General features: G+C 59.4%; 46 protein-coding genes, 1 tRNA gene, 2 rRNA genes and 2 pseudogenes (1 of these 51 only partly in view). 30 read left to right on the top strand and 21 right to left on the bottom strand.

Annotated elements, in window-relative coordinates; genetic code table 11:
• The 3 genes from ACSMDR_RS19430 to ACSMDR_RS19420 all read left to right on the top strand — a co-directional run.
• Positions 1–1,859 (top strand): 23S ribosomal RNA (locus ACSMDR_RS19430); it begins 1,031 nt to the left of the window's first position.
• A 123-nt stretch (positions 1,860–1,982) separates the two neighbouring features.
• Positions 1,983–2,097 (top strand): 5S ribosomal RNA (gene rrf, locus ACSMDR_RS19425).
• 97 nt (positions 2,098–2,194) lie between these two features.
• Positions 2,195–2,271: transfer RNA gene (locus ACSMDR_RS19420), tRNA-Asp, on the top strand.
• 108 nt (positions 2,272–2,379) lie between these two features.
• Here ACSMDR_RS19420 and ACSMDR_RS19415 read toward each other — a convergent pair.
• The 9 genes and pseudogenes from ACSMDR_RS19415 to ACSMDR_RS19375 form a co-directional block, all read right to left on the bottom strand.
• Positions 2,380–2,493, bottom strand: coding sequence for an IS3 family transposase (locus tag ACSMDR_RS19415; RefSeq protein ID WP_436469399.1), 114 nt, complete (start codon positions 2,491–2,493; stop codon positions 2,380–2,382).
• Between the two features lie 104 nt (positions 2,494–2,597).
• A pseudogene (locus tag ACSMDR_RS19410) lies at positions 2,598–2,888 on the bottom strand (DDE-type integrase/transposase/recombinase); the annotation flags it as partial.
• Entirely contained in the window at positions 2,872–3,204 is a 333-nt protein-coding gene (locus ACSMDR_RS19405) for an IS3 family transposase (RefSeq protein ID WP_436469398.1), read from the bottom strand. The pseudogene ACSMDR_RS19410 and the gene ACSMDR_RS19405, both read right to left, overlap by 17 nt.
• A 60-nt stretch (positions 3,205–3,264) precedes the next feature.
• Positions 3,265–3,486 (bottom strand): transposase, encoded by a 222-nt coding sequence (locus ACSMDR_RS19400; RefSeq protein WP_436469397.1) that lies wholly within the window; start codon positions 3,484–3,486, stop codon positions 3,265–3,267.
• A 1,057-nt stretch (positions 3,487–4,543) separates the two neighbouring features.
• A complete protein-coding gene (locus ACSMDR_RS19395; RefSeq protein ID WP_436469396.1) occupies positions 4,544–5,524 on the bottom strand; it encodes a helix-turn-helix transcriptional regulator in 981 nt (326 codons plus the stop codon).
• Positions 5,525–5,830: 306 nt separating this feature from the next.
• The gene (locus ACSMDR_RS19390) at positions 5,831–6,217 is read right to left on the bottom strand and encodes a SirB2 family protein (RefSeq protein ID WP_005895769.1); all 387 of its coding nucleotides are present in this window, start codon (positions 6,215–6,217) and stop codon (positions 5,831–5,833) included.
• Positions 6,214–8,070, bottom strand: a complete 1,857-nt coding sequence (locus tag ACSMDR_RS19385) for a monovalent cation:proton antiporter-2 (CPA2) family protein (RefSeq protein ID WP_436469395.1) — start codon at positions 8,068–8,070, stop codon at positions 6,214–6,216. Before ACSMDR_RS19385 ends, ACSMDR_RS19390 begins: the two co-directional genes overlap by 4 nt.
• Positions 8,070–8,666, bottom strand: a complete 597-nt coding sequence (gene kefF, locus ACSMDR_RS19380) for a glutathione-regulated potassium-efflux system oxidoreductase KefF (RefSeq protein WP_005895764.1) — start codon at positions 8,664–8,666, stop codon at positions 8,070–8,072. The genes ACSMDR_RS19385 and kefF overlap by 1 nt, the downstream gene beginning before the upstream one ends.
• Positions 8,667–8,705: 39 nt before the next feature.
• Positions 8,706–9,548, bottom strand: coding sequence for a LysR family transcriptional regulator (locus ACSMDR_RS19375; protein WP_436469394.1), 843 nt, complete (start codon positions 9,546–9,548; stop codon positions 8,706–8,708).
• A 125-nt stretch (positions 9,549–9,673) separates the two neighbouring features.
• On the opposite strand from ACSMDR_RS19375, the gene ACSMDR_RS19370 reads away from it, so the two are divergent.
• From ACSMDR_RS19370 to ACSMDR_RS19345, 6 genes are all read left to right on the top strand, one after another.
• Entirely contained in the window at positions 9,674–10,396 is a 723-nt protein-coding gene (locus tag ACSMDR_RS19370; protein WP_005895759.1) for an SDR family oxidoreductase, read from the top strand.
• Between the two features lie 183 nt (positions 10,397–10,579).
• The gene (locus ACSMDR_RS19365) at positions 10,580–10,903 is read left to right on the top strand and encodes a hypothetical protein (protein WP_436469393.1); all 324 of its coding nucleotides are present in this window, start codon (positions 10,580–10,582) and stop codon (positions 10,901–10,903) included.
• A 67-nt stretch (positions 10,904–10,970) separates the two neighbouring features.
• Positions 10,971–11,414 carry a DUF411 domain-containing protein gene (locus ACSMDR_RS19360; RefSeq protein WP_005895753.1) on the top strand — a complete coding sequence of 148 codons (444 nt, stop codon included), beginning with the start codon at positions 10,971–10,973 and terminating at the stop codon, positions 11,412–11,414.
• Positions 11,415–11,617: 203 nt separating this feature from the next.
• Complete coding sequence (locus ACSMDR_RS19355) at positions 11,618–13,783, top strand: S9 family peptidase (protein ID WP_436469392.1); 2,166 nt, start codon at positions 11,618–11,620, stop codon at positions 13,781–13,783.
• A gap of 407 nt (positions 13,784–14,190) precedes the next feature.
• Positions 14,191–15,162, top strand: coding sequence for a TAXI family TRAP transporter solute-binding subunit (locus ACSMDR_RS19350; RefSeq protein WP_005895749.1), 972 nt, complete (start codon positions 14,191–14,193; stop codon positions 15,160–15,162).
• Between the two features lie 122 nt (positions 15,163–15,284).
• Positions 15,285–17,837: a TRAP transporter permease gene (locus ACSMDR_RS19345; protein WP_436469391.1), complete on the top strand. Its 2,553-nt coding sequence runs from the start codon at positions 15,285–15,287 to the stop codon at positions 17,835–17,837.
• A gap of 272 nt (positions 17,838–18,109) precedes the next feature.
• Here ACSMDR_RS19345 and ACSMDR_RS19340 read toward each other — a convergent pair whose 3' ends face one another.
• On the bottom strand, positions 18,110–18,250 hold the full coding sequence (locus ACSMDR_RS19340) for a hypothetical protein (RefSeq protein WP_005895741.1): 141 nt from the start codon (positions 18,248–18,250) through the stop codon (positions 18,110–18,112).
• A gap of 192 nt (positions 18,251–18,442) precedes the next feature.
• Between ACSMDR_RS19340 and ACSMDR_RS19335 the strand changes: the two genes are divergently transcribed.
• Positions 18,443–19,069: a lysoplasmalogenase gene (locus tag ACSMDR_RS19335; protein ID WP_436469390.1), complete on the top strand. Its 627-nt coding sequence runs from the start codon at positions 18,443–18,445 to the stop codon at positions 19,067–19,069.
• 59 nt (positions 19,070–19,128) lie between these two features.
• Here ACSMDR_RS19335 and ACSMDR_RS19330 read toward each other — a convergent pair whose 3' ends face one another.
• Positions 19,129–20,685 (bottom strand): DHA2 family efflux MFS transporter permease subunit, encoded by a 1,557-nt coding sequence (locus tag ACSMDR_RS19330; RefSeq protein WP_436469389.1) that lies wholly within the window; start codon positions 20,683–20,685, stop codon positions 19,129–19,131.
• Positions 20,685–21,746, bottom strand: coding sequence for an HlyD family secretion protein (locus ACSMDR_RS19325; protein ID WP_436469388.1), 1,062 nt, complete (start codon positions 21,744–21,746; stop codon positions 20,685–20,687). The genes ACSMDR_RS19330 and ACSMDR_RS19325 overlap by 1 nt, the downstream gene beginning before the upstream one ends.
• Before the next feature lie 96 nt (positions 21,747–21,842).
• Between ACSMDR_RS19325 and ACSMDR_RS19320 the strand changes: the two genes are divergently transcribed.
• Positions 21,843–22,745 (top strand): LysR family transcriptional regulator, encoded by a 903-nt coding sequence (locus tag ACSMDR_RS19320; protein WP_436469387.1) that lies wholly within the window; start codon positions 21,843–21,845, stop codon positions 22,743–22,745.
• 9 nt (positions 22,746–22,754) lie between these two features.
• Entirely contained in the window at positions 22,755–23,069 is a 315-nt protein-coding gene (locus tag ACSMDR_RS19315; RefSeq protein ID WP_436469386.1) for a putative signal transducing protein, read from the top strand.
• A gap of 67 nt (positions 23,070–23,136) precedes the next feature.
• Here ACSMDR_RS19315 and ACSMDR_RS19310 read toward each other — a convergent pair whose 3' ends face one another.
• Complete coding sequence (locus ACSMDR_RS19310; protein ID WP_436469385.1) at positions 23,137–24,420, bottom strand: dicarboxylate/amino acid:cation symporter; 1,284 nt, start codon at positions 24,418–24,420, stop codon at positions 23,137–23,139.
• A gap of 205 nt (positions 24,421–24,625) precedes the next feature.
• Between ACSMDR_RS19310 and ACSMDR_RS19305 the strand changes: the two genes are divergently transcribed.
• Entirely contained in the window at positions 24,626–24,871 is a 246-nt protein-coding gene (locus tag ACSMDR_RS19305) for a YecH family metal-binding protein (protein ID WP_436469384.1), read from the top strand.
• Between the two features lie 109 nt (positions 24,872–24,980).
• Entirely contained in the window at positions 24,981–25,574 is a 594-nt protein-coding gene (locus ACSMDR_RS19300) for a YhgN family NAAT transporter (protein WP_005895719.1), read from the top strand.
• Between the two features lie 94 nt (positions 25,575–25,668).
• On the opposite strand, the gene ACSMDR_RS19295 is transcribed toward ACSMDR_RS19300, so the two are convergent.
• Positions 25,669–26,628 (bottom strand): LysR family transcriptional regulator, encoded by a 960-nt coding sequence (locus ACSMDR_RS19295; protein ID WP_005895717.1) that lies wholly within the window; start codon positions 26,626–26,628, stop codon positions 25,669–25,671.
• A gap of 298 nt (positions 26,629–26,926) precedes the next feature.
• Between ACSMDR_RS19295 and ACSMDR_RS19290 the strand changes: the two genes are divergently transcribed.
• The 3 genes from ACSMDR_RS19290 (at position 26,927) to ACSMDR_RS19280 (ending at position 30,305) form a co-directional block, all read left to right on the top strand.
• Positions 26,927–27,223: a YfcZ/YiiS family protein gene (locus ACSMDR_RS19290; RefSeq protein ID WP_436469383.1), complete on the top strand. Its 297-nt coding sequence runs from the start codon at positions 26,927–26,929 to the stop codon at positions 27,221–27,223.
• Positions 27,224–27,340: 117 nt separating this feature from the next.
• Entirely contained in the window at positions 27,341–28,768 is a 1,428-nt protein-coding gene (locus tag ACSMDR_RS19285) for an MltF family protein (RefSeq protein WP_436469382.1), read from the top strand.
• A gap of 286 nt (positions 28,769–29,054) precedes the next feature.
• Positions 29,055–30,305 (top strand): phospholipase D family protein, encoded by a 1,251-nt coding sequence (locus ACSMDR_RS19280; RefSeq protein ID WP_436469381.1) that lies wholly within the window; start codon positions 29,055–29,057, stop codon positions 30,303–30,305.
• Between the two features lie 546 nt (positions 30,306–30,851).
• On the opposite strand, the gene ACSMDR_RS19275 is transcribed toward ACSMDR_RS19280, so the two are convergent.
• Positions 30,852–31,970 (bottom strand): fatty acid desaturase, encoded by a 1,119-nt coding sequence (locus ACSMDR_RS19275; protein ID WP_436469380.1) that lies wholly within the window; start codon positions 31,968–31,970, stop codon positions 30,852–30,854.
• A 136-nt stretch (positions 31,971–32,106) separates the two neighbouring features.
• Between ACSMDR_RS19275 and fabR the strand changes: the two genes are divergently transcribed.
• Together fabR and ACSMDR_RS19265 are read left to right on the top strand one after the other, a co-directional pair.
• The gene (gene fabR, locus ACSMDR_RS19270; RefSeq protein ID WP_005895706.1) at positions 32,107–32,727 is read left to right on the top strand and encodes an HTH-type transcriptional repressor FabR; all 621 of its coding nucleotides are present in this window, start codon (positions 32,107–32,109) and stop codon (positions 32,725–32,727) included.
• Positions 32,728–32,759: 32 nt separating this feature from the next.
• The gene (locus tag ACSMDR_RS19265; protein WP_005895703.1) at positions 32,760–33,125 is read left to right on the top strand and encodes a YijD family membrane protein; all 366 of its coding nucleotides are present in this window, start codon (positions 32,760–32,762) and stop codon (positions 33,123–33,125) included.
• 47 nt (positions 33,126–33,172) lie between these two features.
• Here ACSMDR_RS19265 and ACSMDR_RS19260 read toward each other — a convergent pair whose 3' ends face one another.
• Positions 33,173–33,472: a DUF1145 domain-containing protein gene (locus ACSMDR_RS19260; protein ID WP_436469379.1), complete on the bottom strand. Its 300-nt coding sequence runs from the start codon at positions 33,470–33,472 to the stop codon at positions 33,173–33,175.
• A gap of 78 nt (positions 33,473–33,550) precedes the next feature.
• Positions 33,551–34,177, bottom strand: coding sequence for a 16S rRNA (guanine(966)-N(2))-methyltransferase RsmD (gene rsmD, locus ACSMDR_RS19255; RefSeq protein WP_436469378.1), 627 nt, complete (start codon positions 34,175–34,177; stop codon positions 33,551–33,553).
• A 112-nt stretch (positions 34,178–34,289) separates the two neighbouring features.
• On the opposite strand from rsmD, the gene ftsY reads away from it, so the two are divergent.
• From ftsY to hutH, 11 genes are all read left to right on the top strand, one after another.
• A complete protein-coding gene (gene ftsY / locus ACSMDR_RS19250) occupies positions 34,290–35,915 on the top strand; it encodes a signal recognition particle-docking protein FtsY (RefSeq protein WP_436469377.1) in 1,626 nt (541 codons plus the stop codon).
• Between the two features lie 81 nt (positions 35,916–35,996).
• The gene (gene ftsE / locus ACSMDR_RS19245) at positions 35,997–36,665 is read left to right on the top strand and encodes a cell division ATP-binding protein FtsE (protein WP_005892754.1); all 669 of its coding nucleotides are present in this window, start codon (positions 35,997–35,999) and stop codon (positions 36,663–36,665) included.
• On the top strand, positions 36,665–37,618 hold the full coding sequence (gene ftsX, locus ACSMDR_RS19240) for a permease-like cell division protein FtsX (RefSeq protein WP_436469376.1): 954 nt from the start codon (positions 36,665–36,667) through the stop codon (positions 37,616–37,618). The genes ftsE and ftsX overlap by 1 nt, the downstream gene beginning before the upstream one ends.
• Before the next feature lie 444 nt (positions 37,619–38,062).
• Positions 38,063–38,917, top strand: coding sequence for an RNA polymerase sigma factor RpoH (gene rpoH, locus ACSMDR_RS19235; RefSeq protein ID WP_042040053.1), 855 nt, complete (start codon positions 38,063–38,065; stop codon positions 38,915–38,917).
• Positions 38,918–39,041: 124 nt separating this feature from the next.
• Positions 39,042–39,701 carry a carbonate dehydratase gene (gene can / locus ACSMDR_RS19230; RefSeq protein ID WP_436469375.1) on the top strand — a complete coding sequence of 220 codons (660 nt, stop codon included), beginning with the start codon at positions 39,042–39,044 and terminating at the stop codon, positions 39,699–39,701.
• A gap of 10 nt (positions 39,702–39,711) precedes the next feature.
• Positions 39,712–40,416: a histidine utilization transcriptional repressor HutC gene (hutC, locus tag ACSMDR_RS19225; protein WP_005892745.1), complete on the top strand. Its 705-nt coding sequence runs from the start codon at positions 39,712–39,714 to the stop codon at positions 40,414–40,416.
• Positions 40,417–40,654: 238 nt separating this feature from the next.
• Complete coding sequence (locus ACSMDR_RS19220; protein ID WP_407919094.1) at positions 40,655–41,959, top strand: YjiH family protein; 1,305 nt, start codon at positions 40,655–40,657, stop codon at positions 41,957–41,959.
• Positions 41,960–42,121: 162 nt separating this feature from the next.
• Complete coding sequence (gene hutI / locus ACSMDR_RS19215; protein ID WP_005892741.1) at positions 42,122–43,357, top strand: imidazolonepropionase; 1,236 nt, start codon at positions 42,122–42,124, stop codon at positions 43,355–43,357.
• On the top strand, positions 43,350–44,273 hold the full coding sequence (hutG, locus tag ACSMDR_RS19210) for a formimidoylglutamase (protein WP_436469374.1): 924 nt from the start codon (positions 43,350–43,352) through the stop codon (positions 44,271–44,273). Before hutI ends, hutG begins: the two co-directional genes overlap by 8 nt.
• Positions 44,274–44,307: 34 nt before the next feature.
• Positions 44,308–46,029 (top strand): urocanate hydratase, encoded by a 1,722-nt coding sequence (hutU, locus tag ACSMDR_RS19205; RefSeq protein ID WP_436469373.1) that lies wholly within the window; start codon positions 44,308–44,310, stop codon positions 46,027–46,029.
• A gap of 1 nt (position 46,030) precedes the next feature.
• Positions 46,031–47,563, top strand: coding sequence for a histidine ammonia-lyase (gene hutH / locus ACSMDR_RS19200; RefSeq protein ID WP_005892732.1), 1,533 nt, complete (start codon positions 46,031–46,033; stop codon positions 47,561–47,563).
• Positions 47,564–47,641: 78 nt separating this feature from the next.
• On the opposite strand, the gene ACSMDR_RS19195 is transcribed toward hutH, so the two are convergent.
• From ACSMDR_RS19195 to ACSMDR_RS19180, 4 genes and pseudogenes are all read right to left on the bottom strand, one after another.
• The gene (locus ACSMDR_RS19195; protein ID WP_436469372.1) at positions 47,642–48,739 is read right to left on the bottom strand and encodes a calcium:cation antiporter; all 1,098 of its coding nucleotides are present in this window, start codon (positions 48,737–48,739) and stop codon (positions 47,642–47,644) included.
• A gap of 256 nt (positions 48,740–48,995) precedes the next feature.
• A complete protein-coding gene (locus ACSMDR_RS19190) occupies positions 48,996–49,484 on the bottom strand; it encodes a hypothetical protein (RefSeq protein WP_436469371.1) in 489 nt (162 codons plus the stop codon).
• Positions 49,485–49,499: 15 nt separating this feature from the next.
• On the bottom strand, positions 49,500–52,034 hold the full coding sequence (locus ACSMDR_RS19185) for a glycoside hydrolase family 19 protein (protein WP_436469370.1): 2,535 nt from the start codon (positions 52,032–52,034) through the stop codon (positions 49,500–49,502).
• A 14-nt stretch (positions 52,035–52,048) separates the two neighbouring features.
• A pseudogene (locus tag ACSMDR_RS19180) lies at positions 52,049–52,500 on the bottom strand (type VI secretion system tip protein VgrG); the annotation flags it as partial.

The following is a 52,500-nucleotide window of genomic DNA, read 5'->3' as shown; positions in this document are numbered from 1 at the left end:
TCAGACAGCTAGGATGTTGGCTTAGAAGCAGCCATCATTTAAAGAAAGCGTAATAGCTCACTAGTCGAGTCGGCCTGCGCGGAAGATGTAACGGGGCTCAAACCAGGCACCGAAGCCGCGGATTCACACTTATGTGTGAGTGGTAGGGGAGCGTTCTGTAAGTCTGCGAAGGTGTATCGAGAGGTATGCTGGAGATATCAGAAGTGCGAATGCTGACGTAAGTAACGATAAAGGGGGTGAAAAGCCTCCTCGCCGGAAGACCAAGGGTTCCTGTCCAACGTTAATCGGGGCAGGGTGAGTCGACCCCTAAGGTGAGGCCGAAAGGCGTAATCGATGGGAAGCAGGTTAATATTCCTGCACGACTTGTAATTGCGATGGGGGGACGGAGAAGGCTAGGTGGGCCAGGCGACGGTTGTCCTGGTGAAAGTGCGTAGGCGGTATCTCTAGGCAAATCCGGAGATGCAACGCTGAGACACGAGACGAAGCCACTACGGTGGTGAAGCCATTGATGCCATGCTTCCAGGAAAAGCCTCTAAGCTTCAGATTACAAGTCATCGTACCCCAAACCGACACAGGTGGTCGGGTAGAGAATACCAAGGCGCTTGAGAGAACTCGGGTGAAGGAACTAGGCAAAATAGAACCGTAACTTCGGGAGAAGGTTCGCTCTTGACAGTGAAATCCCTTGCGGATGGAGCAGTTGGGAGTCGCAGTGACCAGATGGCTGGGACTGTTTATCAAAAACACAGCACTCTGCAAACACGAAAGTGGACGTATAGGGTGTGACACCTGCCCGGTGCCGGAAGGTTAATTGATGGGGTTAGCGCAAGCGAAGCTCTTGATCGAAGCCCCGGTAAACGGCGGCCGTAACTATAACGGTCCTAAGGTAGCGAAATTCCTTGTCGGGTAAGTTCCGACCTGCACGAATGGTGTAACCATGGCCATGCTGTCTCCACCCGAGACTCAGTGAAATCGAATTCGCCGTGAAGATGCGGTGTACCCGCGGCTAGACGGAAAGACCCCGTGAACCTTTACTACAGCTTGGCACTGAACATTGAACCTACATGTGTAGGATAGGTGGGAGGCTTTGAAGCGATGACGCCAGTTGTCGTGGAGCCGTCCTTGAAATACCACCCTTGTATGTTTGATGTTCTAACGCAGGGCCCTGAATCGGGCTCGCGGACAGTGCCTGGTGGGTAGTTTGACTGGGGCGGTCTCCTCCCAAAGAGTAACGGAGGAGCACGAAGGTTGGCTAATCCTGGTCGGACATCAGGAGGTTAGTGCAATGGCATAAGCCAGCTTAACTGCGAGACGGACAGGTCGAGCAGGTACGAAAGTAGGTCATAGTGATCCGGTGGTTCTGAATGGAAGGGCCATCGCTCAACGGATAAAAGGTACTCCGGGGATAACAGGCTGATACCGCCCAAGAGTTCATATCGACGGCGGTGTTTGGCACCTCGATGTCGGCTCATCACATCCTGGGGCTGAAGTCGGTCCCAAGGGTATGGCTGTTCGCCATTTAAAGTGGTACGCGAGCTGGGTTCAGAACGTCGTGAGACAGTTCGGTCCCTATCTGCCGTGGGCGTTGGATGATTGAAGGGAGTTGCTCCTAGTACGAGAGGACCGGAGTGAACGAACCTCTGGTGTTCGGGTTGTCACGCCAGTGGCACTGCCCGGTAGCTAAGTTCGGAATCGATAACCGCTGAAAGCATCTAAGCGGGAAGCGAGCCCTGAGATGAGTCATCCCTGACCCCTTGAGGGTCCTAAAGGGCCGTTGGAGACCACAACGTTGATAGGTGGGGTGTGTAAGCGCGGCGACGTGTTGAGCTAACCCATACTAATTACCCGTGAGGCTTAACCATACAACACCCAAGAAGTGTTCTGGGCCTTGTAGCAAGTGCATGAACTACTTACAAATTCAGTGGTAATGACAAGCAACTAGCGAAGTCGTTATTCACGTCAGCTTTCCGAGATTGAAGTTTTTGCCTGGCGGCCATAGCGCCGTGGACCCACCTGATCCCATGCCGAACTCAGAAGTGAAACGCGGTAGCGCCGATGGTAGTGTGGCATTCGCCATGCGAGAGTAGGACACTGCCAGGCTCCTAATTAGACAATGATGTGTCGTTCACATCATTGGCCGAGAGGATGACACCTCGATGAAACGGCAGAAGATTTAGCATAGCGCTAGCCAAATTGCGGAGCGGTAGTTCAGTTGGTTAGAATACCGGCCTGTCACGCCGGGGGTCGCGGGTTCGAGTCCCGTCCGCTCCGCCACTAAATAGAGAAGGCCTTCCCATTCGGGAAGGCCTTTTTGCTTTTTGCGCTCATAAGCCACGATGGGCAGTATCAGGGCAGTTCTACATAGTCTGCGTCCCGGTTTCTCTAGACACTTTTGAGCCGTTCGAAACATTGCTTTTCACACTCTACTGGCGATAGCCCGATGTTGAAACTGTGTCGGCGCTTGGGGTTGTAAAGCATTTCAATGTAATCGAACACATCCTGCCGGGCTTCCTCACGATCCACATAGGTTTTGCGATGGATACGCTCTGTTTTAGGGACCGTAAGGAACTCTCAGCCACCGCGTTATCATGGTAATTGCCGCGCCAGCTCATGTTGGTCTTGAGCCGGTGTTCCCGCAAAAAATCCTGCCAGTCATAGCTGCTAAACTGACTCCCTTGGTCAGAATGCACCAGCACTTCTTGTGCGGGCCGCAGTCGCCACACCGCCATCAGTAACGCACTGATGGCCAGCTCTCGGTCGAACCGTGGCCCCATTGACCAGCCAATGACGTGACGTGAGAACAAATCCAATACCGCAACCAGATAGAGCCATCCTTCATGGGGGCGAATATAGGTGATGTCAGTTACCCAGACCTTATTGGGCTCGGTCACATCGAACTGACGTTCCAAATGATTCGGGGCAACCACCGTAATGGCCTGGGCAGTGACGATAACAGGTTTGTGAACCTAAACCTTCATGACGCATTAATCGCGCCACCCGGTGTTTCCCACAGGTCTCGCCCATCTCTCGCAGGGCATCCCGGATCTTGCGATAACCATAGGCGCCCCGCTTTCTAGCCAGTATTGCTTGATCTGGCCCAGGAGGCGTTGGTCCTCCTGAACGCGGGTAGATAAAGGTTGTGGCTGCCAGGCGTGATAATCGCTCAGGTAGACAGGCAACATCCGGCACAGTCTGCGGATGGAACATGTGGACGCGTGCTCCCGGATGAAGGCGTACCTTACCCTGACAGCTGTACGCTACGGCCTTTTAAAATATCTCTCTCATCGGTGGCGCGGCGTATCTCGGCTTGCTGGCTGTGGACTCATGCTGCTGCACTTTGGGCTGGCTGTAGCGCCTGATCCAGACGTAAAGAGTGTGGCTTGAAACACCAAGTCGCTTGGCGACTTCTGCCACTGGGTTATTGCGTTCAGTCACCTGCTTGACGGCTGCTAGCTTGAATTCTTCCGTGTAACGTTGCTGCTTGCTCATACACCTTTTGAATGACCTCAGTTTGAGGCTTTTGGGGGGTCTAGGAAAGTAGAGGGCAACCGGGGCCAGGTGTTACATCCGAGATCCCAGGATCTTGTGGCCATTTACCCGGAGTCATGAAAAGGGAAATGTGGCGATCCAAGCTGTCGGTAGTGATTCTTTGAGCTATGCAGGCGCTACAGGAGGGGGGAGATGATGTTATGAAGCGCGCCAATATAAGAAAAGGGGACGGCTGAGCCGTCCCCTTAAGTCGTGTCGTCCAGTCCTTGAACTGCAAATGCTCCCTGCATTCCCTGACTGTATCCAAATCCGTTGGATTTCCCCTTCCCAATCCATTGGGGTGTCCATATGTCATCCTGACCCAGCAACCTATCCTGATTGCTGCACTGTCTCCATCCTGGAGGTGTCCATTACCACATCCTGTGGTGTTCCTGCGTCGTCCTGACAGATAACCATCCTGATTATCTCGCCTTCATCCTGAAGCTCGTCCTACCACATCCTGTGGTGATCCTAGGTCATCCAGACCAATAACCATCCGGGTTATGCATCTCCGTCCTGGAGGTGTCCATAACCACATCCTGTGGTGTTCCTGACCGTCCTGGCGGATAACCTCCTGGCTATCCAACCTCATCCTGAGGTGTCCTGTGGCTAGTCCTTTATTCTTGTGGGCATGCATCCTGTAGATGCCCGCGCCGTCCTTGTGAGATAGATAATAAGGGATAACGGCGAGGTCACAAGAGGGGCTGAGGGAGCAAGCGGAAGAAAACGATTTTACATTGTGGCTAAAATTAATTTTTATTGATAATAATCAGTATCTTATTTGGTTTCCCTTGTAATTGTCGGCAGTTGCTGACGGTCTAACCTACGGCATGAAACAGCCCGCTCTTACAGTGCCTATGGGCGATCTCTTACAAGGGGAAAATGGGGGCGTTTTGGTTTCAAGAGGAACTTAAAATATGCTGTCTAAAATCAAATAATATTGAATACTCGTGCTTAATATTTCATCGATTTTATTGTGTATATCTGGAAAAGCCGGGCTTAGCCCGGCTTTTCATTATCAGTTGGCCCGACTGGTTGGGTAGGCCTTGCGAAGGGATTCCGGTGCCAATACTTCCAGATTGCCTTCCATGTTGTTGAGCCAGTTGCGGAACTCCGGGGTGTCCTGTACTTCGGTCTCAACCACCACGCTGCGCTTGTCATAGCGGGTCATGCGCGGGTTGTGGCCCGGGATTTGACCATCAGTCAGTGTGGCACTGTTGGCATCTATGCGGCCAACGAAGCGGATAGGGCCACTGACATCTTGGTAAGCCTGCTCGCGGATCAGTTTCTGGACGTTGAAGTCCTTGGGCTGGGTCGCGCTGAAATTGGTCAGCTCCACATCCTTGATATGGTCGAACGGTATGCCATACACCTTGGGGTCAAGCTCGGACAGGGTGCAGAGCAGTGTCGGGCCATCGGCCTGGTTCAAGATACCGAGCGGATTGATGCGGTCATAGCAGAGCCACACGGTACGCTCTTTGATGACGCGCTGGATCTCGGCGCTGAACTTGCGGCCTCGCCAGAGGGCATCACGGATCAAGGTGCTGCGGCGTATTTCAGGGTTGCCGGCAAACGGACGCGGCGATTGATGCACACTCTCGAGCCAACGTTCGGCCAGTTCGCTCTGGCTGTCGCGGATCACCTGGCTGGCCTTGTCGACTAGCGGATTCAGTTCTGTCAACACGCTCGCGGGCAGCAGATGGCTGGCCTGATCGCTCCAAGTCTTGAGTGCGACGGCGAGGGAGAGTGGCATGATGTTGGCAAAGTCATTGAGGCCGTGGCGCTCGAAGCACCAGCCATGGGGTTTGCTGCGCTCGTCCGAGGTGAGGTCAAACAGCCCCATGCCAGACATCTCTTCCAGATCCCGTTGCACGGTCCGCAGACTGACGTGTATGCCTTCTTCTTCCAGCTTAACTTGCAGCTGGCTGGCGGTCAGTTTGTAAGGGCGGTGCGGGATGCAACGCGCCAAGGTCAGTTGTCGTAACAGCTTCTTGCTCATGGTGCTTGCCTTCACTGGATTAGCGTTGAGTGTATCCTAGCCAGTAGTTGCGACAGTCTATGTCGCAAGTTTTGCTGCGACAAGTGTCGCCATTTTCATACAGCTACAGTTAAGCTATTGATAAATAATGGCTATTGGATCTTAACTTGTTGTTGTTTCGCTAAAATTAGTTTGCTGAAGGAGAGCAAGGATTGCTCTTGGGAGGCGATTGCGCTTTGTGATTGCGGGACAGGGGAGCGGAATGACAAACAGGAGGGCTGAGTTGATGGGATATGAAAAGGGGAGGCAGCAGCCTCCCCTTGTAGGTCATGCGAACCAGGCCCAGGGGGATTTGCTGATGGCGACCCCTATGATGTAGTTGAACACCAACAGGGCAGCGATGCCCGCGATCACCTTCTGTTTGCGGTCGGGGCGTTTGAGCGCCATGGCACCCAGGCCGATATAGACCACCAGGGCGATGAGCTTGGCCAGCAGCCAGGGTTGTGAACCCGGGTTCATCTGCAGGGTGACGGCCAGCACCACGCCTGCGAGCAGCAGCAGGGTATCGTTGACGTGGGGCAGTATCTTGAGCCAGCGTTGCTGCAAGCGAGGGCTTCCGTTGATGGCCAGGGCCCAACGGTAGATAAACAGCAGGATACTGACGATGGCGAACGTCATGTGCAGGTGTTTGAGCAGAGGGTAATAGGCAATCATCTTGCTTCCTTGTCTTGGTTGGGGAGGCCGCTATCCCAGTTATGGGCATGAACATGGTCCGGTCCCAGCTGATCGTCTCGCAACAGATCAGAGAGTATGTCCCGGTACTGCAGGCTCTTGTTGATATAGGTGTGCTCGTCGTCCAGATAACTGATCTGCTCGCGCAGCAGCCAGTTGTCATGGCGCTTGAACATCTGCCCGGCACGCCAGGCATGATTGGCACGGAATCCCAGGTTGGTGAGGGCTTCCACGCCAAGATCCACCGCCGACCCTAGAGTTTCACGAAACACCCCGTCGACCCCGTGGCGCAATATGTTGTGGGCGTGTGGTCTGTCCTGGGCCCGCGCCAATATCTTAAGGTGCGGGAAGTGCTTCTTCACCATCTCGATGACAGTGAGTGAGGTGACAGGGTCATTGATGGAGAGCACCAGCAGTCTGGCCTTGTGCGCGCCGGCGGCGTGCAGCAGATCGATGCGGCTGGCATCGCCATAGAATACCTGATAACCGAACTTGCGCAGCGTCTCTATCTGGCTGGCATCCTGCTCCAAGATGGTGGTGCCTATGCCGTGACCGTGCAAAAGACGCCCCACTATCTGACCGAAGCGGCCAAAACCGGCGATGATGACGGGATTGTCCAGGGCCTGGGGTTGCTCGTGCTCAGGGGCTTCCGGCCGGCTGCGATAGTCAAACCAGGGCTGGATCACTCTGTCGTTGAGGATCAGCAGCAGGGGGGTCAACGCCATGGAGAGCGCTACCACTAGGGTCAACAGGGCGATCATCTCCTCGGGCAGGACCCGGTTTTGACTGGCGAAGGAGAAGAGCACGAAGGCAAACTCCCCGCCCTGGGCCAGGGCGAGGGAGAAGGTCCAGCGCTGGCTTGGCGACACTCGCAATACCAGGCCAATCGCCATCAACACCAGCCACTTGAGCGCCATCAGACCGATCACCAGGGCCGGGATCAGTATAGGGTGCTCGGCGAACAGGCCGAAGTTGATGCCGGCCCCCACCGACATGAAGAAGAGGCCGAGCAGCAGCCCCTTGAAGGGGTCTATGTCCGCTTCCAGTTCGTGGCGATACTCGCTGTCGGCCAGCACCACCCCGGCCAGAAAGGAGCCCAGGGCGGGGGAGAGCCCCACCGACTCCATCAAGACGGCGATGCCGATCACCAGCAACAGCGCCGCCGCGACGAAGATCTCCCGCATGTGTGACTGGGCGATGGCACGAAACACGGGGCGCATCAGGTAGCGACCGCCAAATATGATGCCCGCGATGGCGGCGGCAACCAGCAGGCCATGCTGCCAGCCCGCCAGCTCACTCTGATCGCTCTGGGCGACCGGGGCCATGGCCAGCAGGGGCAACAGCGCCAGTATGGGTATCACGGCGATGTCCTGGAACAGGAGCACGGCAAAGGCGGAGCGACCGCTCTCGCTCTGCATCTGTTTGCGCTCCTGCAGGCTCTGCAGCACGATGGCGGTGGAGGAGAGGGCCAGGATCAGCCCTATGGCCACCCCCTGTTGCCAGGGCAGACCGATGAGGACGGCGACCCCGGCCAGGGCGGCGGTCGACAGCGCCACCTGCAGGCCGCCTGTGCCCAGTATGGGTCCCTTGAGCTGCCAGAGCAGCGCCGGTTTTAGTTCGAGGCCGACCAGAAACAGCATCAGCACCACGCCGAATTCGGCGAAGTGCATCACGTCCTGACGTTCCCCGACCAGGCCGAGCAGGAAAGGCCCTATCACTATCCCCGCCAGCAGATAGCCGAGCACAGAACCCAACCCCCAGCGCTTGGCCAGGGGCACGGCGATGACCGCCGCCGAGAGGTAGATGAAGGCGTCGAACAAGATGCCGTGTCCCATCAGATAACCTCCAGCAGATCGCGCAGATAGGCGACCCCATCCAGCTGAGTCGGGCTGAGCCGTTCATCACGCAAGGCGAGCAGCAGCTGGCGATATTCATGACCACAGCGGCGCAGCGCCTCGGGATCATTGAGTTTGTGGAAAGAGTGCAGCACGAAGGGCGGCAGCCACTGCATGCCGCACAGTCGGGCCGTCTGGCTGAAGGGGCGCAGAAAGTCGAGCAGCGGGCTGTTGTTGTAACCAGCCTGGCAATAGGACTCGGGGGCTCCCCCCGTGGTGATGGCACTCAACCACTGTTTGCCTTCCAGACCATTGGCCTGGGGCCCATAGGCATAGCCGTACTCGAGCACCAGATCCAGCCACTCCTTCATGATGGCGGGGCAGGAGTACCAGTAGAGCGGATGCTGGAAGACGATGATGTCGTGCTCCCCGAGCAGGGCCTGTTCGCGTTTCACGTCGATAAACAAGTCGGGGTAGTGCTGATAGAGGTCGTGAATGGTCACCCCCTCCAGATCAGAGATGGCTTGCAGCAACTCACGGTTGGCCTTGGAGCGCTGCAGGGCGGGGTGAGAGAAGATCACCAGAATGCGTTTCATAGAGTCATGACCTGGGGCATGGAGTTAGGTGGAAACTTATCAAGAAGCGGGCCTTGCGGCCAGTTCGGGGATCAATGCGACCAGAGCTGGGCTCAGGGTCTGGCGTGCCGGATAGCAGAGCCCTATGCGGCGAAACATCCTCGGCCCGGCGAGGGGCACGCAGCGCAGGGCCGGTTCATCCTCAACCAACCCATCGGGCAGAAAACTGATGCCGACACCCGCCAGCACCAGGGCCATCACCAGCCCCTTGCTCTGCGCCTTGGCCACCAGATTGAGGGTGAGCCGGTCGCAGGCGAGCAGGCCCAGGGTCTGCTGATGGGCTTCGCAGGGGGGACACTCGATGAAATCCTGATCCTGCAGCTCATGGAGTTCGACCTGCTCGCGCCGGGCGAAGGGGTGAGCTGCGGGCACGCACAAGACATAGTCCTCCTCCCAGAGCGGCAGAAAGATCTCGTCTTCCCGGCGCAGCACATCCAGGGTCAAGCGGCAGTCGGCCGGTGTTTCATGGTCTGACAGGGTCAAATCCAGGGAGGGAAGATGCTGTTGTATCCGCTGCAACAGCGCGGCGAGGCGGCGCTTGCTCAGATCCGGCATCACGGCGAGGTTGAGGCGGGCCCGGCTCGCCTTCTGGCGAAACAGCTCGGGCAGGCGACGCGCTTCCTCGACCAGCTTGACCGCATGGGGATAGAGATAGTGGGCCGCAGGCAGAGCCTCTACCCCCTTCTTGCCGCGCAGGAACAGATTGTCCCCCAGGCTCTCTTCCAGCTGACGCAGACCGGCGGAGAGGGAAGGTTGGCTGACATGACAGCGTTCGGCAGCGGCCGTGATGTTCTTCTGTTCATAGATGGCGATGAAAAAGCGCAGCAGTCTCAAATCCAGCATGGCGTTACCATAGTTATTTCAGATGATAACCAGCGGAAATCTATATTTATCGCTGATAGATGGCGCGACTATAGTGAATGAACTTGGTGCTGACCAGCCCCTTTCATCCGCAATAAGGAACTCCCATGTCCAAACCCCTCGTCGTCGTGACCGGTGCCTCCGCAGGCATAGGTGCCGCCATTGCCCGCGCCTTCTCGGCGGCGGGTCACCCCCTGCTGCTGCTGGCTCGTCGGGTTGAACCCATGGTGGCACTCGGTTTGCCAGACAGCCTCTGTCTGCCCCTCGATGTGACCGATACCGCAGCGTTTCGGGCAGCCATCGACCAGGCCGAGGCGCGTTTCGGCCCGGTCGGTTGCCTGGTCAACAATGCCGGCGTCATGCTGCTTGGCCAAGCCGATGTGCAGGATCCCGCCGAGTGGCAGCAGATGCTCAACATCAACGTGATGGGGGTGCTCAACGGCGTGCATGCGGTGTTGGCGGGGATGAAGGCGCGGCGCAGCGGCACCATCATCAACATCAGCTCCATCGCCGGGCGCAAGACCTTCCCCAATCATGCCGCTTACTGTGCCACCAAGTTTGCGGTGCATGCCCTGACCGAGAACATCCGTGAAGAGGTGGCCGACCTCGGGGTGCGTCTGGTGACCATAGCGCCGGGGGCGGTGGAGACCGAGCTGCTCAGCCATACCACGGATGAACAGATCAAGGCCGGATATCATGGCTGGAAGGAGAGCATGGGGGGCGTCATCGCCCCCGAGGTAATCGCCGAGGCCGTGCTCTATGCCTGGCGCCAGCCAGCCAGCGTCTGCGTGCGCGAGATAGTGCTGGCCGCTACCCGTCAGCCAAGCTGAGTGGTGCCGAGGTGCGGGGATCTGCCGATGGTCCGGGTCAGACCCTGGTGGCGGGGTCATCGCTCGCATCCAGCGCTGATCGGCCGGCAAGCTGATCCGGATCAAGGGTTGCCCTGCAGGCACCCTTGACCTTACCCCTGGGGGGCAGGTTAGCATGGGCCATTATTTTCACAGAGCTGCCCCATGCTACTGACCCCTCGCCAATTAGACAATGCACGCCGCTGGCTGCCCCTCTGGGGTCTGCTGCTGGTGCTGATGTCGTTTGGCAGCCGGGCTGCGGCGGATCTCTGTACCCTGACGCCCCATTGCAGCGAAGCCGAGCGTACCCTGGAAAAGGCCATGCCCTGCGGCAGCTTCACCACAGTGCTGGCCATGAGCCTGGTCAGCAGCGACAGCCTGACCCTGGCCGAGCAGAGCCCGGCAGACCCTGAATTCATTGCTCCCTCCCTCTATGTGCCCCAGCCGCCGCTGGAGCGACTCGAGCGCCCGCCTCGCACCACGATCTGATGATAATGAACCCCTGCCGGGGTCCTTCGTATCAATGTCCATTGAAGCAATATCAGTCGAGGTAGTTATGTCTATACGCAAGATCCCAGCCCTGTGGCTGGCCCTGGTGGCGGGCGTCACCAGCCTGTCAGCTCTGGCCGCCGAGCCGATGACGGTCTACAAATCCCAGTATTGCGGCTGCTGCGAGCAGTGGATAAAGCACATGCAGGACAATGGGTTCGAGCTCAAGGTGGTCAACACCGAGCAGCTCGAACCCATCAAGCAGCAGCATGGCGTGACGCCGCAGCTGGCCTCCTGCCATACCGCCCTGGTGGGTGGTTATGTGGTGGAAGGCCATGTGCCCGCCGCCGACGTGCAGCGCATGCTGGATAAGAAACCGGCCATCCGCGGGTTGACTATCCCTGGTATGCCACAGAGTGCCCCCGGCATGGATATCCCGGGTCAGCCCTATCAGGTGTTGGCCATCGACGAGGCGGGTCAGACCGCGCTCTGGGCCAGCTACCCGGGCTAATGGGTCCGGGTGAGGACTTTCCCCATGTGAGGCACACCTGAGCGAATCTTGCCTCACCCAGGACCTGGATCAGGCCGTTCTCTTCACAGAACGGCCTTTTTCATGGGTGCCCCTTGCAACCGGGCGCCACAAGGGGCAGATTGATGACCGATTAAGGGGGCGTCAGTCCCCCGTGTTAACCCTTAAATCGCAAAGGATGCGACATGTTCAGCCTTTCTCGCTGCCTCCTGTTGCTGTCTGCGCTGGCCGCAGGCACAGCTTCATATGCCAATGATGAGTCCCCCATGCCGATGACAGACGTGCCGATGACAGATGCCGCCCCCCAGCCGCCGATGGCGGCCAAACACCCCAAGATCCTCAAGAAGCATGGGCAGAGCCGCACGGACAACTACTATTGGTTGCGCGATGATGAGCGCAAGGATCCGGCGGTGCTGGCCTATCTCAATGCCGAGAACGCCTACACGGCGGCGCGGCTAGCGCCAAGTACCCCACTGCGGGCCCAGCTCTACAAGGAGATGGTGGCGCGCATTCCCCAGCAGGATACCTCTGTCCCCTACGTCAAGAATGGCTATCGCTATCAGACTCGTTATGAGCCAGGCAAGGAGTATGGCATCTATGCTCGCCAGTCGGTTGAGCAGGGGGTGATGGTGACCCTGCTCGACAGCAACCAGCGGGCCGAGGGACATGACTTCTACGAGCTGGGTGCGCTGGAAGTGAGCCAGGACAATCGCTGGCTGGCGGTGGCGGAGGATTACCTCTCCCGTCGTCAGTATCAGGTGCAGTTTCTCGATTTGAACAATGGCCAGTGGGCCAGCGACAAGCTGGAAAACACCTCGGGCAACATCGTCTGGGCCGCGGACAACAAGACCCTGTTCTATGTGCGCAAGCACCCGCAGACCCTGCTGCCCTATCAGGTGTATCGCCATGTGCTCGGCTCGGATCCTGCCAAGGATCAGCTGGTCTATGAGGAGAAGGATGACACCTTCTATGTCAGCATAGGGGCCACCACCTCGGAAGATTTCATCGTCATCTCCCTCTCCAGCACCACCACGGACGAGGCCTGGCTCATCGATGCTGCCAATCCGCAGCAGGCGCCGCGCCTCTTCCTCAAGCGCCAGCCGGATCACGAATACAGCCTGGATCACTACCGGGGTCGCTTCTATGTGCGATCCAACAAGGACGGCAAGAACTTCGGCCTCTACGAGACCAAGGAGAGTCCGGTCGATCGCTGGCGCCCCGTGGTCGCGCCGCAAGCGGACGTACTGCTCGAAGGGTATGCCCTGTTCAAGCAGTGGTTGGTGGTCGAGGAGCGCAGCCAGGGGTTGACCCGGTTGCGTCAGATCAACTGGCAGAGCGGTGAGCAGCAGGAGATCAGCTTCGACGATCCCGCCTATGTCACCGGTCTCTCTTACAACCCTGAGCCGGACACCGAGCTGCTGCGCTACGGTTACAGCTCCATGACCACGCCGACCTCCACCTTTGAGCTCAACATGGCAAACGGCAAGCGTACCCTGCTCAAGCAGCAGGCGGTGGCGGGCTTCAAGGCCGAGCGTTACAAGAGTGAGCGGCTCTGGGTCACGGCCCGGGACGGGGTCAAGGTGCCTGTCTCTCTGGTCTATCGCAAGGATCTGTTCAAAGGGGGCAAGACCCCCTTGCTGGTCTACGGCTACGGCTCCTATGGCGCCAGCATGGATCCCGACTTCAGTTCGGCGCGGCTCTCTTTGCTGGATCGCGGCTTCGTCTACGCCATCGCCCACGTGCGCGGTGGCGAGGAGTTGGGTCGCCAGTGGTACGAGGATGGCAAGCTGCTCAACAAGCAGAACAGCTTCCACGACTTTATCGATGTCACCAAGGCGCTGGTGGAGCAGGGCTATGGTGCCAAGGATCAGGTCTACGCCATGGGGGGCAGTGCAGGCGGCCTGCTGATGGGGGCCGTCATCAACCAGGCCCCCGATCTCTATCATGGCGTCGTGGCCCAGGTGCCTTTCGTCGATGTGGTGACCACCATGCTCGATGAATCCATCCCGCTCACCACCGGGGAGTATGACGAGTGGGGCAATCCCAACAAGAAACGTTATTACGACTACATGCTCGACTACAGCCCCTACGATCAGGTCAAGGCCCAGGCCTATCCCAACCTGCTGGTTACCACGGGTCTGCACGACTCCCAGGTGCAGTACTGGGAGCCGGCCAAGTGGGTGGCCAAGTTGCGTGAGCTGAAGACGGATGACAACGAGTTGCTGCTCCACACCGACATGGAGGCGGGTCATGGTGGAAAATCCGGTCGCTTCAAGGCCTATGAGGACATAGCCCTGGAGTTTGCCTTCCTGCTGCAACTGTCTCAGCCGGAAACAGTCAAGCCGGGTTGACCGATAGCCAGTCGCGGCCTTATTTGGTCAGGCCGCGACAGTTGTTAATTTTTATGACTCATGGGAATCCCTTTGTCGCGACTGAGCGAGAGAATAGGATGACACATGTCATAAATTGCGCTATTTCTAGCGCCATTTTTGCACTCCTGTTTGATTTATGTTGACGGTGTGTGGTTAAAATCTGAGTGCGTTATTTTTGATTTGCTTGATAAAACAGGTAAATCGTCTTCGGTCGGCAGGATGCTGGCGTCTATTCGCAGGGTTGCGACAATCTTGGTGCTGCCATCTCTGGCAGGCGCCATTTCCTAATCGGGGTCGAGACGGACCAGCCTGGTGCTGAGGGCCGCTCCTTTGATTTCACCCGGGAGTCGGGTGATGTAAAAACCAATGAAAAAAGGATGGAAAACATGAAAGGATTATCCTTGGCGTGCGCCATGTCCGCAGTGCTGGCTGCCGCCTCTTTCGGTGGTGCCGTGCAGGCGCAAGAGCGTTTCGTGACCATAGGCACCGGCGGTCAGACCGGTGTCTACTATGTGGCGGGCCAGTCTATCTGCCGCTTCCTGAACCGCGGCGCCGCCGAGCACAACATCAAGTGCAACGCCCCGGCCAGCGGCGGCGGTGTCGCTAACGTCAACGGTATTCGCAGCGGTGAGTTCAACTTCGGCATCATGCAGTCTGATCACCAGTACAAGGCGATGAAAGGTCTGCCCCCCTTCCAGGCCGAAGGTGCCATGGATGACATCCGCGCCGTCTTCTCCCTGCAGAGCGAAGTGTTCACCATTCTCGCCCGTCGTGATGCCAAGATTGCCAGCTTCGACGATCTGAAAGGCAAGCGCGTCAACATCGGCAACCCGGGCTCTGGCCAGCGTGACACCATGGAAGAGATCATGGCCGTCAAGGGCTGGGACAAGTCTGCCTTCAGCCTGGTTTCCGAGCTGAAACCGGCCGAGCAAGCCTCTGCCCTCGGCGATAACAACATCGACGCCATGAGCTACTTCGTGGGCCACCCGAACGGTGCCATCCAGGAAGCGACCACCACGACCGATGCCGTGCTGGTGCCGGTGACCGGCGCAGAGATCGACAAGCTGTTGGCCGAGAAGAGCTACTACACCAAGGCCGAGATCCCCGGTGGTCTCTACAAGGGCAACGACAAGCCGACCCCGTCCATCGGTGGCAAGGCCGTGCTCTCTACCAGTGCCAAGGCCGATCCTGAAGTGGTCTACCAGCTGGTCAAGTCCGTGTTTGACAACCTGGATCGCTTCAAGCGCCTGCACCCGGCCTTTGCCGACCTGAACGAGAAGGACATGATCAAGGTTGGTCTGTCTGCCCCGCTGCATGAAGGCGCCGTTCGCTATTACAAAGAGCGTGGCTGGCTGTAATTGCGTTTGATTAGGGACCCTGCCGGGTCACTGTAGTTGTACATCGACACTCGTCAGCGCCTGGTTTGCCAGCGGGCTGACGAGTGTTGCTCTTGTTGTAACCCTTGGCAAAAACACACCCTATGCAAGAAAAACAACTCTCTACCGAAGAACTCATCGCCCAGGACGTAGGGGCTCGTCTGCCCATAGGTCCTATGGGTTGGCTTATCACTACCCTGGCCCTAGCCTGGTCGCTGTTCCAGCTCTGGATAGCGTCCCCACTGCCTTTTCTGGTTGGCTTCGGCGTCCTGAACGACACCGAGACCCGTGCCATCCACCTGACATTTGCACTGCTGCTGGCCTATCTGGTGTTCCCGGCTTTTCGCAGCTCGCCCAGAGACAATGTGCCGGTCGCCGACATCGTGCTTGGCATCATTGCCGCCTGCGCCGCCTCTTACCTGTTTGTGATGTATCAGGACTTGGCCCAGCGTCCCGGTAATCTCACCACGGCAGACCTGATCACCGCCTGTATCGGTATTCCGCTCTTGCTGGAAGCCGCGCGCCGCGCCCTGGGTCCGGCCCTGGCCGTGATTGCGCTGGTTTTCCTGATTTACAGCTTGGCCGGTCCCTATATGCCGGGCTTGCTTGCCCACCGCGGGGTCAGTTTCACCGCCCTGGCCAACCACCAGTGGATCACCACCGAGGGGGTGTTTGGTATCGCCCTGGGTGTCTCCACCAGTTTCGTCTTCCTGTTCGTGCTGTTCGGTGCCCTGCTCGAGCGGGCCGGCGCCGGTCACTACTTTATCCAGCTCGCCTTCAGCATGCTCGGCCACCTGCGCGGCGGCCCCGCCAAGGCGGCGGTTGTCGCCTCTGGCCTGACCGGGCTCATCTCCGGCTCTTCTATCGCCAACGTGGTTACCACGGGCACCTTCACTATTCCCATGATGAAGCGAGTCGGCTTCAGTGCGGAGAAGGCGGGGGCCGTGGAGGTCGCTTCCTCGGTCAATGGCCAGATCATGCCGCCCGTGATGGGGGCAGCGGCCTTCCTCATGGTCGAATATGTGGGCATTCCCTATGTGGAGATCATCAAGCATGCCTTTCTGCCGGCGGCCATCTCCTATATAGCGCTGCTCTACATTGTGCATCTGGAGGCGCTCAAGCTGGGCATGGAGCCCATAGGCGGCCAGCAGCCCAAGACCTGGTTGCGTCGTCTGACCGGTTTTGCCTTCGGCGCTTTCCTGATCAGCGGCCTCTCTCTGGCGGTTTACTATGGCTTGGGCTGGCTCAAACCTGCCTTGGGTGACTATGCCCTCGAGGGGGTCAGCCTGTTGCTGGCGCTGGTCTATGTGGGGCTGCTCAAAATTGCCGCCAGCAATGAACCTCTGCCAGCCGAAGATCCGGACAAACCACTGACCGAACTGCCCCAGACCCGCGCCGTGCTGCTCTCCGGGCTGCACTTCCTGCTGCCCGTGGTGGTGCTGGTGTGGTGTCTGATGATAGAGCGACTCTCTCCGGGTCTGTCCGCCTTCTGGGGCACCGTCATGCTGGTGATCATACTGCTCACCCAGCGGCCGCTGCTCAACTGGCTGCGCACCGATGGCAAGCATGATTACGGCACTCTCAATGATGGAGTCGTGGATCTGCGCGAAGGTCTGATCGCCGGTGCCCGCAACATGATTGGCATCGGCATCGCGACGGCGACGGCTGGCATCATAGTGGGTGCCGTCTCCCAGACCGGGGTTGGCCTGGTATTGGCGGATCTGGTGGAAGTGCTCTCCATGGGCAACCTGCTGCTGATGCTGATCCTGACCGCCGTGCTGAGTCTGATACTCGGCATGGGGCTGCCGACCACGGCCAACTACATCGTGGTCTCCAGCCTGCTGGCACCCGTGGTGGTGACCCTTGGTCAGCAGAACGGCCTGATAGTGCCGCTCATCGCGGTCCATCTGTTTGTGTTTTATTTCGGCATCATGGCAGACGTGACGCCGCCGGTGGGACTGGCTTCGTTTGCAGCGGCCGCCGTCTCCAAGGGCGATCCCATCAAGACCGGGATCACGGCGTTTTACTACAGCTTGCGCACCGCGGCGCTGCCCTTCCTGTTCATCTTCAACACGGATCTGCTGCTGATCGATGTCGACTTCGCCCATGGCGTCTTGATCTTCGTGGTGGCGACTATCGCCATGCTGATCTTCGCGGCGGCGACCCAGGGTTATTTCCTGGTCAGAAGCCGCTGGTATGAGAGCCTGGCGTTGTTGCTGGTGGCCTTCACCCTGTTCCGCCCCGGTTTCTGGATGGACATGGTGCATAACCCCTACCGCGACACGCCCCCGGCACAGCTGACCCAGACTCTGGGGGAAGTGGCGGCCGAGAGCACGTTGCGGCTGCGTATCGCCGGGGAAGATGCCGTCGGCAAACACAGAGAGTACAGCCTGCTGCTGGGAGTGCCGCAGGGCGCCACCGGCGCAGAGCGCCTGGAGGCCCTGGGGCTGAGCCTGTATGAGCAGGATGGCAAGACACTGATCGACAATGTGGCCTTCGGCAGTCCGGCGGCCGATGCCAATCTGCAGTTCGACCAGCAGATCGTTGCCGTCAGTGCCCCGACCGAAGGCTGGCGCAAGGAGCTGATGTGGCTGCCTGGTTTCCTGCTGTTTGGCCTGGTGGTGATGCTGCAGCGCAGACGGCAAAAGGCCGCCTGAGCAAGGCAGCAACTCCCGTCATGATAACGGCGCTTCGGCGCCGTTTTTTTATGGGGAAATGCGCCTGGCCTATTGCGGGAATGGGAGGGATGGCAAATAGGGGGCAGCCTGTACATTCATGGCTGCGGGCTATGTGGCAGGGAGAGCGTGATCTGTCGGCGTGAGCGAGAGGACGAGCAGGGGCATATCGGGTGAGGCGTCAAAAAAGAGAAGGCGCCCGCAGGCGCCTTATCGGATTCATGTTCCGGGCTCTCCAGGACAGGGCAGGAACATCAGTCCTGCAGCTCCCGGCTCTGCATTGAGCTCAGGGTCTGCTGCTCGGTCAGGGTCAGGCCGAGCTGCTCACAGGCTTGCTCGAAGCTGATGCCGAGGTGACACATCATGATATCGATGGCGGGCATGTAATTTTTCATTGGCTCTTCCATGGGGTTCCTCCAGAAACACCCTTATGCCCTATTGATGGGGGGAAGGGCAATTAGACTTTAGGCGTAGCCAGCTCATTCGCGTCTCACCCCTGCCCCCGAGAGCCGGAATTTGCTACCCTGACGCGGCACTGGGTCTTCACTTCGCCAGGCAAGCATCGTCATGGGGAAGGGGTATCCGGCATGTGGTTGAGTGTATTGATCATCGCGTCCGCCTGGTGGCATATCAAGGCTGCCTACGGCACTGATACCCGCCAGTTCTACCTGAGCAAGCCGTTGACCATGCTGCTGATCGTTGCTTTGGCGTTCGGTTATCACGGGGACGATCACAATGGTTCCCACGCCTGGATCCTGCTCGGGCTCTGTCTTTCCCTGCTTGGCGACATCATGCTGATGTTGCCGGTCGATCGTTTCTTGCAGGGACTGGCGGCATTTCTTGTCGCACACCTCTGTTATATCGTCGGGTTGGCCCAAGGACCGCTGGTGCTCAACCTGGTAGATGGCTTGCTGTTGATCCTGGTGGCCGGTGTCTACTTCGGCCTGCTGCGCCCTCACCTGGGGGCGATGCGCTGGCCTGTGCTCTGCTACACCCTGATGATGATAGGGCTGGTCTGGGTCGCCGCCGCCGCCTGGCGTGCCTCTCTCACCGCGGGCAGTGCCGCCGCCTTGGTCGGCGCGCTCTTGTTCCTCTGTTCCGATGCCTTGCTGGCCTTCAACCGCTTTCGTCGCCCCTTCCCCCATGCCAGTGCCTGGGTGATGAGCAGCTATTTTGCCGCGCAGTTTCTGATAGCCGCCTCTCTGGCGAGTTAAGTCAGCCATCCACGCATTATCACGGCGCATAGCGAAGGGGCCCCAGGGCCCCTTTGCCGTCAATGCGCTTCCAGCGGTTCGGCGTCGCTCGCCCTGGGGGCGGGGGATTTGAGGAAGAGGACGAGAGCGCTTGCGACCAGCAGGAAGATGCCCATCACGTAGAACACCTTGTTGTAGGCCATGATGGCGGCATCCCGCTCTATGGTGCCTGCCAGTCTGGCCTGGGCCTGCTGATAGGCGATGGCGGGATCGCTGCCCTGGGCCAGCATGCTGTTGGCCAGGTTCATCAGATAGGCTTGCCCCTCTATGCTGCTGGCGGCCAGGGTGCTGCTGATCTGGCTGACATGGACGCGGGTATCGTTGTCGAGCAGGGTGGCGATGATGGCGATCCCGAAGGCGCCTCCCAGATTGCGCAGCACATTGAGCAGGGTGGAAGAGGAGGGGATCTCGTCTTGCGTCAGGCTGGCGGTGGCGATCAGGGAGAGTGGCACCATGACGAACGGCTGGCCCAGGGCCCGCACTATCAAGGACTGGATCAGCTGGGGGCCGGCGTAGTCGGCGCTCATGTTGACGTTCATGAAGCAGCTCAGACCGAAGATGAGAAACCCAAAACTCACCAGATAACGCGGATCTATCTTCTGGATGAGCCTGGGCACCAGGGGCAGCACCAGTAGCTGGGGCAGTCCCATCCACATCAGCACCTCGCCAATCTCCAGGGCGTTGTAGTTGTGGATCTGGGCCATGTAGAGCGGCAGCACATAGATGGATCCCATCAGCGCCATGCCCAGCACCAGATACGCGAAACAGGCCAGGGCGAAGCGGGGGTTGTGCAACAGCCGCAGGTTGACCAGAGGATGGCGGCGCAGCAGCTGGCTGATGACGAAGAAGATCAGCGCGACCCCCGAGATCAGGGTGAGCTTGACGATGAAGCTGGAGCCGAACCAGTCCTCCCTGTTGCCCTCTTCCAGCACCACTTCCAGCAGGCCCAGCCCGACGGCCATGGTCACTATGCCCACCAGATCGACCTGGCGCATGATGGTCCAGTCGATGGGCTTCCTGTCCAGACCATGGGCCAGCATGGCCATCACCAGCAAACCGGGCGGCACGTTGAGGTAGAAGATGTAATGCCAGGAGAGCTGTTCGGTCAGCCAGCCGCCCAGGGTCGGGCCTATGGCGGGGGCGAAGGTGGCGCAGAGGCCAAACAGCGCCATGCCGGTGGCCCGCTTGTGCAGGGGGAGCAGACTGATGATCAGCGAGAAGGCCATGGGAATGAGGGCGCCGCCGGTGAAACCCTGCATGGCGCGAAACACTATCATGCTGGTCAGGTTCCAGCTGAACGAGCAGAGCACGGAGGAGAAGATGAAGGCCCCGGTGGTCCACAGCAGATAGCGGCGCACGCTCAGGCCACGGCTGAGCCAGCCACTGAGGGGGATGGCTATCATCTCCGCCACCAGATAGGAGGTGGAGATCCAGGAGCTCTCGCTCAGGGTGGCCGACAGTGCCCCCTGAATGTCCTTGAGGGAGGCATTGGTGATCTGGATATCGAGGATGGCCATGAAGGCGCCGATGAGCCCCCCCATGACGGCTATCCAGTTGCGACGTGGTACGGCTTCCATCAATGGGCGGCCAGCTGGGACTCGGTGTCACCGGTGCTGCGGGTATCCACTATCACCTCGGTGGAGAGACCAGGCAGCAGCTTGCCTGCCAAGGCACCCGGCGCCGGGATGCGGATCTTGACCGGCACCCGCTGCACTATCTTGGTGAAGTTACCCGTGGCGTTTTCCGGCGGCAGCAGGGCGAATTTGGCCCCGGTGGCCGGGGAGAGGCTGTCGATGATCCCCTCGACCGGCTGGTCCGGATAGGCATCGAGGATCAGTTCCACCTTCTGGCCAGGCACCATGTTGGCGAGCTGGGTCTCTTTGAAGTTGGCTTCTACCCAGACTCCGCTCAGGGGCACCAGGCTGGCTATCTGCATGCCGGACTGAACATAGAGCCCCTCGCGCAGACTGCGTTTGCCGATGACCCCATCGGCGGGTGCCTTGAGCTCGGTGTAACTCAGATTCAACTTGGCCTTGGCGAGCTGGGCCAGGCTGAGGTCGATCAGCGCCTGCCTCTGATCACGCTCGGAGGTGAGTACGGCCAGACGATCCCGTGCCGCTTGCACCCCGGCTTCGGCATCCTGCTGCTGGGCCTGGCTGACCTGCAAGTTGGCCCGCACTTCATCCAGATTGTCCTGGGAGCTGTAGTGAGCCGTGTTGAGCCGACCAATTCGGCTGACCTGTTGCCGGGCACGCACCACCTCGGCCCTGGACTCGCTTACCTTGGCTTCGGCCTGGCGGATCACGCTGTGCTGCTGGATGAGGTTGGCTTCCAGATTGGCGGCATCCGCCCGGTTCAGGGCGACATTGGCCTCGGCCTCGGCTAACTGGGCACGGTACTCCCTGTCATCGAGACGGGCGATCAACTGGCCCGCCTTGACGGTCTGGTTGTCGGTGACCAGGACCTTGCTGATGTAGCCGGGCAGCTTGGTGGCAATGCCCGTCATCTCGCTCTGCAGATAGGCGTTGTCGGTGCGCTCGAAGTGGCGGCCGTAACCGTACCAATAGAGGGCGAACAGCAGACCAAGGAGCAGCAGCACCATGGCGACCAGCAGGGGGATCTTCTTTTGTTGACTCATGAGGTGGATTCCTGAACTTAAGGTGAACAGGCTAACATCCCATCACTGTTTCGATTAGTATCGTTCCATGAGAAATACAGTTTCACTGGTGCAACAATGGACTTGAACGCAGCCCTCGTTTTGGTGCGGATCGTCGACAAGGGTTCCTTCACCGCGGCCGCTCAGGAGTTGGGGATGACCAAGGCGACCGTCAGTCGCCGCATAGCCGAACTGGAGCAGAGACTCGGAGTGCGATTGCTCTATCGTTCTACCCGTCAGCTTACCCTGACCGAGGCGGGGGAGGCTTATTACCAGCGCTGCAGCAAGGCGGTGAACGAGCTGGCCCAGGCCGAGCTGATGCTCAGTGCCAGCCAGCAGGCGGTGACCGGGGTACTCAAACTGGCGGTCCCCATCGAGACGGGTCAGATGGTGGTGGCGCGCATGGTCGCCCGCTTCCTGTTGGCGTATCCTGCGCTCAAGGTCGAACTGGAACTGACCAACCGGGTGGTGGATCCCATCAGCGAGGGGCTCGATGCCGTGGTGCGGGTCGGCGACATGATAGATTCCAATCTGGCGGCTCGCCGGCTGTGGGGCACGGAGCGGATCCTCTGTGCCAGCCCGGACTATCTGGCCAGTCATGGGGTCATTCTACGGCCCGAGGATCTGGCGAGCCATGAACGGATCAAGGTCAGCAGCGGCTTTCTCACCAACTATTGGAGCTTCGAGCGTGGGGAGGAAGAGGTGCTGGTGGATCCGCCCTCCCGTTTTGTGGTCAACAATATTACCTGTGCCAGAGAGGCGGCCAAGGCCGGGCTCGGTCTGGCTTCTCTGCCCGCCATGCTCTGTCACGACGAGCTGGCGGACGGCAAGCTGGTGTCGCTGCTGCCCGAGTGGCGCCAACCCAGAGTATCGCTCTACCTGCTGTTTCCTGAGCGTCAGTTGATGCCGCGCAAGTTGCGTGCCTTCATCGACTTCATGGTGCAACACGGGGAAGAATTCGGTATCGACAAGCTGTTATGAAGGAACAAGATGGATAACTGGTTCAATCTGTACCGTGCCTCCCACTCCCTGGAGGCCCATGCCCTCAAGGGGGCATTGGAGGTGGAAGGGATCCCGGTCAGGCTCAGCGGTGAGGGGCTGGCAGGGGCTATCGGCGAGTTGCCGGTGGATTTGTTGCAGGTGACCTTGCTGGTGCGCGAGCAGGATCGCAGCCGGGCCGGGGGGGTGATAGAGCGTTACCAGCAGCGCCAGGGCAATGGCTGGCTCTGCGGCCAGTGCGGGGAGGAGAACGAGGCCAACTTCGAGATCTGCTGGCGTTGCCGTCATGATCCCCACGATGCCTGATGCGGCATCAACCAACGACAGGGGCCCACTCAAGGGCCCCTGTCGTTGATGGCATCCGGCGCCGGGTTCAGCGGGCGCTGAAGTCTATCTCTTCCCCGGCCCTGGGATCCTGGTAGATCGCCAGATCCAGCTCCTCTTCCCGGCGGCCGATCAACACGGAGACCAGCAGGTCCCCCGAGACGTTGACCGTGGTGCGGGCCATGTCGAGGATGCGATCTATGCCGGCGATCAGCGCCACCCCCTCCAGGGGCAAGCCCACTGCTGTGAGGGTCAGGGTCAGCAGCATCAGGCCGGTGCCCGGGGTGCCGGCGGTACCTATGCTGGCCAAGGTGACGATGCTGATGATGATCAGGTAGTCGAACAGATGCAGGTCGACCCCGAACGCCTGGGCGACGAACAGGGCAGTGACCCCCTGATAGAGGGCTGTGCCATCCATGTTGATGGTGGCGCCTATGGGCAAGACCTTGGCGGCGATGCGGGGGGATACCCCCAGTCGGCGCTCGGCGCAGGTCTGGCTGATGGGCAGGGTGATCTCGCTCGAGCTGCTGGTAAAGGCCACCGCCTGGGCATCGATGATGCTCTTGAAGTAGTGCAGCGGGTTGAGCCGGGCCAGTAGCAGCAACAGACTGCTGTAGACCCCGAGTACGTGCAGCAGACAACCCAGGTAGACGGCGCCAATCACCTTCAAGAGGGGCAGCATGATGGCCCCGCCATACTTGCCCGTCATCCAGGCCATCAGGGCACAGACCCCGTAAGGGGCGAGGGACATCACCATCTGGGTCAGGGTGAACATGCCATCCGCCAGGGAGGTGAAGGCGCGGATGGCCGGCCGGCCACGGCGACCGCTGGCATTGAGTGCCAGGGCCAGAGCCACCGCGAACACGATGACCTGCAGTATCTTGCCATCGACGATGGCCTGGATGGGATTGCGTGGTACCAGCTGGGTCAGTGCCGTGGCCAGGGTCAGATCCTGGATCGCCTCTGGCCTCTGGTAGGGGCCCATATCGGCACCGACCCCGGGTTCGAGCAACCAGCCCATCATCAGGCCGATACAGATGGCCAGGGCGGTGGAGCAGAGGTAGTAGCCGATGGCGCGTATGCCTACGCGGTCGAGAGTCTGACCCTTGAGCAGGCCGGTGAGGCCGGCGATGATGGAGCAGAAAATGAGGGGCACCATCAGCATCTGTATGGTGTTGACGAACAGAGTACCTATGGGTTTGAGCAGCAGTGCTTGCTCACTCCAGCCCAGGCCGATGGCGACGCCAGTCAGCATGCCGATCAAGGTCTTCAGCCAGAGAGGGCGGCGGGTCCAGATCCGCCAGGGCTTGAAGGCCCGTCCATGGAACAGCATGACGCCAATGTCCTTATTTTCAGTCGTGGTGGCGAAAAGGGCGCCAGTGTAGCCGTCCCCTCATCCGGTTGCCACATTATCGACAAAGAGGCCATCGGGGCCAGCTTGGCGTGCCGTTAATTGTACATTTATTGGCATATATCAAGGAGTCCCCGCTTGGGGCAGGTTGTAATGGATGCTTATGAGGGTCATTTGGAGGTGAAAGATGTCCGAGTCTATCCATGGTCATGCCGTGATGGAGATGATGCTGTCCGAGGGAGGTCAGTTCAGCGAAGGGAGCCTCAAGCAGGCAATGGCCAGCCGCTTTGGTGTCGATGCCCGTTACCACACTTGCCGCATGAGCGACCTGGATGCCGATGGTCTCATCGCTTTCCTGCGCGAGCGAGGCAAGTTCATCGACAGTGAGCAGGGTTTTCAGACCAGTGCCGAGAAGATCTGTCGCCACGGTTAGCCACTCGCCACGGTGATTGCGTGACTGCGAGTCCGCTCATGGGCTCGCACAGACCCCCTCCCTTTGCTATATTCGCCCCTCTCTTCGCCCTCATTCCCCTGGAAGCGCTATGGATACTTTTTCCGCTGCCGTCATGCTGTTTCTGATCATGGATCCCCTCGGCAACCTGCCGGTGTTCCTCTCGATCCTGCGCCATATCGATCCCAAGCGGCGTCGCAAGGTGATGATGCGCGAGCTGTTGTTCTCGCTCGCCATCATGATGGGCTTCCTGTTTGCCGGTCAGCAGATCTTGAGCTTCCTCAATCTGCGTCAGGAGGCGGTGAGCATCGCCGGCGGCATCATCCTCTTCCTCATCGCTATCAAGATGATTTTCCCGACTCCCGGTGGCGTGACCGGGCTGGCCGCCGGGGAGGAGCCCTTCCTGGTGCCCATGGCGATCCCCATGATTGCGGGCCCTTCCATCCTTGCCTCTTTGTTGCTGCTTGCCAACCAGGCGCCGGGCCGCATGACCGACTGGTCACTGGCGCTCTTGATGGCCTGGGGGGCGAGCGCCGTCATCCTGATGTTCTACGAGGTATTCAACAAGCTGCTGGGTGAGCGAGGACTCACGGCGGTGGAGCGGCTGATGGGCATGTTGCTGGTGATGATCTCGGTGCAGATGCTGCTCGATGGGGTGCATCACTACCTGCAGGTGGTGGGCTGAACGTCACCCAATCGATGCCAGAAGGAGCCCGGCCCAGTGCCGGGCTCCTTGTTTGTGGCGGGGCTGGGGCGTCTTGCTCGTTACCAACCAACGCTCAGGCCGCCTCCTCTGCCAACCCGGCGAGGATGAGGTCGAACAGGGTTTCCCGCAGCCAGCGATGGCCCGGATCGGCCTCGTGACTCTGATGCCAGATCAGCAGATGGGAGATGCTGTCCAGGGCGATGGGCAGCGGCAACTGGGTCAGGGGGTAGACCTGAGTGGCGTGGCGGGCATAGAGGCGCGACAGGGTGACTATCATGTCCGAGTGCATGCTCATGCGCAGGGCCGCCTCGAAGGAGGGCACAGTCGCTTCTATGCGGCGCTGCAACGCCTGCTCCGCCAGCTTGTGATCCAGCATCCAGCGATCCCGCCCCTCGCAATAGGTTTGCACATGGGGATAGGTCAGGTAGCGGGCCAGATCCCAGTCGGGTTCGGCCAGTGCCTGGTGATCCAGGCGCACCAGGCAGGTGAGGTTGTCGATGGCGAGCAGGCGCTGGCAGATGGTGCCGGGCAGGGTGTCCTGGCGAAAGTCGGAGGTGAGGCAGTTCTCCCGTACCGTGATGGCGAGATCGACCTGACCCTGGCCCATTTCGGTCAGGCTGTGCTCCGTCCACTCCTCGTAGCGCAGCCGCACCCTGGGGGCGCGGCGCTTGAGCTCGCTCAGGTAGAGAGGCGCGAACAGGGTGAAGGCGCTGTCCATGCTGGCGATGACGAACTCGCGCTCCGAGCTTGAGGGATCGAACGCGGGCGGTTGCAGCAAGGTGTCCAGGCTGAGCAGTATTGGCTGCAACTGTTGCTGCAAGGCCAGGGCGCGTGGAGTGGGCTCAAGGCCATAGGCGGAGCGGATGAAGAGGGGATCGGCGAAGGCGTCCCGCAACCGGCCAAGGGCCTTGCTGACGGCAGATTGGCTGAGGTGAAGGCGACGGGCGGCGCGACTGCCGTTGCGCTCCTCCAGCAGCACTTGCAAGATGATGAGCAGGTTGAGATCGGTGCGGGCCAGCTGTTCCAGAAACATGGGTTATGAATCTCCTTCAATTCTAAGATGAATTTATACCATTTGTTTTCATATCTTCATCACCCTACTCTGAGTCCCGTCTCTGGCCAACGGCTAGCTGTCACAGGAGGTGGCGGTTGAGGGGACGAGTAGCACCAACTTGATACGGCGACCTTGGGTCGCCGTATTTTTTGGTGGTGTTGCCGCCTTATTTGGCTCACTCTTGATTTCGCCCAACAAGTGACACTCTCTCATTTGTTACAACTGATATCCCGATCCCTCGGGCTTGAAATCATCTTATTGAAGTAGGAGTGTCATCATGTCGGTAGAAGATAAAGTGCAAGAGACCTGTGACAGCTGCGGCTGTTTTGCCGAGATAGGCACCATCATTGGCGAAGGTGATGATGTGCTGGATCTGGTGATAGCGGCGCCGACCGAACAGGCGGCTCGTGCCAAGCTGGCCAGTTATGAGACCCTGGCCAAGCAGGTGAGCGAAGAAGCCAACGTGAGCTGCAGCCTGGACCAGGTCGCCGATGGGGTCGAACTCAAGGCGCGCCTGCAATTCACCTGCACCGCCGAGAAGCTGATCTTCGAGTTGCGGGCCCGCTCACTCTAAGGAGCCTCCTCTATCACGGCAGCAGGACGCTGCCGTGTCGGCCCATCAGCCCCGGGTCTCGTTCTATCGTTAATCATTGGAGCCATCCGGCATGCTCCGGTCAAGGAAGGCGAATAGATGCGGCTATGGTTATGGGCTCTGCTGGCCTGGTTATGCTCTCTCCCCCTGCTGGCGGCGGATCTCAAGCCGCACCTGCTTCCCCAGCCAGGGGATCTCGACAATATCTTGCAGCGCAAGGAGTTGAGGGCCCTGGTGGTCTATGAGCGCGGCTTCTTCTTCTTTGACAAGGGGTTGGAACGCGGCGTCCTGGTCAATCAGCTGCAAGGCTTCGAGCGCTGGCTCAATCAGACCTATCTGGCCAAGGATCCCATCAAGCTCAAGATCGTCTACGTGCCGGTACGCCAGGACAAGCTGCTCGATTATCTGGCCGAGGGGCGTGGCGACATGGTAGCCGCCAATCTCACCGTGACCCAGGCGCGCCTGGAACAGGTCAGCTTTACCCAGCCCGTGATAGCGCCCATCGAAGAGTGGGTGGTGAGCAAAAACAGCCTGCCCGCCTTCAATCGCATTACCCAGCTTTCCGGCCGGCGTATCTGGGTGCGGGAGAGTTCCAGCTATTACGAGAGCCTGCAACAACTCAATCGCCTGTTGCGCGAGCTGGGGTTGCCCCCCGTCTACATAGAGACAGTGCCTGAATACCTGCAGGATGGCGATCTGCTGGAGATGGTGGCCGCCGGTCTGGTGCCACTGACGGTAACCGACAGCTTCAAGGGACGGATCTGGCTCGATATGCTGCCCGGTCTCAAGGTGCACAAGTTGATCCCCCTGCGCGACAACGGCAAGAGTGCCTGGGCGCTGCCCAAACACAGCACCGGGCTGCTTGAGGCCGCCAACCGTTACCTGGCAAAGACAGATAGCCGTCGCCTCTACAGCGATCTCATGCTGCGGCGCCTGCTGAGTCAGAGTGATCCCATGAGTAACCTGCTGGCCACCGAACGACTGTCCCGTCTGACCCGCATTCGTACCGTGCTGGAGAAGTATGCACAGCAGTACCAGCTGGACTGGCTGATGCTGGCGGCCCTGGCCTATAAGGAGTCTGGCCTGGATCCCGGCGCCCGTTCGCCGGGGGGGGCCATCGGTCTGATGCAACTGCGACCCGTGGCGGGTGCCGAGGTGGGCATCAATGGCGCCAGGCTGAGCACTCTGGAGGGCAATGTGGAGGCGGCCTGCCGTTATCTGCGCTTCTTGCTCGACACCTATTTCCAGGATCCCAAGATAGATGTGCTCAACCGGCACCTGCTGGCGCTGGCCGCCTACAACGCCGGGCCCAACCGGTTGCAGAGCTTGCGAGACAAGGCTGCCAGCCAGGGACTGGATCCCGATATCTGGTTTGGCAACGTCGAGCAGCTGGTGGCCAAGGAGGTGGGCCAGGGCCCCATCAACTATGTGGGCACCATTTACAAATATTATGTTGCCTACCGTTTCAGCCTGCCTCAGATAGAAGGCAAGGCCGCCGCCATCGAGGCCACCACGGCTCAGCACTGATCGCTCTTCTCTCTTGGCCTTGCAGGCTCTGCGCTAAGGCAGTGTCAGCCTCATTGAGGCAATGACGGTCCTGCATGGATGCGGGTCTCCGGGGAGGATGGGCATACCGCGCATCGATCGGGATGGTGCAGAAACCAAGGCGGCAGTGACCATTCCGGTTGATGGCGGGGTGGATAAGATTGAGGGCGTGACGCCTGTTGACTGAGGTCCATGAGGGCTCCTTATGGCGGCCGGTTCTGTCACTATATGGACCAGCACCATGACAAGGCGATGACGAGGAGGCAGGGTGAAGGAAGGGGAGTTCGTGCTACTGGCCGAGCCAGCATTGGCCTTGGGACAGCGTCTGGCCTTGATCCGCGCCGCCCGCAGTCGCGTCCAGGCCCAGTATTACAGCTGGGCCGAGGATGCCAGTGGCAAACTGCTGCTGGCCGAGTTGCTGTGTGCCGCCCGGCGCGGCGTGCGAGTTCAACTGCTCATCGATGATCTCTACGCCGGGGACAATCGCTTCCTGGAGATGGTGGCCTGCGAGCCCGGCATTGAGGTGCGGCTGTTCAATCCGTTCTGGTTAAGGGGCTGGCGGCCACTGTCGCTCTTGCTGGAGGCCTGCTTCAGCTTTCGTCGTCTCAATCACCGCATGCACAACAAGCTGCTGCTGGTGGATGGCAATATCGGCATCCTGGGGGGGCGTAACATAGGGGATGCCTACTTCGGCCTGGGGGCAGGCCCCCACTTCCTCGATCTGGATATTGGCTGTCGCGGCCCCCTCTGTCAGTCACTTGAGCAGGGATTCGATCAATTCTGGGGCAGCCGCTGGAGTCAGCCCATCCGTCGTCTGCTGCACCGCAGACCTGGGCAGCTCGAGGCGAGGGCGGTCAATGACTTCCTGCTGACCCTGACCGATCCCGCCATCGCCGCCATCTATGATTTGCCCCCAGCTTTGTTTGAGGAGCCAGCGGTGCTGACCTGGCATCCGGGCCGGGCCGAAGTCTTGTTCGACAGACCCGGCAAGGGGCTGGTATCCCGTCCCGGTACTGCCCGTTACCTGTGGCGGCGTTTGGCCGAGAGCCAGGGATTGCTGCAACTGGTGAGCCCCTATCTGATCCTGACCCGGGGGCTGCGCCGCGAGCTGCAGCGCCTGCGCCGCCAGGGAATAGAGATCCGGCTATTCACCAACTCCCTGGGCAGTACGGATGTGCCCCTGGTGTATGGCGCCTACTATCGTCACCGCCCCTGGCTGCTGCGCCAGGGAGTGGTACTGGCCGAGCTGCCCGCCAGCTGCGGCCTCAGCCTGCACGCCAAGCTGATACTGCTGGGGGAGCGAGAGGCGCTGCTTGGCAGCTTCAATCTGGATCCGCGCTCCTTGCACCTCAACACCGAACTGATGCTGCGCCTGCACTGCGCTCCCCTGTGCGCCGAGCTGCAGGGGTGGCTGCATCATTGGCAGGAACGGGCTTGTGAGCCCGACCTCCTTTCCCCCTGGTGGCGGCGGCTGATTGCCCGCCTGAGCGACTGGCTGCCGCTGCGCCCCTGGCTGTAGCGCTTTCGCCCCTCCTGTGTGCGAGATCTCGCAAAGCCGTGTAAGCCATTTGGCGGGGTGGACAGGGATAACGCCATAGGATGAAACATAACCATATGTTTTTAAAATGAAATGTAAATGTAGTGTTAGGGTAACTGGCAATGTCCTGAGTTATATGATGTCGTGAAAACGTTTTTCCGATGGCGAACTGGGTAAGATTTCCAGTGCAAGGACAAACAGCCCGGTTCGCCGGGTTGTGGAACAAGAAGCATCAGTTCAACCCCGTGGGATCGCTCCTGTGGGCACGTGTTCGAGGGAGCGGAAACCCGAGAGTCAGGTGAGGAACTGATGGTTTGAATTCCAATATGGAACATGCTATTTGCGAGGGGGTGACATGCAGATGTCGCCCCATTTTTTATGGTATTTTTCCGCCGGTATGGCGCCTTTGGCTGGCCTGAACCTCTCGTCGATGACAGTGAATGACCAGGCTGCGCGACAGGTATCAATGCCATGAAAAAGAGCAGGCCCCGTGATGGGGCCTGCTCTTTTTTGCTGTCGGGTCCGTGGTTAGGCCAGGTTGGCCAACAGGCGATTCCAGTTGCGGCGACTGACCCGGAAGCCTCCCTTGAGGCTGCGGTATTCGAGCTGTAGCTTGAGGGCATCGTAGCGGGCCAGGGCCTTGCGTTTACGCTCTTCGAGCAGGCGCTTGCGGCTGGCGTAGTAGTGCTGCAACTGCTGGCTCAGCTTGTCGTACTCCTCCTGCAGCAGCGTTTGCCACATCTCCATATCGTCACGTTTTTGCAGCTTGGCATGGGCGCGTTTGAGCTGCATCTGCAGCCGTGCCTGCTCGATGCGCTCCTCCGGGCAAGTACGCAGATCCCTGGCCAGCCCCAGCCAGGCGGAACAGCGGATCAGCCACTTGGTCGGATCGTACTGCCACCAGTGAATGCCGTTGCGGTAGTCGTTCTCGAACAGGTGATGGTAGTTGTGATAGCCCTCACCGAAGGTGAAGAAGGCGAGGATACCGTTGTCACGGGCGCTGTTGCGATCCGTAAACGGCTGGCTGCCCCAGATGTGAGCCAGGGAGTTGATGAAGAAGGTGGTGTGGTGGGTCATCACCATGCGCAGCACCCCCGCCAGCAACAACATGCCGATCAGATCGCCATGGACAAGCCCAAGCAGCAGCGGGATGCCGATGTTGGTGGCCAGGGTCAGCGCCAGATAGTGTTTGTGTTGCCAGGCAACGACGGGGTTGTTCTGCAGATCGCGCACATTGCTGTAGTCGTGATAGCGATCCCCTTGGTATTCCCGCAGCATCCAGCCGATGTGGGAGTACCAGAAGCCGCGGCTGGCGGAGTAGGGATCCTGATGATCGTCGTCCACGTTGCGGTGATGGCGGCGGTGATCCGAGGACCAGTGCAGGGCCGAGTTCTGCAGGGCAAGGGCGCCACCGATGGCGAACAGCCACTGCAGCGCCGGGTGCGCCTTGTAGGTCTTGTGGGACCAGAGTCTGTGATAGCCTGCGGTGATTGAGATGCCGCAATAGCAAAACAGCACCAGGAAGCTGGCCCATTGCCAGGCATCGAAGCCTTGGGTTAGGCCGTACCAGGGCACGGCGATCAGGGCCGCTAGCCCGGTCAGGGCAAACAGCAGGGTGTTGGAGATGATAATTGGTGGGCGTTCCATCCTGGGTGTCCTTTTCAGCTAACAGCTGTTCGCTATTCTCTCCGTAGCCCGGCGGCGGGTCAATGGTAAAAAAGTGACAGCCCAGCCCACCTTCGGGTTATCATTTGGCCTCAATATGTGGAAGGTGACTGTTTTCGTGGGTATTCGCGCAGAACAAAAAGAAAAGACCCGGCGTACGCTGATCGACGCTGCGTTCAGCCAGCTGTGCGCCAATCGCAGCTTCTCCAACCTGAGTCTGCGAGAAGTCGCGCGGGAGGCAGGGATAGCGCCGACCTCCTTTTATCGTCACTTCCGTGACATGGAAGAGCTGGGGCTGACCCTGGTCGATGAGGGCGGGCTGACTCTGCGGCAATTGATGCGCCAGGCACGGCAGCGCATCGCCGGTGGTGGTGGCGTGATCATCACCTCTGTGTCGACCTTCATGGAATTTGTCGAAAACAATCCCAACATTTTTAGATTGCTGCTGCGCGAGCGCTCCGGCACCTCGGCCGCCTTTCGTCAGGCGGTCGCCCGGGAGATACAGCATTTCATCGCCGAGCTGACCGATTACCTGGAGGCCACTTCGGGGGCGCCACGGGAAGAGGCCTATATCCAGGCCGAGGCCATGGTGACCATCGTCTTCAGTGCCGGTGCCGATGCATTGGACATGAGCAGTGAAGAGTGCCGGGCCCTGGCCGATCGCACTGTGCGCCAGTTACGGATGATCGCCATGGGCGCCGAGCTGCAGAATCAGCGCCGTCGCGAGGCCATGTCGTGAGTCATAAGTCAGGAGTCAACAGGAGTTTCCCCATGCATGACGTCAACACCATTCCCAAACAACCCCTGCTGCTGGCCCTTCTGGTCGGCATTTGTGGTGACGCCAGCCTTGCGGTGCTGGTATCGGACCCCGTGCCCTTCTCCTTCTTTCCCATCATCGCCTTCCTGCTGGCGGCCCATCAGCTCTATCGCTGCTACGTGAGCGAGCCCATGGAAGGCAATACGCCAGTCTGCGTCTGGCTCTGCTTCTTTATCGGCGGCTTTGGTCATGCTGCGCTGCAGAAGGTGCAGTACCCCGAGCTTGGTAGCAACTTCTTCTCGCTGATCATGATGCTGCTCTTGCTGGCCGCGCTCTCCATCAAGCTGGGCATCAGCGTCGGCAAAAAAGAGAAGGCCTGACAAGCAGGCCTTCCAGACAAGATTGATAACCGGGGCAACCCGGTTTTTTATGGCTGCGGCTTGCTGCCTGCGTCCACAATGGCCTTGAGCCGGGCGCGGATATCGCGCATGCCGAAGACGCCGAAGATCAGCACCTGCACAAATTCACTATTGGTCACGAAGAAGTGGGGCTTGCAGGCGGCGCGGATCATGCTGGCCTGTACCCAGTGCATCAGCGCCACTATGACGCCGCAGATGGGCAAGAAGCTGCTCAGCTTGCCGGGCAGTGTCACCACCAGACTGACGATGACCCCAAACCAGAAGAAGAGGGTGAGGCCCATGGCCAACAGATTAAGCAGACGTCCCATTGTGTAACTCCCTTAAATAGCACCAATACCGAACAGACAGAGGTTTCCCGGTGGCTCAACTCGCGTCAGAGAAACCGATTAGGCAGACGCCGCAATGGCGCTCCTCATATAGAGCTGATAGCAAACCTGACCGGCCTGCTTGTCCTTGAGGCACTGCCAGTTACTGGGCAGCACCAGATCGTCGAACTCCTTCTCCCGCTCCAGATAAATGAGCGCATCCGGTGCCAGCCAACCGCGCTGCTCCAGCAGCTCACACACTTGAGGCAGCAGCTCACGGCGAAACGGCGGATCGAGAAACACGAGATTGAAGGGCGTCGCCGGGCCTTGCAGCCAGCTGATGGCATCGGACTGGATCACGACGCCCTGGCTGCTGCCAAGGGCGGCCAGGTTCTTCTTGAGCTGGTCGGCGGCACCCTTGTCCATCTCGACCAGCGTCACCTGCTCGGCGTAACGCGACAGCGCCTCCAGGCCCAGACCACCGCTGCCGGCAAACAAGTCGAGACAGCGGCTGCCGCGGACATGGGCGGCCAGCCAGTTGAATATGGTCTCCTTGACCCGGTCCGTCGTGGGTCTGAGTCCCTCCACGTCCTGCACCGGCAGTTTGCGACCACGCCATTGGCCACTGATGATACGGACAAAGCCGGATTTACCCTTGGCTGCCGGGCGCTGGGCCGGGCCGTTTTTACTGGATTTCACTCTGGGCATCGCGTTTCGTCGTCAGAAAATAAAGTGATAGTATAAGGCGGTTCATTTTTATGCCGACCCGCCGAGGGACGGCTATCTTAGCAGTCAGCCAACGAAGTGAGTATTTTTTAAAATGGCAAAAGGTTTGTTTTCCTGGCTGGGGTTCGGCCGCAAGAAAGAAGAGGCTGAGGCTGTCCAACCACAGACGCCCCAATCCGAGACTGTCAGCACCCAAGATGGCGCCAGCGCCACCCCTTCCCAACCGACCGACGTCATTACCCACGCCGCTGAGTCCGGCGAGGTTTCCCTGCCGCCCGCAGATCCCTTGACAGATCCTTTGGCTGAGGTGCTCAGCGCCACTCCTCTGGTGATCGAAGAGTGCGCCAGCTCCCTGGAGCCCGTCGTCGTCAACCCTGACCTGCTGAGCCCGGAAGAAGAGGCTGCCAATGTTGCCGCCGAGCAGGAGGTCGTCCGCGTTGCCGCCGAGCAGGAGGCCGTCCGGGTTGCCGCCGAGCAGGAGGCCATCCGGGTTGCCGCCGAGCAGGAGGCTGCCCGGGTTGCCGCCGAGCAGGAGGCCGTCCGTGTTGCCGCCGAGCAGGAGGCTGCTCGCGTTGCCGCCGAGCAGGAGGCCGCTCGCGTTGCCGCTGAGCAGGAGGCCGCCCGCGTTGCCGCCGAGCAGGAGGCTGCTCGCGTTGCCACCGAGCAGGAGGCTGTCCGGGTTGCCGCCGAGCAGGAGGCCGAACAGGCCCGACTGGCCGCCGCAGTAGAGGCTGCCGCCCTGGCCGCGCTCCCTCTGGCGAGGGATGTGGCCGATGACACTCAGGCCAAGCCGCAGCGAGAGGGCTTCTTTGCTCGTCTCAAGCGCAGTCTGGTGCGCACCAAGGAGAACATAGGCTCTGGTTTCTTCAGCCTGTTCAGTGGCAAGCAGATAGATGATGAGTTGTTCGAGGAGCTGGAGACCCAGTTGCTCACCGCGGATCTTGGGGTCGATACCACCACCCGCATCATCAATAGCCTGACCCAGCACGCCAGCCGCAAGCAGCTCAAGGATGGCGAAGCCCTCTACGGTCTGCTCAAGCAGGACATGGGCGAGATGCTGGCCAAAGTCGAGCAGCCTCTGGTGATCGATACCAGCAAGAAGCCTTATGTGATCCTCATGGTGGGCGTGAATGGGGTGGGCAAGACCACCACCATTGGCAAGCTTGCCAAGCAGCTGCAAGCCGAGGGCAAGAGCGTCATGCTGGCCGCCGGTGATACCTTCCGCGCCGCCGCCGTCGAGCAGTTGCAGGTATGGGGCCAGCGCAACAACCTGCCGGTCATCGCCCAGCACACCGGCGCCGACTCTGCCTCCGTCATCTATGATGCCATCGAGGCTGCCCGTTCCCGTGGTGCCGACGTGCTGATTGCGGATACCGCCGGCCGCCTGCAAAACAAGAGCAACCTGATGGAGGAGCTCAAGAAGGTGGTGCGGGTCATGAAGAAGCTCGATGAGGAGGCCCCTCACGAAATCATGCTGACCCTGGATGCGGGGACGGGCCAGAACGCCCTGAGCCAGGCCAAGCTGTTCAAAGAGGCCGTGGGTTTGACCGGTATCACCCTCACCAAGCTCGATGGTACCGCCAAGGGTGGCGTCATCTTCGCGGTGGCTGACAAGTTCCAGATCCCCATCCGTTTCATCGGGGTGGGTGAGGGGATAGACGATTTGCGTCCCTTCGTTGCCAATGACTTCATCGAGGCGCTGTTTAGCCGCGACGAATAAGCAAGTCGGGCCGCCACTGGGCGGCCCCTTGCTCTCTCCAGTGCCTCGCAGGTGGGGCCAGACAAGCTTCAGGGACCAGAGATGATTCGTTTTGATCAGGTCAGCAAGGTATATAGCGGTGGCCATCAGGCGCTGCAGAAGGTGAACTTTCACCTGCGCAAGGGGGAGATGGGCTTTCTGACCGGACACTCCGGGGCAGGCAAGAGCACCCTGCTCAAACTTATCAGCGTGATGGAGCGGCCCACAGATGGCCGCGTCTTCTTTCATGGGGAGGATGTGAGCCGGATCCAGCGGCGCCAGATCCCCTATGTACGCCGCCAGATAGGCATGATCTTCCAGGACCACCGGCTGTTGATGGACAGAACCGTGTTCGACAACGTGGCACTGCCCCTGGTCATTGACGGCTACAGCCATGGGGACATCAACAAGCGGGTGGCGGCAGCGCTGGACAAGGTGGGGCTGCTCGGCAAGGAGCGTTACCAGCCGCGCATGCTGTCCGGGGGGGAGCAGCAACGGGTCGGCATCGCCCGCGCCATCGTCAACAAGCCACCGCTGCTGCTGGCCGATGAACCGACCGGCAACCTGGATCCCCAGCTCTCCATGGACATCATGCGTCTGTTCGAGGAGTTCAACAGCTTCGGGGTTTCTGTGCTCATCGCCACCCATGATCTCGGGCTCATCGCCCGCATGCGCTATCGCACCTTTACGCTCAAGGCGGGACGGATGCACTCCCAGCAGGAGGATTACTGATGGCTATCGTGCGTCACAAGCAGCCACTGCTGCGTCGCTTCGTCATGTACTGGGTCGATCACCTGCGCCAGGCGTTCGCCAGCCTGGGCGAGCTGTGGCGTAACCCCCTTGCCTCCCTGATGACCCTGGCCGTACTCGGTGTGAGTCTGGCGCTGCCCTCCTGCTTTCATGTGCTGCTCAAGAATGCCGAGCTGGTGGAGGGCAACTGGCAGAACAGCTCGCAGATCTCCCTTTACCTGCGCAAAGAGTTGCCGGAGCAGAACATTCAAGAGCTAAAGCAACGCATCCTGCTCTACCCCGAGGTGGCGTCGGTGACCTACATGAATCGGGATGAGGCGCTCAAGGAGTTTCGCGAGATTTCGGGCTTCGGTGATGCTCTCGACTATCTGGACAGCAACCCGCTGCCGCCGGTCTTGAGCGTGATCCCGGATCCGCGCTGGCAGAATCCGGAAGGGGCTGCCGAGCTGCTTGCCAAGCTGGAGAATGAGCCAGGCATAGAACAGGGCAAGCTGGACTTGCAGTGGCTGACCCGTTTGCAAGGCATCATGAACCTGTTGCGTCACACCATCACCGGCATCGCCGTGCTGCTGCTCTCCGCTGTGCTGCTCATCGTCGGCAACACTTTGCGGCTGAATATCCTCAACCAGAGATCCGAGATTGAGGTACTCAAGCTGGTGGGGGCGACCGATGCCTTCATCCACAGACCCTTCCTCTATACCGGCATCTGGTATGGCGTCATCGGCGGTATGCTGGCCTGGTGGCTGACCGAGGTGATGGTGATCTGGAGCGAGGGGGTGGTCAAGGAGTTGGCCGGTCTCTACAACAGCCATTTCCGCCTGGTCGGCATGGGGGGGATTGATGGTATTAACCTGATACTGCTCGGGGCACTGCTTGGACTCATCGCCTCCTGGTTTTCGGTCCATCGCCATATTCGTGATATCGAGCCTTCCTGACCCATTTTTAGACAAAACTCGCTGGATTTTGCGAGCTGGATCAAGTAAAAAAGTGACCCTTTCTGGCACAGGACGCATTCAGATAGTAATCTGGACGTCAATGATCGCCAGGATCTGCTCAAGATCCATGGAACCTTATTGAAGTAGCGCAGTCTTAAAATCGAACTTATACGGGTGTGGCGTAAGACCCCCGCTCGTCAGACTTGGCAAGCATGTGAAGGTTGCGAGCTCCGCAACAATGGACTTAGCATGCTACTTTTCGGGGGTCCTTCACTGTGACCCCCTTTTTTTGACTGTTCATTTATGATTCATCCCCTAGCCCTAAGATGTGTCGGGTTCTGACTTGGTTCAGTACTTGATTCAGGCCGCAGAATAGTCGCCGTCTCCTAGACAGCCCCTGTGAGGGTGCTAGACTGGCGCGACTGAAGAGTAAAGAGGTAAAAGATGGGAACTTCATTGCAACGCACTATGGCCCTTATCCCCCAAGGCAGTCTGGAAGGTTATGTCCAGGCCGTTAACGCGATTCCCGTGCTCAGCGCGGAAGAGGAGCGTGAGCTGGCGATGCGGTTGCAGCAGGGTGGCGATCTCGAGGCTGCCCGTCAGCTGGTCATGTCGCATCTGCGCTTTGTTGTTCACGTTGCCAAGAGTTATGCCGGCTACGGTCTGCCTCAGGCTGACCTAGTACAGGAAGGCAACATTGGTCTGATGAAGGCGGTCAAGCGCTTCGACCCCAGCGTCGGCGTGCGTCTGGTCTCTTTCGCCGTGCATTGGATCAAGGCCGAAATTCACGAATACGTGCTGCGTAACTGGCGCATGGTCAAGGTGGCAACCACCAAGGCCCAGCGCAAGCTGTTCTTCAACCTGCGCAAATCCAAGAAGCGTCTGGGCTGGTTCAGCCATGATGAGGCACGGGTCGTGGCCGATGAGCTTGGTGTTTCGGTCAGCGATGTGACCGAGATGGAAGCACGGATGAGCAACTACGATCAGGCGTTTGACCTGGTCGGTGACGAGGATGACGAAGCTGGCTTCGCTCCCGTCCACTATCTGGAAGACAAGTCCTCCGACTTGGCCGCGACCATAGAGAACGACAACTGGGACAAACACGCCACCCGTCGTCTCAGTGCGGCCATGGCGACCCTGGATGAGCGTAGCCAGCACATCATTCGCGCTCGCTGGCTGGATGATGACAACAAGACCACGCTGCAGGAGCTGGCCGACAGCTATGGCGTGTCCGCCGAGCGGATCCGCCAACTTGAGAAGAATGCTCTCAAGAAGCTGAAAGATGCCATGGTGGCGTGATGCTGCATCGACAAAACAGGGCCTGATGGCCCTGTTTTTGTTTCGAGAGCATCTGGTCGGCCTTGCCTTGGTTACCCTTGTGTATGTTATGTTGCCGCCACTGCCACAGTAGGGAGAGCAGATAGTGAAACTGTTGAACGACCTGTTTACCAACAACCGCGAGTGGGCGGAGCGGATCAAGGCCGAGGATCCGAATTTCTTCGCTACCCTCTCCGCCCAGCAGGCCCCCGAATACCTCTGGATCGGTTGCTCCGACAGCCGGGTACCCGCCAACCAGCTGATGGGACTGCTGCCGGGAGACGTCTTCGTCCACCGCAACGTCGCCAACCTGGTGGTGCACACCGACTTCAACTGCCTCTCGGTGCTGCAATATGCGGTCGAGGTGCTCAAGGTGAAGCACATCATCATCTGCGGCCACTATGGCTGCGGTGGCGTCAAGGCGGCGATGCAGAACCAGGAGCTGGGGCTCATCGACAACTGGCTGCGCAACATCAAAGACGTCTACTTCAAGTACGGCGAAGAGCTCGAGGCCATCGAGGATGAGCATGAGCGGTTCGACTACCTGTGCGAGCTGAACGTGGCCGAGCAGGTCGCCAACGTCTGCTACACCACCATTATCCAGAACGCCTGGCGCAAGGGGCAGGAGCTGGCGGTGCACGGCTGGATCTACGGTATCAAGGATGGTCTGCTGCACGATCTCGATCTCTGCATCAGCGGGCCGGATCAGATCCCCGATGTCTATCGCGCTTGGCCGGACAAGCGTCCGCCCCATCCCCGCAGCTGAGGACGCGCCCTTGGCTCCCGCCCTCTATCTGCAGATCAAGCAGCACATTCTCGACGGCATTCGCTCACGGCACTATGAGGCGGGGGACAGGATCCCGACCGAGGCTGCCTTGTGCGAACAGTTCGGGGTGAGCAGGATGACGGTCAACAAGGCGCTGCGCGAACTGGTGGCCGATGGCTGGCTCAACCGCACCGCAGGCTCCGGCAGCTTCGTGGCGGACAGGCGGACCGAGTCGACCCTGCTTGCCATTCGCAATATCGCGGAGGAGATAGCGGAGCAGGGCGCCGACTACAGTGCCAGGGTGATCCGCCTTGAACGGCAGGCCGCCGATGAGAAGGTGGCAGTGCAACTTGGCCTGCGAGTCGGAGCCCCCATCTTCCACAGCCTGATCGTCCATCAGGCCGATGGGGAACCGCTACAGCTTGAAGAGCGTTTCGTCGATGCTAGGCAGCTGCCCGGCTACGGCGAGCAGGACTTCACCCGCCAGACTCCGAACCGTTACCTGATGGAAGTGTGCCCCCTCTCCGAGATGGAACATGTGGTCGAGGCGGTGTTGCCGAGTGCGGGGGAGGCGGGGCTTTTGCAGATCCGGGTCGATATTCCCTGTCTGCTGCTCCATAGACGTACCTGGTCGGAAGGGGCGCTGGTCTCCTACGCCCGGCTGCTGTCACCGGGATCCCGTTACAAGCTGAGATCCCAGACCCGTATGGCTTGAGCTAAATACGAAACAACAAAGGCCCCTGGTGGGCCTTTGTTGTTTCCGGACTGAGGATCTTGTCGGGATCCAACGGGGATCCCAATGTTTCAACCCTGTTAATTTTTTGTTTTGTCCTTCTCGACTAACTGGTGTAAATATGTATATACATTTAAGGTCGTCCACGCAGGCGACCACCAGCGTGAGTCAACACTGAGTCAAGACAACAGGGAGAGACAAGATGGAAAGGGAACAGGTCATGGCACCCAGCACGGGGGCCAGTGCGGCCCTCAAGCTGATCATCACCGCTATCATCGGCATTGGCAGCTTCTTCGTGCCCTTCGAACTGGGCGGCAAGAGCACCATATTGGTGGATCATTTGGCGAGTCAGCTAGTGGCGCAGCGCACCCTGGCGGTCAGTCTGGTGATGGCGCTCATCCTCTACGGCGCCTGTGCTCCGCTGATTGACGGTCGTTGGCGCGCTCGTCCCATCGACAAGGTGCTGACCATCTTCAAGCTGCTTGGATTGGGGCTGGCGGTTGTCTATCTGACCGGCGTGGGCCCGGCCTGGTTGATGACCCCGGATCGTCTGCCCTTCCTGTTCGACAAGCTGGCGATGACAGTCGGGCTGATCGTACCCATCGGCGCCCTGGCGCTCACCTTCCTGCTCGGTTTCGGCCTGCTGGAGCTGATTGGTGTGCTGATGCAGCCCATCATGCGCCCCCTCTGGCGCACTCCCGGTCATTCCGCCATCGATGCGGTCGCTTCCTTCGTGGGTAGCTACTCTGTCGGCCTGCTCATCACCAACCGGGTCTATCTGGCGGGCAAGTACAGCCTGCGCGAAGCCGCCATCATAGCGACCGGCTTCTCGACGGTGTCGGCGGCCTTCATGATCATCGTCGCCAAGACCCTCAACCTGATGCCTTACTGGAATTTCTATTTCTGGTCGACCCTGGTCATCACCTTCCTGATCACTGCCATCACGGCCCGCATTCCCCCCATCTCGCGCCTCGATGATGAAGGCAGCCAGGACGATCCCCTGCCCATCGGCATGAACCGCTGGCAGGCTGCCATCGCCGCGGGTCTGAACCAGTCCCGGCAGGCACCGGCCACCTGGCGGCAGTTGCTGGACAATCTGCGCGATGGTGTACAGATGGCGGCGGCCGTGGTGCCCTCCATTCTCTCGGTCGGCCTGATGGGGCTGTTGCTGGCGCAGCACACGCCGCTGTTTGATGTGATTGGCTGGATCTTCCTGCCCATCACCTGGCTGCTCGACATGAATGAGCCTATGGTGGCGGCGCGATCCCTGGCGGCTGGGCTGGCGGAGATGTTCCTGCCCGCCATCCTGCTCAAGGATGCGGATCTGCTGGTGCGATTCGTGGCGGCGGTGGTGTCGGTCAGCTCCGTGCTCTTTCTGTCCGCCTCCATCCCCTGCATCCTCGCCACCAAGATCCCGCTCGGGGTGGGCCAGTTGCTGGCGATCTGGCTGATCCGAACCTTGCTTGGTCTGTTGCTGGCCGGGGGGGTTGGCCATCTGGCCATCGCCATGGGTTGGCTTGCCTGATTTAATTGTATATACATATTTGTGTGACATCAGCCCACCCTTCGGTGGGTTTTTTCATGGCTATACTCAAGTAAATCCACTGTTACCAAGATGTGATCTCGTCGCTGTATTTTTGGTTAGAGATCGGCTATAACGTATTGTATATACATTTATGGGGTCGATATGAACAAGGAACTGTTGAACTGCGAGCGGGTCTGGCTCAACGTATTGCCAGCCACCATGCGGCCCGATCTGGTCGATTATGGCCTGCTGGAACCTCATGCCATCGGTGTACGGGATGGTGTCATCCAGGCGCTGGTACCCATGCATGAACTCAAGGGCAGCGTCCCTGCCCACTGGCAGGACATGAAGGGCAAGCTGGTGACCCCGGGTCTTATCGATTGCCATACCCACCTTGTGTTCGCCGGCAGCCGAGCCGAAGAGTTCGAGCAGCGCCTCAAAGGGGTACCCTATGCCGAGATCGCCAAGCGTGGCGGCGGCATACTCTCCACCGTCAAGGCGACCCGGGCCGCCAGCGAGGATCAGCTCTACGATCTCGCCCTGCCACGGGTGAAGGCGCTGATGCGTGAAGGGGTGACCACCGTCGAGATAAAGTCCGGTTATGGCCTGACCCTGGCTGATGAACTCAAGATGCTGCGGGTCGCCCGTCGCCTCGGTCAGTCTCTGCCTATCCGGGTCAAGACCACACTCCTGGCCGCCCATGCCGTACCCCCCGAATGCAAGGATGATCCTGACTCCTGGGTCGAGACCATCTGCCAGGAGATCATTCCGGCCGCAGCCGAGGCCGGACTGGCCGATGCGGTGGATGTCTTCTGCGAACACATCGGCTTTTCCCTGGCCCAGACCGAGCAGGTCTATCTCGCCGCCGCCCAGTATGGTCTGCCGGTGAAGGGGCACATGGATCAGCTCTCCAACCTGGGGGGCAGCACCCTCGCCGCCAACTTCGGCGCCCTGTCGGTGGATCATCTCGAATATCTGGATGCCGACGGCATTCATGCCCTGGCCCACCGTGGCGTGGTAGCCACCCTGCTGCCCACTGCTTTTTATTTCCTCAAGGAGACCAAGTTGCCACCGGTCGATGCGTTGCGCCGCGCCCATGTGCCCATGGCGGTCTCCTCCGACATCAACCCGGGCACGGCCCCCATCGTTTCCCTGCGGATGGCCATGAACATGGCTTGCACCCTGTTTGGCCTGACCCCGCCCGAAGCCCTGGCCGGGGTGACCCGTCATGCCGCCCACGCCTTGGGAGAGCAGGAGCGACTCGGTCAACTGCGGGTCGGCATGCTGGCGGACTTCGTGGTATGGAGCTGTGCCCATCCGGCCGAGCTCAGCTATCTGGTCGGTGTCGAGCAGCCGGTCTGCCGCGTGGTCAATGGTGAGGAGACTATCCATGGTTGATATGAGTGTCTGGCAAGGCCGCCAGGATCCGGAAGATGGCGAGCTGGCCCTGCGTTGGCACGACCGGGTCCAACCCTGGCAACCAGGAGTGGCCAAGGGCGTAGCCCTGCTCGGTTTTGCCTGCGACGAAGGGGTGCGCCGCAACAAGGGCCGCGTCGGCGCCGCCGAGGGCCCCCTGCAGATCCGCAAGGCCCTGGCCAATACCGCCTGGCATGGCCAGCGCCCGGCCTGGGATGCAGGTGATGTCGATTGCCTGGATGGCGATCTCGAGGCGGCCCATGACCAGCTGGCCGAACGGGTTGCCGCTTTGCTGGCCGACGGCCAGTTCCCGCTGGTATTGGGAGGAGGGCACGAGGTGGCGTTCGGCAGCTGGAGCGGCCTCAATCGTCATCTGGCTGGCCGTGGCCGCGTCGGCATCATCAATTTCGATGCGCACCTGGACTTGCGGCGCAAGGCGCCCCGGGCGAGCTCGGGGACCCCTTTCTTCCAGATTGCCGAACAGTGCCAGATCCAGGGCACGGCATTTCGCTATGCCTGCCTGGGGGTGGCCGAAACGGCCAACACCCAGGCGTTGTTCGCCCGCGCCGACGATTTGAATGTCTGGATCGTCAAGGACGAAGAGATGACGGAGCGCGAGCTACCGAGCCTGATGCGGGGTCTGAACGCCTTTATCGCCGAGGTGGATCACCTCTACCTCACCATTGATCTCGACGTGCTGCCCGCAGGCCAGATGCCCGGGGTCAGTGCCCCGGCCGCCCATGGGGTGGCCCTGAGTCTGATTGAACCCCTGATTGCCGAGATCCGCGCCAGTGGCAAGCTGCGTCTCGCCGATCTGGCTGAACTGAACCCGAGCCTGGATCGGGACGGCCTCAGTGCCCGCGTGGCCGCCCGTCTCGTCCATCAACTCATCAAGTAAGCGGGCCGAGCCCATAGTGAACAAGGAGAGTCAAATGTCTGAGCAGCAGAAACAGGAACAGGATCCCCGTCATGACCCGAGCCGGGTCATCCGCGCCGCCCGTGGCACTCAGTTGACCGCCAAGAGCTGGCTGACTGAAGCGCCGCTGCGGATGCTGATGAACAACCTGGATCCGGAAGTGGCCGAGCATCCCCAGTCCCTGGTGGTGTACGGCGGCATCGGTCGCGCCGCCCGCAACTGGGCGTGCTACGACAAGATTGTCGAAGTACTGACCCGGCTCGAGGAAGATCAAACTCTGCTGGTGCAATCCGGCAAGCCGGTCGGGGTGTTCCAGACCCACAAGGACGCGCCTCGGGTGCTGATCGCCAACTCCAATCTGGTGCCGCACTGGGCAAATTGGGAACACTTCAACGAGCTCGATAAGAAGGGGCTCATGATGTACGGCCAGATGACCGCCGGCTCCTGGATCTACATAGGTACCCAGGGGATAGTGCAGGGCACCTATGAGACCTTCTTCGCGGTGGCCAATCAGCACTTCAACGGCGAACCGAAAGGGCGCTGGATCCTGACCGGTGGTCTGGGCGGCATGGGCGGCGCCCAGCCCCTGGCCGCCACCATGGCCGGTTTCTCCATGATCGCCGTCGAGTGCGACGAGACCCGCATCGATTTCCGCTTGAAAACCCGCTATGTCGACAAGAAGGCCCATAGCCTGGACGAGGCGCTGGCCATGGTCGAGGAAGCAAAACGCAGCGGCAGCGCCGTCTCCATCGGTCTGCTCGGCAATGCCGCCGACGTCTTCGCCGAGCTGGTGGCCCGTGGCATCACCCCGGACGTGGTGACCGACCAGACTTCTGCCCATGACCCTGTTCACGGCTACCTGCCCCAGGGCTGGAGCTTGGCTAAGTGGCGCGAGCTGCAAAAATCCGCGCCCGAGGAAGTGAACCTGGCGGCCCGCCACTCCATGGCCCGTCAGGTGGAAGCCATGTTGACCCTGCAATCCCGTGGCGCAGCCACCCTCGATTATGGCAACAACATCCGCCAGGTGGCGCTGGATGAGGGGGTATCGAGCGCCTTCGACTTCCCCGGTTTCGTGCCGGCCTACATTCGCCCGCTGTTCTGCCAGGGCATAGGCCCCTTCCGCTGGGTGGCGCTGTCCGGGGATCCGGAAGACATCTACAAGACGGATCAAAAGGTCAAAGAGTTGATCCCGGACGATGCTCACCTGCACAACTGGCTCGACATGGCCCGCGAGCGCATCGCCTTCCAGGGCTTGCCGGCGCGGATCTGCTGGGTCGGGGTCAAGGATCGGGTACGCCTGGGCCTGGCTTTCAACGAGATGGTGAAAAATGGCGAGCTGAAGGCGCCGATCGTGATTGGCCGCGACCATCTGGACTCCGGCTCGGTGGCGAGCCCCAACCGCGAAACCGAGTCCATGATGGATGGCTCCGATGCCGTCTCCGACTGGCCGCTGCTCAACGCCCTGCTCAACACCGCCGGTGGCGCGACCTGGGTCTCCCTGCACCACGGTGGTGGCGTAGGCATGGGCTTCTCCCAACACTCCGGTGTGGTGATCGTCTGTGACGGTACCGATGATGCAGCCAAGCGGGTTGGCCGCGTGCTGCGCAACGACCCGGCCACCGGGGTGATGCGTCACGCCGATGCCGGCTACGAGATTGCCATTGATTGCGCTCAAGAGGCGAAACTGGATCTGCCCATGCTCGAGTCGCAGGGTTCCCACACTGGTGAGGCTAAATAAGATGTTTGCATTGACTGTGAAACCGGGCGAACTGGATCTCGCCACCCTGCGTCGTGTCAGCCGTGAGCCGGTGCGCCTCTCGTTGGCTGAGAGTGCCATTCCTGGCATTCGTGCTTCTGCCGAAGTGGTGACTCGGGTGATAGAGCAAAACCGCGTCGTCTACGGCATTAACACCGGCTTCGGCCTGCTCGCCAACACCCGCATTCCGGTGGAGCAGCTCGACGAGCTGCAACGCTCCATCGTGCTCTCCCATGCAGCCGGTATCGGCACCTACATGGATGACGCCACCGTGCGGCTGATGATGGTGCTCAAGGTGAACTCCCTGGCCCGTGGCTTCTCCGGCATTCGGCTGGAGGTGCTCAATGCCCTGATCACGCTGATCAATGCCGAAGTCTATCCGGTGGTGCCGAAGAAGGGCTCCGTCGGTGCCTCCGGCGATCTGGCGCCCCTGGCCCACATGAGCTGCCTGCTCATCGGGGAGGGCAAGGCCCGTCACAAGGGTGAGCTGATCGACGCCGCCACGGCGCTCAAGATTGCGGGCCTGGAGCCGATCTCCCTGGCACCGAAAGAGGGGCTGGCCCTGCTCAACGGCACCCAGGCCAGCACGGCCTTCGCGCTGGAGGGACTGTTCCATGCGGAGGACTTGTTCGCCGGTGCCATCACCATAGGCGCCATGAGCGTAGAAGCGGCGCTGGGCAGTCGTCGTCCGTTTGATGCCCGCATCCATGCGGTGCGCGGTCAGCGCGGCCAGATAGATGCAGCCAGCTGTTATCGCCAGCTGCTGGTGGATGGCAGCGAGATCGGCATGTCCCATCACAACTGCGAGAAGGTGCAGGATCCCTACTCCCTGCGCTGTCAGCCCCAGGTGATGGGTGCCTGCCTGACCCAGATCCGTCAGGCCGCCGAGGTGCTGGTGTGCGAGGCCAATGCGGTCTCCGACAACCCGCTGGTGTTCGCCGAGGATGAGGAGATCCTCTCCGGTGGCAACTTCCATGCAGAACCCGTGGCCTTCGCGGCCGACAACCTGGCGCTGGCCATCGCCGAGATAGGATCTCTGTCCGAGCGACGCATGGCGCTGCTGATCGACTCACGGATGTCGGGTCTGCCCGCCTTTCTGGTCAACAACGGCGGTGTCAACTCCGGCTTCATGATTGCCCAAGTCACCTCGGCGGCGCTCGCCTCCGAGAACAAGAGCCTGGCTCACCCGGCTTCGGTGGACAGCCTGCCCACCTCCGCCAACCAGGAGGATCACGTCTCCATGGCAACCTTCGCCGCCCGCCGCCTGGCGGACATGGCGGAGAATACCCGTGGCATACTGGCGGTCGAGCTGCTGGCCGCGGCCCAGGGGTTGGATTTTCGTGCCCCCCTGCGCAGCACCGAGCTCATCGAGCTGGCCAAGGGACGTCTGCGCAGCCAAGTCAGCTTCTACGACAAGGACAGATACTTCTCGCCGGACATCGAAGCCGCCGCCGCCCTGCTGGGCGCCGCCAGCTACAACGATCTGATCCCGGCTGGTGTCTTGCCGAGCTTGTAAGCCACTCTCTGCAAAAGAACGTCCATTAAAAAGAGCGCCACCAGGCGCTCTTTTTCTATCTGTGCGAAAGGGCGTTCATCATGAGGGCTCGAACATCAGGAACAGGTAGACCACGAACAGCACCAGATGGGTGGCGCCGTGCAACACATTGGTGCGGCCGCTGCTGAAGGTCACCTTGCACACCATGAGCGTGGTGGCGAGCAGCACCATGTTGGCGGCGTCGAGTCCGAGGCGCACCTCCTGCCCCATCAGTGAGCCAATAAACAGCACAGAGGGGACCGTCAGGGCTATGGTGGCCAGCACAGAGCCAAAATAGAGATTCATGGCACGTTGCAACTGGTTATTGAAGGCGGCCTTGATGGCGCCGACCGCCTCTGGCGCGAGCACGATACAGGCCACGATAAAGCCGCCCAGCGCCGCCGGGGCCTCCATCACATGGACCCCATAGTTGATAGGGATGGCCAGCGTCTTGGCCAGCAGGATCACCACCACCAGGTAGGCGAGCAGCAGCAGGGTGTGATAGACGTTGCTGCGCAGTATACCGTGGTGCTCCTCATGATCCTCGTGGTCGCTGTCGACGAAGAAATGGCTATGGCTGCGGGTCTGGATCAAGAGGAAGACGCCGTAGAGCAGGATGGAGATGATGATCAGCATCCAGGACATGGCGCTGGACATGCTGCCCAGGGTTCCGCCCCGGGTGAAGTTGGGCAGCACCAGACAGAGCAGCGCCAGCGGTATGATGGCAACCAGATAGGATTTCACCCCATCCAGATTGAAATTCTGAGTGTGATAACGCCAACCGCCAAACAGCAGGGTGAAGCCCACCAGGCCGTTGGTCACCAGCATCACCACGGCAAACATGGTATCGCGAGCCATGGTGGGGTTGGGGTCGCCGGTCAACATCACGGAGGATATCATCACCACTTCCAGGGAGATGACCGACAGGGTCAGGATCAGGGTGCCGAAAGGTTCACCCAGCTTGATGGCGAGAGCATCGGAGTGACGCACGACCGAGAAGATGGCCCAGGTAACGATGGCGAGCAGTGCTAGCGAGACAGGCAGATAGAGTGAAAGGGGGGTCGTTTCACTAAGCAGATCCGCCCCCATTGTCTTGAAGAAAACCAGGGTGAGCAGGCCAGCGGGCAGGGCAATCTCTTGCCGGATAAATGACTTCATAGGCGGTAATTCTCATCTCAGGGCGGCGTTTGCCGACGGGGACCCATCCACCATGGGCTATGGCGGATGGGTCAATGATAAAGGCTGGTGTCAGATTAGGGGAAAATCATTTGGCTGCTACCCGTCAGCGGAGAGATGGCACGTGACGGTGCGGGGAACCGTCACACAACCCTTAGTCAGCGTGGCGCTACGATGTGGGGGGAGGGGGCGAGAAAAGCAATCGGGTGATAACTAGATCTGTACACACCGAATCAGTTCACTGTTGCTTCTCTAACAAATATCTCTTTATCTCAGCTGCATTTTTATATTTAAATGTGACATTCTCTCCATCAACCAAGCCATCAAAACCGCTTAGATTAATATCGGAGTCAATCTTGGAATCCTTCTCAAATATCTGACCAGTCTTGATGTATGAATAAACCTTGTAGTATGTTGCCATTAAGTTTTCCGCCCTGTGGTTATTAAACCAAGAGACAAGTATTAAAACTTGAGGTTTGTGTTCTCTCTTAGAAAAAAATACTGATTCAATCTGAGGTCGTGCGCCTTCTTGACAATATTTGTCAACGACTGATTCAGTGTTTACCTTATCTATTGATAAGGTTAGAGGACAATTGCTATCATCACTAGAATATTTAATGGTGACATAGTTGTCATCCCCGGGAACCTTAAATGGGCCTTGAGCGATGGTTTCTTGAGCCGAATTGGCAAAGAATGATATAAAAAATAAAATTGAAAGATATCTCATTGCTTACTCCGTAGTTCAACTGATGCCCATGACTTCAGAAACTTTACTATATCTAAGAGCTCGATCTGCATAACCATTATCACCACCATTTACGATTCTTGTTATATCCATCACATTGCCTGTTTTGGCTTTGGCATGTAAATTTTGTTTGGTAAACCAATAGAAAAAGGCTGATTCAACAGCATAAGATAAATTTGTTGCGACATCGTCAGGATTTTCTAAGAAATTTTTAATATCAGAAGGTACTTTTTCATTATGCGTTTTTGTGAATAGTTCATATTGAACTTTCCCCGTTATCTGTATTAACCCTCTCCCTCTGTACTTATATCCATCTCCTGACGCTTCACTACCATTGCCATTCCTATTGGCATACACATAACTACCAAGCGATTTAGCATTTCTTGCATAAGTACTTTCTTCAGTCCAAAGCTTTTCTCGTAATCGACCCAAATTGCAATCATCTTGTAACTTGTTATATTCCTTCGGCCCTTTTATACAACCAAAAATCTGCCTCATTCTCGGTGCTGAGTAATTTAGATCCTCATCAACAGCTAGGAATTGGCTTTCATGCCCTATCTGTGACAAAAAATGGGCGATTGCTTTTCTATCATCTAGGCCATATGCATATGCATACTTGTTCATATATAAAAGTATTTCTCGGCAATGCCCTTCATTTTTTTGAAGGTTAGCTGCTAGTAGCATTTCGAGAGTTATTATCTCAGCTTTATTTTCACTTTTTTGGATAATAGACAACGGAGAAAAATGCCACAGATCCGGGCCCAACTTTAATTCTTTGGCACTCTGCATCCACTCCAGACTGTCGATACGCTGTTTTTCGTGTTCGACCAGCTTATTGAATTCCGGCAGACCGACTTCCGCCATCATTTTCTCCAGCCACTGGTAGCTGGGCGAGGTTGATGTCTCGTACCACTCGCTCGGATGTTTGACGATCAGCTTCCGGATAGTCTCCGCCTTGGCCTTGTCTTGCAGGATCTTATGGACATCGGCGCTGGTCAATTCTCCCTCGCGCTTGGGATCAATCGTCTTTGCCAGTTTCAGGAAAAAAGGGGAGGGGGCTTCAGGTGCAAGATGACCGTCCGATCCGCTGCCATCAACCTGCTGAAAGCCAATCTTGAGCCAGTCATGCTGACTCAGCATATCCACCTTGCTCTGTTGCACGAATAGCCCTGTCGTCACCTCTATCCAGTCGATATCGGCATTATCTTTTGCTTGCTTGGGGGAGTCGAGCAGAACTTCCTGACTCAGGGTCTCGGTCGGAGTGAAGCTGGCATTGTCTTTTCTCGCCAGTGGCAGGCCTGCGGGTACCTTGGCATAACTGGCGCCACCTTTGGTCTGGGCCTTGTTGGCGAGCACCTCGGCCAGCCTGGTATCCTGACTGAAGACTTCCAGATGAACCTGATGAATGCTCTTTTTCGCGTCTCTTTCCACCAGACTGGTCGGGGTTTCGACTAGCCCCAGATAGCCAATGGTATCGCCAGCTGCGATGGGCACCGGACTCGGCAGTGGATAGAGTTTCCCCAAGTTGCTGGCCGACTGGTTGAGGACCTTGATAAATGTATCCTCGACGCAGACCCAGGCCTGACCGCATTGCCCCGCCAGGCCCTCTTGGACTGGCATCTCGAAGGTACAGCGCGCCATCTTGCGTGGCTGACCGCCTATGAGTTGAAACTCGAGACGGTGAGCGTCAAACGTAATCCGGGTGCCGGCAGGCAGGGAGATGCTATGTGCTCCGGCTTTGGGAAGCTGGCCCGTTTCCCCCGGCACCGGGTCGGCGCGTCCGGCCATGGCCTGCGTCAGCTCTGCTGCAACCTGGTCATAGAGCCAGTTGGGTAGCTTGGGCATTATGGTCGTTACCGCCGCCTCCTCCATGGCGAGCCAGACTTCGCATCCTTGAGTGGCCAATACTCCGTCGCTCTGCTTGCCCGAGCTCAGTACCTTGACCAGGACAAAGTCGTAATCCGTCTTGCCCAGGGAGCCCCGCTTGAGAGGGACTCCCGCCACCCGATCGAATTCTGTACCTGCGGGCAGGGTCAGGGCGGGCAGCAGTTTGTCAGACGCAGCTTGTTCCGTGGTTGGATGCAGGTGAGGGACTGAGTTGCGGACATTGCGTCCTGTTTTGAGCACCAGCTTGTCCCTTTTTTGATAATGATCCCAGGGCAACAGATGCATATAGAGGGAGTAAAACGTAAATTCATTTTTCTCCTTTGTATCAGGGTTGGTTTCACAATAGGCGTGCTGGACCAGACAGAAACAGTTGGAAAACTTGAGCTTCTGCCCCTGGAAAGTAGAGCTGAGGTAGTCCGGCATCATGCGAAAGGCGACGACCTTGCCATCGGCGATGCAGCGTACCGGATGTTTGTCCTTGCACCAGGGCGCCGTCTGTTCACTGATGTGAATGCCGCCATGCCATTTGCTGTGGCCCCCCAGCAGATAGTGACCACCCGATTCACCCTTGAGCAGACCATTGAGCGCCTTGCTATCGGCAAACTCCTTGCCGTCTTGGGTCAGTATGGGAAATGCGTATTTCATGGGGGCGAGCTCCACTATTCAGAAAACAAGAAGAAAGCCTTGGGCTTAGGTGGAACCAGCTCCTGCTCCTTGAGCAGGGCTTCCATGCCAAGCTGACTGGGAGGCGGGGGCGCAAATTCGGCTTCCGCAGGTGCGGGAACAGCGGCAACCGGTTTGGGCGGCATGGGGGCCTTGCCCGCCCAGCCAGAACCTGATCCGGGACTGCCGCCAGCGTTGAGCTTGATGCCTGGGCCTGAGAGGGTGACGGCGCTGGGATCCACCTTGATGAAGCTGCCGCCTCCCTTGAGGGTGATTTCCGAGCCCGCCTCCAGCACCAGCTTGTCGCCGACCTTGATATGCACCTCGCTGCCCGCTTCCACCAGCAGGGATTGCCCCAGCTTCTGATGCATGGAGGCATCCACGGTGAGAGAATAATCCCCCTTGATCTGGTCCCGCTTCTCGCCATCGACGGTGAGATGGTCGTTGG

This window comes from Aeromonas molluscorum (assembly GCF_051376105.1).
Lineage (GTDB): Bacteria > Pseudomonadota > Gammaproteobacteria > Enterobacterales > Aeromonadaceae > Aeromonas > Aeromonas molluscorum.
This window is presented reverse-complemented; position numbering and strand designations above follow the sequence as displayed.

Coding starts and splice junctions, on each gene's coding strand:
- ACSMDR_RS19405 (WP_436469398.1), bottom strand. CDS start 3,204: ATGTTCCATCCGCAGACTGTGCCGGATGTTGCCTGTCTACCTGAGCGA.
- ACSMDR_RS19400 (WP_436469397.1), bottom strand. CDS start 3,486: ATGAGCAAGCAGCAACGTTACACGGAAGAATTCAAGCTAGCAGCCGTC.
- ACSMDR_RS19395 (WP_436469396.1), bottom strand. CDS start 5,524: ATGAGCAAGAAGCTGTTACGACAACTGACCTTGGCGCGTTGCATCCCG.
- ACSMDR_RS19390 (WP_005895769.1), bottom strand. CDS start 6,217: ATGATTGCCTATTACCCTCTGCTCAAACACCTGCACATGACGTTCGCC.
- ACSMDR_RS19385 (WP_436469395.1), bottom strand. CDS start 8,070: ATGGGACACGGCATCTTGTTCGACGCCTTCATCTACCTCTCGGCGGCG.
- kefF (WP_005895764.1), bottom strand. CDS start 8,666: ATGAAACGCATTCTGGTGATCTTCTCTCACCCCGCCCTGCAGCGCTCC.
- ACSMDR_RS19375 (WP_436469394.1), bottom strand. CDS start 9,548: ATGCTGGATTTGAGACTGCTGCGCTTTTTCATCGCCATCTATGAACAG.
- ACSMDR_RS19370 (WP_005895759.1), top strand. CDS start 9,674: ATGTCCAAACCCCTCGTCGTCGTGACCGGTGCCTCCGCAGGCATAGGT.
- ACSMDR_RS19365 (WP_436469393.1), top strand. CDS start 10,580: ATGCTACTGACCCCTCGCCAATTAGACAATGCACGCCGCTGGCTGCCC.
- ACSMDR_RS19360 (WP_005895753.1), top strand. CDS start 10,971: ATGTCTATACGCAAGATCCCAGCCCTGTGGCTGGCCCTGGTGGCGGGC.
- ACSMDR_RS19355 (WP_436469392.1), top strand. CDS start 11,618: ATGTTCAGCCTTTCTCGCTGCCTCCTGTTGCTGTCTGCGCTGGCCGCA.
- ACSMDR_RS19350 (WP_005895749.1), top strand. CDS start 14,191: ATGAAAGGATTATCCTTGGCGTGCGCCATGTCCGCAGTGCTGGCTGCC.
- ACSMDR_RS19345 (WP_436469391.1), top strand. CDS start 15,285: ATGCAAGAAAAACAACTCTCTACCGAAGAACTCATCGCCCAGGACGTA.
- ACSMDR_RS19340 (WP_005895741.1), bottom strand. CDS start 18,250: ATGAAAAATTACATGCCCGCCATCGATATCATGATGTGTCACCTCGGC.
- ACSMDR_RS19335 (WP_436469390.1), top strand. CDS start 18,443: ATGTGGTTGAGTGTATTGATCATCGCGTCCGCCTGGTGGCATATCAAG.
- ACSMDR_RS19330 (WP_436469389.1), bottom strand. CDS start 20,685: ATGGAAGCCGTACCACGTCGCAACTGGATAGCCGTCATGGGGGGGCTC.
- ACSMDR_RS19325 (WP_436469388.1), bottom strand. CDS start 21,746: ATGAGTCAACAAAAGAAGATCCCCCTGCTGGTCGCCATGGTGCTGCTG.
- ACSMDR_RS19320 (WP_436469387.1), top strand. CDS start 21,843: ATGGACTTGAACGCAGCCCTCGTTTTGGTGCGGATCGTCGACAAGGGT.
- ACSMDR_RS19315 (WP_436469386.1), top strand. CDS start 22,755: ATGGATAACTGGTTCAATCTGTACCGTGCCTCCCACTCCCTGGAGGCC.
- ACSMDR_RS19310 (WP_436469385.1), bottom strand. CDS start 24,420: ATGCTGTTCCATGGACGGGCCTTCAAGCCCTGGCGGATCTGGACCCGC.
- ACSMDR_RS19305 (WP_436469384.1), top strand. CDS start 24,626: ATGTCCGAGTCTATCCATGGTCATGCCGTGATGGAGATGATGCTGTCC.
- ACSMDR_RS19300 (WP_005895719.1), top strand. CDS start 24,981: ATGGATACTTTTTCCGCTGCCGTCATGCTGTTTCTGATCATGGATCCC.
- ACSMDR_RS19295 (WP_005895717.1), bottom strand. CDS start 26,628: ATGTTTCTGGAACAGCTGGCCCGCACCGATCTCAACCTGCTCATCATC.
- ACSMDR_RS19290 (WP_436469383.1), top strand. CDS start 26,927: ATGTCGGTAGAAGATAAAGTGCAAGAGACCTGTGACAGCTGCGGCTGT.
- ACSMDR_RS19285 (WP_436469382.1), top strand. CDS start 27,341: ATGCGGCTATGGTTATGGGCTCTGCTGGCCTGGTTATGCTCTCTCCCC.
- ACSMDR_RS19275 (WP_436469380.1), bottom strand. CDS start 31,970: ATGGAACGCCCACCAATTATCATCTCCAACACCCTGCTGTTTGCCCTG.
- ACSMDR_RS19265 (WP_005895703.1), top strand. CDS start 32,760: ATGCATGACGTCAACACCATTCCCAAACAACCCCTGCTGCTGGCCCTT.
- ACSMDR_RS19260 (WP_436469379.1), bottom strand. CDS start 33,472: ATGGGACGTCTGCTTAATCTGTTGGCCATGGGCCTCACCCTCTTCTTC.
- rsmD (WP_436469378.1), bottom strand. CDS start 34,177: ATGCCCAGAGTGAAATCCAGTAAAAACGGCCCGGCCCAGCGCCCGGCA.
- ftsY (WP_436469377.1), top strand. CDS start 34,290: ATGGCAAAAGGTTTGTTTTCCTGGCTGGGGTTCGGCCGCAAGAAAGAA.
- ftsE (WP_005892754.1), top strand. CDS start 35,997: ATGATTCGTTTTGATCAGGTCAGCAAGGTATATAGCGGTGGCCATCAG.
- ftsX (WP_436469376.1), top strand. CDS start 36,665: ATGGCTATCGTGCGTCACAAGCAGCCACTGCTGCGTCGCTTCGTCATG.
- rpoH (WP_042040053.1), top strand. CDS start 38,063: ATGGGAACTTCATTGCAACGCACTATGGCCCTTATCCCCCAAGGCAGT.
- ACSMDR_RS19220 (WP_407919094.1), top strand. CDS start 40,655: ATGGCACCCAGCACGGGGGCCAGTGCGGCCCTCAAGCTGATCATCACC.
- hutI (WP_005892741.1), top strand. CDS start 42,122: ATGAACAAGGAACTGTTGAACTGCGAGCGGGTCTGGCTCAACGTATTG.
- hutG (WP_436469374.1), top strand. CDS start 43,350: ATGGTTGATATGAGTGTCTGGCAAGGCCGCCAGGATCCGGAAGATGGC.
- hutU (WP_436469373.1), top strand. CDS start 44,308: ATGTCTGAGCAGCAGAAACAGGAACAGGATCCCCGTCATGACCCGAGC.
- hutH (WP_005892732.1), top strand. CDS start 46,031: ATGTTTGCATTGACTGTGAAACCGGGCGAACTGGATCTCGCCACCCTG.
- ACSMDR_RS19195 (WP_436469372.1), bottom strand. CDS start 48,739: ATGAAGTCATTTATCCGGCAAGAGATTGCCCTGCCCGCTGGCCTGCTC.
- ACSMDR_RS19190 (WP_436469371.1), bottom strand. CDS start 49,484: ATGAGATATCTTTCAATTTTATTTTTTATATCATTCTTTGCCAATTCG.
- ACSMDR_RS19185 (WP_436469370.1), bottom strand. CDS start 52,034: ATGAAATACGCATTTCCCATACTGACCCAAGACGGCAAGGAGTTTGCC.